General features: G+C 64.8%; 49 protein-coding genes, 2 tRNA genes, 2 rRNA genes, 2 pseudogenes and 1 riboswitch (2 of these 56 only partly in view). Of the genes and pseudogenes, 25 read left to right on the forward strand and 30 right to left on the reverse strand.

Features of this window, described 5'->3' with window-relative positions; translation table 11 throughout:
* The 4 genes from ACNJYB_RS32650 to ACNJYB_RS32665 form a co-directional block, all read right to left on the reverse strand.
* Positions 1-1,257 (reverse strand): 23S ribosomal RNA (locus ACNJYB_RS32650) (it extends 1,591 nt beyond the left edge of the window).
* 384 nt (positions 1,258-1,641) lie between these two features.
* Positions 1,642-1,717 (reverse strand) — tRNA-Ala (locus ACNJYB_RS32655).
* Between the two features lie 33 nt (positions 1,718-1,750).
* Positions 1,751-1,827: transfer RNA gene (locus ACNJYB_RS32660), tRNA-Ile, on the reverse strand.
* A gap of 189 nt (positions 1,828-2,016) precedes the next feature.
* Positions 2,017-3,505: ribosomal RNA gene (locus ACNJYB_RS32665) — 16S ribosomal RNA — on the reverse strand.
* The 16S and 23S rRNA genes sit together here with 2 tRNA genes alongside, the layout of an rRNA operon.
* A gap of 1,003 nt (positions 3,506-4,508) precedes the next feature.
* Between ACNJYB_RS32665 and ACNJYB_RS32670 the strand changes: the two genes are divergently transcribed.
* The 3 genes and pseudogenes from ACNJYB_RS32670 to ACNJYB_RS32680 all read left to right on the forward strand — a co-directional run bounded on the left by ACNJYB_RS32670 (position 4,509) and on the right by ACNJYB_RS32680 (position 8,021).
* Positions 4,509-6,572: a M23 family metallopeptidase gene (locus ACNJYB_RS32670; protein WP_439370621.1), complete on the forward strand. Its 2,064-nt coding sequence runs from the start codon at positions 4,509-4,511 to the stop codon at positions 6,570-6,572.
* A 93-nt stretch (positions 6,573-6,665) separates the two neighbouring features.
* A pseudogene (locus tag ACNJYB_RS32675) lies at positions 6,666-7,567 on the forward strand (Vgb family protein).
* Positions 7,568-7,754: 187 nt separating this feature from the next.
* A complete protein-coding gene (locus ACNJYB_RS32680) occupies positions 7,755-8,021 on the forward strand; it encodes a hypothetical protein (protein ID WP_439370622.1) in 267 nt (88 codons plus the stop codon).
* Positions 8,022-8,103: 82 nt separating this feature from the next.
* On the opposite strand, the gene clpB is transcribed toward ACNJYB_RS32680, so the two are convergent.
* A complete protein-coding gene (gene clpB, locus ACNJYB_RS32685; protein ID WP_439370624.1) occupies positions 8,104-10,743 on the reverse strand; it encodes an ATP-dependent chaperone ClpB in 2,640 nt (879 codons plus the stop codon).
* A gap of 242 nt (positions 10,744-10,985) precedes the next feature.
* Here clpB and ACNJYB_RS32690 point away from each other — a divergent pair, with 242 nt between their 5' ends.
* Positions 10,986-11,774 carry an MOSC domain-containing protein gene (locus ACNJYB_RS32690; RefSeq protein WP_439370626.1) on the forward strand — a complete coding sequence of 263 codons (789 nt, stop codon included), beginning with the start codon at positions 10,986-10,988 and terminating at the stop codon, positions 11,772-11,774.
* Between the two features lie 148 nt (positions 11,775-11,922).
* Here the strand turns inward: ACNJYB_RS32690 and ACNJYB_RS32695 are convergent, their stop codons facing one another.
* Positions 11,923-12,567, reverse strand: a complete 645-nt coding sequence (locus ACNJYB_RS32695; protein WP_439370628.1) for a TIGR02594 family protein — start codon at positions 12,565-12,567, stop codon at positions 11,923-11,925.
* A 215-nt stretch (positions 12,568-12,782) separates the two neighbouring features.
* Between ACNJYB_RS32695 and ACNJYB_RS32700 the strand changes: the two genes are divergently transcribed.
* A complete protein-coding gene (locus ACNJYB_RS32700; RefSeq protein ID WP_439370630.1) occupies positions 12,783-13,646 on the forward strand; it encodes an alpha/beta fold hydrolase in 864 nt (287 codons plus the stop codon).
* Positions 13,647-13,787: 141 nt separating this feature from the next.
* Here the strand turns inward: ACNJYB_RS32700 and metW are convergent, their stop codons facing one another.
* Together metW and metX are read right to left on the reverse strand one after the other, a co-directional pair.
* Complete coding sequence (gene metW / locus ACNJYB_RS32705) at positions 13,788-14,450, reverse strand: methionine biosynthesis protein MetW (protein ID WP_439370631.1); 663 nt, start codon at positions 14,448-14,450, stop codon at positions 13,788-13,790.
* Between the two features lies 1 nt (position 14,451).
* Entirely contained in the window at positions 14,452-15,654 is a 1,203-nt protein-coding gene (gene metX, locus ACNJYB_RS32710; RefSeq protein ID WP_439375702.1) for a homoserine O-acetyltransferase MetX, read from the reverse strand.
* Between the two features lie 85 nt (positions 15,655-15,739).
* Positions 15,740-15,819, reverse strand: a riboswitch (SAM riboswitch).
* 205 nt (positions 15,820-16,024) lie between these two features.
* Between metX and ACNJYB_RS32715 the strand changes: the two genes are divergently transcribed.
* The 3 genes from ACNJYB_RS32715 to ACNJYB_RS32725 are packed head-to-tail and all read left to right on the forward strand — an operon-like array spanning position 16,025 to position 18,940.
* The gene (locus tag ACNJYB_RS32715; RefSeq protein ID WP_260388311.1) at positions 16,025-16,873 is read left to right on the forward strand and encodes a chorismate mutase; all 849 of its coding nucleotides are present in this window, start codon (positions 16,025-16,027) and stop codon (positions 16,871-16,873) included.
* A gap of 34 nt (positions 16,874-16,907) precedes the next feature.
* The gene (gene hisC, locus ACNJYB_RS32720; protein WP_439370633.1) at positions 16,908-18,005 is read left to right on the forward strand and encodes a histidinol-phosphate transaminase; all 1,098 of its coding nucleotides are present in this window, start codon (positions 16,908-16,910) and stop codon (positions 18,003-18,005) included.
* Positions 18,002-18,940: a prephenate/arogenate dehydrogenase family protein gene (locus ACNJYB_RS32725; protein WP_439370634.1), complete on the forward strand. Its 939-nt coding sequence runs from the start codon at positions 18,002-18,004 to the stop codon at positions 18,938-18,940. The genes hisC and ACNJYB_RS32725 overlap by 4 nt, the downstream gene beginning before the upstream one ends.
* 104 nt (positions 18,941-19,044) lie before the next feature.
* Here ACNJYB_RS32725 and ACNJYB_RS32730 read toward each other — a convergent pair whose 3' ends face one another.
* The gene (locus tag ACNJYB_RS32730; RefSeq protein WP_439370635.1) at positions 19,045-20,229 is read right to left on the reverse strand and encodes a DUF2125 domain-containing protein; all 1,185 of its coding nucleotides are present in this window, start codon (positions 20,227-20,229) and stop codon (positions 19,045-19,047) included.
* Between the two features lie 211 nt (positions 20,230-20,440).
* Here ACNJYB_RS32730 and ACNJYB_RS32735 point away from each other — a divergent pair, with 211 nt between their 5' ends.
* Entirely contained in the window at positions 20,441-21,052 is a 612-nt protein-coding gene (locus ACNJYB_RS32735) for a gamma-glutamylcyclotransferase (RefSeq protein ID WP_439370637.1), read from the forward strand.
* Here ACNJYB_RS32735 and ACNJYB_RS32740 read toward each other — a convergent pair.
* The 4 genes from ACNJYB_RS32740 to ftsE all read right to left on the reverse strand — a co-directional run bounded on the left by ACNJYB_RS32740 (position 21,049) and on the right by ftsE (position 24,495).
* Positions 21,049-21,822 (reverse strand): lysophospholipid acyltransferase family protein, encoded by a 774-nt coding sequence (locus tag ACNJYB_RS32740; protein WP_439370639.1) that lies wholly within the window; start codon positions 21,820-21,822, stop codon positions 21,049-21,051. The genes ACNJYB_RS32735 and ACNJYB_RS32740 overlap by 4 nt on opposite strands.
* 22 nt (positions 21,823-21,844) lie before the next feature.
* On the reverse strand, positions 21,845-22,549 hold the full coding sequence (locus ACNJYB_RS32745; RefSeq protein WP_439370641.1) for a YdcF family protein: 705 nt from the start codon (positions 22,547-22,549) through the stop codon (positions 21,845-21,847).
* Positions 22,550-22,874: 325 nt separating this feature from the next.
* Positions 22,875-23,843: a cell division protein FtsX gene (locus ACNJYB_RS32750; RefSeq protein ID WP_439370643.1), complete on the reverse strand. Its 969-nt coding sequence runs from the start codon at positions 23,841-23,843 to the stop codon at positions 22,875-22,877.
* Positions 23,836-24,495: a cell division ATP-binding protein FtsE gene (ftsE, locus tag ACNJYB_RS32755; RefSeq protein WP_439370644.1), complete on the reverse strand. Its 660-nt coding sequence runs from the start codon at positions 24,493-24,495 to the stop codon at positions 23,836-23,838. The genes ACNJYB_RS32750 and ftsE overlap by 8 nt, the downstream gene beginning before the upstream one ends.
* 170 nt (positions 24,496-24,665) lie before the next feature.
* Here ftsE and ACNJYB_RS32760 point away from each other — a divergent pair, with 170 nt between their 5' ends.
* On the forward strand, positions 24,666-25,544 hold the full coding sequence (locus tag ACNJYB_RS32760) for an MJ0042-type zinc finger domain-containing protein (RefSeq protein ID WP_439370646.1): 879 nt from the start codon (positions 24,666-24,668) through the stop codon (positions 25,542-25,544).
* Between the two features lie 31 nt (positions 25,545-25,575).
* Positions 25,576-25,950 carry a response regulator gene (locus ACNJYB_RS32765; RefSeq protein ID WP_439370647.1) on the forward strand — a complete coding sequence of 125 codons (375 nt, stop codon included), beginning with the start codon at positions 25,576-25,578 and terminating at the stop codon, positions 25,948-25,950.
* A gap of 215 nt (positions 25,951-26,165) precedes the next feature.
* Here the strand turns inward: ACNJYB_RS32765 and ACNJYB_RS32770 are convergent, their stop codons facing one another.
* Together ACNJYB_RS32770 and ACNJYB_RS32775 are read right to left on the reverse strand one after the other, a co-directional pair.
* Positions 26,166-27,317, reverse strand: a complete 1,152-nt coding sequence (locus ACNJYB_RS32770) for a DUF4175 family protein (protein ID WP_439370649.1) — start codon at positions 27,315-27,317, stop codon at positions 26,166-26,168.
* A complete protein-coding gene (locus tag ACNJYB_RS32775) occupies positions 27,305-29,224 on the reverse strand; it encodes a TIGR02302 family protein (protein WP_439370650.1) in 1,920 nt (639 codons plus the stop codon). The genes ACNJYB_RS32770 and ACNJYB_RS32775 overlap by 13 nt, the downstream gene beginning before the upstream one ends.
* A 168-nt stretch (positions 29,225-29,392) precedes the next feature.
* Here ACNJYB_RS32775 and ACNJYB_RS32780 point away from each other — a divergent pair, with 168 nt between their 5' ends.
* The gene (locus ACNJYB_RS32780) at positions 29,393-29,776 is read left to right on the forward strand and encodes a carboxymuconolactone decarboxylase family protein (protein WP_008567285.1); all 384 of its coding nucleotides are present in this window, start codon (positions 29,393-29,395) and stop codon (positions 29,774-29,776) included.
* A gap of 104 nt (positions 29,777-29,880) precedes the next feature.
* A complete protein-coding gene (locus ACNJYB_RS32785) occupies positions 29,881-30,789 on the forward strand; it encodes an NAD(P)-dependent oxidoreductase (protein ID WP_439370651.1) in 909 nt (302 codons plus the stop codon).
* Between the two features lie 66 nt (positions 30,790-30,855).
* Here ACNJYB_RS32785 and lysA read toward each other — a convergent pair whose 3' ends face one another.
* From lysA to argH, 3 genes are all read right to left on the reverse strand, one after another.
* Positions 30,856-32,121, reverse strand: a complete 1,266-nt coding sequence (gene lysA, locus ACNJYB_RS32790; RefSeq protein ID WP_439370653.1) for a diaminopimelate decarboxylase — start codon at positions 32,119-32,121, stop codon at positions 30,856-30,858.
* 23 nt (positions 32,122-32,144) lie between these two features.
* A complete protein-coding gene (gene lptM, locus ACNJYB_RS32795; RefSeq protein ID WP_439370655.1) occupies positions 32,145-32,435 on the reverse strand; it encodes an LPS translocon maturation chaperone LptM in 291 nt (96 codons plus the stop codon).
* 93 nt (positions 32,436-32,528) lie between these two features.
* The gene (argH, locus tag ACNJYB_RS32800; RefSeq protein WP_439370656.1) at positions 32,529-33,926 is read right to left on the reverse strand and encodes an argininosuccinate lyase; all 1,398 of its coding nucleotides are present in this window, start codon (positions 33,924-33,926) and stop codon (positions 32,529-32,531) included.
* 105 nt (positions 33,927-34,031) lie between these two features.
* Between argH and tlpA the strand changes: the two genes are divergently transcribed.
* Positions 34,032-34,697: a thiol:disulfide interchange protein TlpA gene (tlpA, locus tag ACNJYB_RS32805; RefSeq protein WP_439370657.1), complete on the forward strand. Its 666-nt coding sequence runs from the start codon at positions 34,032-34,034 to the stop codon at positions 34,695-34,697.
* Here tlpA and ACNJYB_RS32810 read toward each other — a convergent pair.
* From ACNJYB_RS32810 to ACNJYB_RS32835, 6 genes are all read right to left on the reverse strand, one after another.
* Entirely contained in the window at positions 34,694-34,888 is a 195-nt protein-coding gene (locus ACNJYB_RS32810; RefSeq protein ID WP_439370658.1) for a hypothetical protein, read from the reverse strand. The two genes, tlpA and ACNJYB_RS32810, sit on opposite strands and share 4 nt — an antisense overlap.
* A gap of 184 nt (positions 34,889-35,072) precedes the next feature.
* On the reverse strand, positions 35,073-35,954 hold the full coding sequence (locus ACNJYB_RS32815) for a 3-hydroxybutyryl-CoA dehydrogenase (protein WP_439370660.1): 882 nt from the start codon (positions 35,952-35,954) through the stop codon (positions 35,073-35,075).
* 190 nt (positions 35,955-36,144) lie between these two features.
* Positions 36,145-37,089 (reverse strand): electron transfer flavoprotein subunit alpha/FixB family protein, encoded by a 945-nt coding sequence (locus ACNJYB_RS32820; protein ID WP_439370661.1) that lies wholly within the window; start codon positions 37,087-37,089, stop codon positions 36,145-36,147.
* Complete coding sequence (locus tag ACNJYB_RS32825) at positions 37,089-37,838, reverse strand: electron transfer flavoprotein subunit beta/FixA family protein (RefSeq protein WP_439370662.1); 750 nt, start codon at positions 37,836-37,838, stop codon at positions 37,089-37,091. The genes ACNJYB_RS32820 and ACNJYB_RS32825 overlap by 1 nt, the downstream gene beginning before the upstream one ends.
* Before the next feature lie 124 nt (positions 37,839-37,962).
* On the reverse strand, positions 37,963-38,535 hold the full coding sequence (locus ACNJYB_RS32830; RefSeq protein ID WP_439370664.1) for a cob(I)yrinic acid a,c-diamide adenosyltransferase: 573 nt from the start codon (positions 38,533-38,535) through the stop codon (positions 37,963-37,965).
* 2 nt (positions 38,536-38,537) lie between these two features.
* Positions 38,538-38,732 (reverse strand): twin transmembrane helix small protein, encoded by a 195-nt coding sequence (locus ACNJYB_RS32835; RefSeq protein ID WP_439370666.1) that lies wholly within the window; start codon positions 38,730-38,732, stop codon positions 38,538-38,540.
* A gap of 297 nt (positions 38,733-39,029) precedes the next feature.
* On the opposite strand from ACNJYB_RS32835, the gene ACNJYB_RS32840 reads away from it, so the two are divergent.
* On the forward strand, positions 39,030-39,923 hold the full coding sequence (locus ACNJYB_RS32840; protein ID WP_439370668.1) for a YihY/virulence factor BrkB family protein: 894 nt from the start codon (positions 39,030-39,032) through the stop codon (positions 39,921-39,923).
* Here the strand turns inward: ACNJYB_RS32840 and ACNJYB_RS32845 are convergent.
* Together ACNJYB_RS32845 and gluQRS are read right to left on the reverse strand one after the other, a co-directional pair.
* Complete coding sequence (locus ACNJYB_RS32845; RefSeq protein WP_439370669.1) at positions 39,850-41,121, reverse strand: ATP-binding protein; 1,272 nt, start codon at positions 41,119-41,121, stop codon at positions 39,850-39,852. The genes ACNJYB_RS32840 and ACNJYB_RS32845 overlap by 74 nt on opposite strands.
* Before the next feature lie 104 nt (positions 41,122-41,225).
* Positions 41,226-42,095 carry a tRNA glutamyl-Q(34) synthetase GluQRS gene (gene gluQRS, locus ACNJYB_RS32850; protein WP_439370671.1) on the reverse strand — a complete coding sequence of 290 codons (870 nt, stop codon included), beginning with the start codon at positions 42,093-42,095 and terminating at the stop codon, positions 41,226-41,228.
* Between the two features lie 127 nt (positions 42,096-42,222).
* Between gluQRS and ACNJYB_RS32855 the strand changes: the two genes are divergently transcribed.
* The gene (locus tag ACNJYB_RS32855; RefSeq protein WP_439370672.1) at positions 42,223-42,873 is read left to right on the forward strand and encodes a DNA-3-methyladenine glycosylase family protein; all 651 of its coding nucleotides are present in this window, start codon (positions 42,223-42,225) and stop codon (positions 42,871-42,873) included.
* Positions 42,874-42,930: 57 nt separating this feature from the next.
* On the opposite strand, the gene ACNJYB_RS32860 is transcribed toward ACNJYB_RS32855, so the two are convergent.
* On the reverse strand, positions 42,931-43,818 hold the full coding sequence (locus tag ACNJYB_RS32860; protein ID WP_439370674.1) for a LysR family transcriptional regulator: 888 nt from the start codon (positions 43,816-43,818) through the stop codon (positions 42,931-42,933).
* A gap of 177 nt (positions 43,819-43,995) precedes the next feature.
* Here ACNJYB_RS32860 and ACNJYB_RS32865 point away from each other — a divergent pair, with 177 nt between their 5' ends.
* Genes ACNJYB_RS32865 through ACNJYB_RS32875 form a run of 3 tightly spaced genes read left to right on the forward strand, consistent with a single transcriptional unit; the run spans position 43,996 to position 47,722 of the window.
* Positions 43,996-44,970, forward strand: coding sequence for an NAD(P)H-dependent flavin oxidoreductase (locus ACNJYB_RS32865; protein ID WP_439370675.1), 975 nt, complete (start codon positions 43,996-43,998; stop codon positions 44,968-44,970).
* Positions 44,971-45,004: 34 nt separating this feature from the next.
* Complete coding sequence (locus ACNJYB_RS32870) at positions 45,005-46,189, forward strand: ABC transporter substrate-binding protein (RefSeq protein WP_439370676.1); 1,185 nt, start codon at positions 45,005-45,007, stop codon at positions 46,187-46,189.
* A 24-nt stretch (positions 46,190-46,213) separates the two neighbouring features.
* Entirely contained in the window at positions 46,214-47,722 is a 1,509-nt protein-coding gene (locus tag ACNJYB_RS32875) for an acyl-CoA synthetase (RefSeq protein WP_439370678.1), read from the forward strand.
* On the opposite strand, the gene ACNJYB_RS32880 is transcribed toward ACNJYB_RS32875, so the two are convergent.
* Positions 47,707-48,015 (reverse strand): hypothetical protein, encoded by a 309-nt coding sequence (locus ACNJYB_RS32880; RefSeq protein WP_439370679.1) that lies wholly within the window; start codon positions 48,013-48,015, stop codon positions 47,707-47,709. The genes ACNJYB_RS32875 and ACNJYB_RS32880 overlap by 16 nt on opposite strands.
* A 190-nt stretch (positions 48,016-48,205) precedes the next feature.
* On the opposite strand from ACNJYB_RS32880, the gene ACNJYB_RS32885 reads away from it, so the two are divergent.
* From ACNJYB_RS32885 to ACNJYB_RS32905, 5 genes and pseudogenes are all read left to right on the forward strand, one after another.
* A complete protein-coding gene (locus tag ACNJYB_RS32885) occupies positions 48,206-48,526 on the forward strand; it encodes a hypothetical protein (protein WP_439370680.1) in 321 nt (106 codons plus the stop codon).
* A 14-nt stretch (positions 48,527-48,540) separates the two neighbouring features.
* Entirely contained in the window at positions 48,541-49,167 is a 627-nt protein-coding gene (locus ACNJYB_RS32890) for a hypothetical protein (RefSeq protein WP_439370682.1), read from the forward strand.
* 400 nt (positions 49,168-49,567) lie between these two features.
* Positions 49,568-51,343, forward strand: a complete 1,776-nt coding sequence (locus ACNJYB_RS32895) for a flavin-containing monooxygenase (protein ID WP_439370683.1) — start codon at positions 49,568-49,570, stop codon at positions 51,341-51,343.
* Positions 51,344-51,475: 132 nt separating this feature from the next.
* Positions 51,476-52,230 (forward strand): annotated as a pseudogene (locus tag ACNJYB_RS32900) (hypothetical protein).
* A 202-nt stretch (positions 52,231-52,432) separates the two neighbouring features.
* Positions 52,433-52,990, forward strand: a complete 558-nt coding sequence (locus ACNJYB_RS32905) for an HNH endonuclease (RefSeq protein ID WP_008543309.1) — start codon at positions 52,433-52,435, stop codon at positions 52,988-52,990.
* 9 nt (positions 52,991-52,999) lie between these two features.
* On the opposite strand, the gene ACNJYB_RS32910 is transcribed toward ACNJYB_RS32905, so the two are convergent.
* On the reverse strand, positions 53,000-54,454 hold the full coding sequence (locus tag ACNJYB_RS32910) for a GH1 family beta-glucosidase (RefSeq protein ID WP_439370684.1): 1,455 nt from the start codon (positions 54,452-54,454) through the stop codon (positions 53,000-53,002).
* Between the two features lie 2 nt (positions 54,455-54,456).
* Positions 54,457-55,458, reverse strand: coding sequence for a glycoside hydrolase family 16 protein (locus tag ACNJYB_RS32915; RefSeq protein WP_439375703.1), 1,002 nt, complete (start codon positions 55,456-55,458; stop codon positions 54,457-54,459).
* A 262-nt stretch (positions 55,459-55,720) separates the two neighbouring features.
* Between ACNJYB_RS32915 and ACNJYB_RS32920 the strand changes: the two genes are divergently transcribed.
* Positions 55,721-56,241, forward strand: partial view of a glycosyltransferase family 87 protein gene (locus ACNJYB_RS32920; protein ID WP_439370686.1) — the beginning only. Its footprint extends 745 nt past the window's final position; the window shows 521 of its 1,266 coding nt (coding positions 1-521); the start codon lies at positions 55,721-55,723; its stop codon lies off the right edge, out of view.

Below are 56,241 nucleotides of genomic sequence, written 5' to 3' on the forward strand. Positions count from 1 at the left end.
TACACCCTAAGCTTCGGCTCGTGGCTTGAGCCCCGTTACATCTTCGGCGCAGAAACCCTTATTTAGACCAGTGAGCTGTTACGCTTTCTTTAAAGGATGGCTGCTTCTAAGCCAACCTCCTGGTTGTTTTGGGATTTCCACATCCTTTCCCACTTAGCCACGAATTAGGGGCCTTAGCTGTAGGTCCGGGTTGTTTCCCTCTCCACGACGGACGTTAGCACCCGCCGTGTGACTCCCGCATATTGCTTTCGGGTATTCGGAGTTTGGTTGGGTTTGGTAAGACGGTAAGTCCCCCTAGCCCATCCAGTGCTCTACCCCCCGAAGCATTCGTGCGAGGCGATACCTAAATATCTTTCGCGGAGAACCAGCTATTTCCCAGTTTGATTGGCCTTTCACCCCTAACCACAAGTCATCGGAGCCTTTTTCAACAGGCACCCGTTCGGTCCTCCAGTGAGTGTTACCTCACCTTCAACCTGCTCATGGCTAGATCACTAGGTTTCGGGTCTAATACAACGAACTTGGCGCCCTATTCAGACTCGCTTTCGCTACGCCTTCGCCTATCGGCTTAAGCTTGCTCGTTAAATTAAGTCGCTGGCCCATAATACAAAAGGTACGATGTCACCCAGAACGAATCTTGGGCTCCATCTGTTTGTAGGTGTCCGGTTTCAGGTCTATTTCACTCCCCTCGTCGGGGTGCTTTTCACCTTTCCCTCACGGTACTGGTTCGCTATCGGTCGCTGAGGAGTACTTAGGCTTGGAGGGTGGTCCCCCCGTGTTCAGACAGGATTGCACGTGTCCCGCCTTACTCGTGGATACATCATCGCATTACTCGTACGGGGCTATCACCCTCTGAGGCCCAGCTTTCCTGACTGGTTCCGATTGGCTTTGATGTATCACTGGCCTGGTCCGCGTTCGCTCGCCACTACTAACGGAGTCTCTGTTGATGTCCTTTCCTCCAGGTACTTAGATGTTTCAGTTCCCTGGGTTTGCTTGAAACCTCCTATGTATTCAGAAGTCTCATACCTTCTCTTGATAACCGGAAATCCAAAACCTTTTGGGGTCATGGTCCCGATCATTTCTGGTCGAACACCAAGACACAAGGTCTTGGAGTTCCGGCTATCGAAGGTGGGTTTCCCCATTCGGAAATCCGCGGATCAAAGCTTCTTCGCAGCTCCCCACGGCTTATCGCAGCGTAGCACGTCCTTCATCGCCTCTCAGCGCCAAGGCATCCACCGAACACCCTTAAGGCACTTGATTGCTCTCATTATCAATGTCCACACACTCGGCAGAATGTTGTCTACAGAATTGCCTTGCGGCACGCGCCCTCGATGAACGCCATCTGCAGCCGGACATTGACTAGAAAGACCAGCTTGCTTCGTAAGATCGTTCCGATAGCGAGGCGGTCAAGCTTCGCTAAAAGGATCATTTTACAACTCGCGGCCAACCTTGCGGCCGGACGCGAGCGCCGAAAATGATCCGGAGATAATGATGGCCCGCGCAGCAATTTGCCGCACGACCCAACTCGGATCGATCTCCTCTTTACGATGTCAGAAAACACGCAACTTACTGTCTATCCAGACTAGCAAGATGCGAAGTGATGTTTCGCGGACGACGGTGCATGACCTCGGTGATCAAACCATCTGGTGGAGCCAGACGGGATCGAACCGACGACCTCATGCTTGCAAAGCACGCGCTCTCCCAGCTGAGCTATGGCCCCGTAACCAGAAGACGAATGCTCACTCGATGTAAGTGGTGGGCCTGGGAAGACTTGAACTTCCGACCTCACGCTTATCAAGCGCGCGCTCTAACCAACTGAGCTACAAGCCCCTAACGCATATCCCGTTAAGGACCCTGGATCCTGCCGTTGCAGGCCAGCGCGTGTTCGTCCGCGAAGAAAGAGAAACGAAGACGGCGAAATCCCGCCAATGCAGCTCAACGATCTGGCGATCTGTTGGCCACTGATGTTTCTAAAACGATCCGATAGTGAGCCGAAGCTCGCTGAAGGATCATCCTTAGAAAGGAGGTGATCCAGCCGCAGGTTCCCCTACGGCTACCTTGTTACGACTTCACCCCAGTCGCTGACCCTACCGTGGCCGGCTGCCTCCCTTGCGGGTTAGCGCACCGTCTTCAGGTAAAACCAACTCCCATGGTGTGACGGGCGGTGTGTACAAGGCCCGGGAACGTATTCACCGTGGCGTGCTGATCCACGATTACTAGCGATTCCAACTTCATGGGCTCGAGTTGCAGAGCCCAATCCGAACTGAGACGGCTTTTTGAGATTTGCTAGGACTTGCGCCTTCGCATCCCATTGTCACCGCCATTGTAGCACGTGTGTAGCCCAGCCCGTAAGGGCCATGAGGACTTGACGTCATCCCCACCTTCCTCGCGGCTTATCACCGGCAGTCTCCTTAGAGTGCTCAACTAAATGGTAGCAACTAAGGACGGGGGTTGCGCTCGTTGCGGGACTTAACCCAACATCTCACGACACGAGCTGACGACAGCCATGCAGCACCTGTGTTCCAGGCTCCGAAGAGAGGGTCACATCTCTGCGACCGGTCCTGGACATGTCAAGGGCTGGTAAGGTTCTGCGCGTTGCGTCGAATTAAACCACATGCTCCACCGCTTGTGCGGGCCCCCGTCAATTCCTTTGAGTTTTAATCTTGCGACCGTACTCCCCAGGCGGAATGCTTAAAGCGTTAGCTGCGCCACTAGTGAGTAAACCCACTAACGGCTGGCATTCATCGTTTACGGCGTGGACTACCAGGGTATCTAATCCTGTTTGCTCCCCACGCTTTCGTGCCTCAGCGTCAGTATCGGGCCAGTGAGCCGCCTTCGCCACTGGTGTTCTTGCGAATATCTACGAATTTCACCTCTACACTCGCAGTTCCACTCACCTCTCCCGAACTCAAGATCTTCAGTATCAAAGGCAGTTCTGGAGTTGAGCTCCAGGATTTCACCCCTGACTTAAAGACCCGCCTACGCACCCTTTACGCCCAGTGATTCCGAGCAACGCTAGCCCCCTTCGTATTACCGCGGCTGCTGGCACGAAGTTAGCCGGGGCTTATTCTTGCGGTACCGTCATTATCTTCCCGCACAAAAGAGCTTTACAACCCTAGGGCCTTCATCACTCACGCGGCATGGCTGGATCAGGGTTGCCCCCATTGTCCAATATTCCCCACTGCTGCCTCCCGTAGGAGTTTGGGCCGTGTCTCAGTCCCAATGTGGCTGATCATCCTCTCAGACCAGCTACTGATCGTCGCCTTGGTAGGCCATTACCCTACCAACTAGCTAATCAGACGCGGGCCGATCTTTCGGCGATAAATCTTTCCCCGTAAGGGCTTATCCGGTATTAGCACAAGTTTCCCTGTGTTGTTCCGAACCAAAAGGTACGTTCCCACGCGTTACTCACCCGTCTGCCGCTGACGTATTGCTACGCCCGCTCGACTTGCATGTGTTAAGCCTGCCGCCAGCGTTCGCTCTGAGCCAGGATCAAACTCTCAAGTTGGACTTGAACTTTGAACCGGCTGATCACAACGTTTGACGAGGTCCCACCATATTTTCATCAACCGAAGTCGACGAGCTGCCTGCGATTCACATCGCTGGCAACGATGGTGTTTCCTTTAAAACGTGTACCGCCGAAGTCTTTCGTCCGGTCTCGATCGGAAAAGCCGAAGCTTTCCAGAAGCGAGACCCGCAAGGACTCCGCCGTCCACGTTTCTCTTTCTTCATCTTCACTTGTCAAACAGCCCGGGACCGGAGAGGCCCCAACCTTCCTGAGAGGAAGGGTTCCGACACCCTTACCGACGATGAATGAACTCCAACCGACTGGTGTCGGCTGTTGTGTCACTCAACAAGGTGAGGAGCATCAGTGGCGCGTTCGCTCGCCTTGGTCAGTGACCCGGCGGCGCCGCGCTCAGTGGTTGGGGTTATAGGCCCCACCTTCCGGGCTGTCAACGCCAATCGTCAACAAATCGTCGCACGGTGGATTGGCGCAGAAAATTCAGTAATTCCAAGTAATTAAACGGCCATGGAGCGAGTGGCGCCGGGCGACGCCGCAAAAAATCTGAAAAAAAGTTTGGCCATCGGACGGCTCGGGAGGGGCCTTTGAGAGGGGCTGGAAGCGGCCCGGGCGCCGCTCGACCTAAAGCCCCTACACCCGGCCGGTGAGGAAACTTTTTCCATATTAGGCGCCGTACTTGAGCCACATTCCCGCGGCGTTCTGATAAGAGACTAGCTTGAATCGCGGGATGCCAGTGGGGGCTGCCGGCGATTTTTGTGGGGTCGGAGGAAGGCGGTCAGACGATGGAGCGGCCTTCTTCGGACATTCGAGAGACATCGAGAGATCTTTTTCCGCTTAGCTGTTCGTAATTCGGCCGGCCCTCGTAGGGCCTTCTGACCGCGAGCGCCTGTGCGGCTTGCCCATTCCTGCGATGCCCCTCGAAGAGGGCGGTCAGGAAGGGGCTCGAAACCGGGATGGGCCTCTTGGGTCGTTGATTGGGGGACTTGGGTTGAACCACAGGACGTCACGCGGCGCTTATGGACGTGAGACCGGGATCATCGATCTCGGCCACGAGCCGCCGCTGTCCGTCGATGGTTCGGAAGCTGCCGTCATCGACCGCCGTCGCGTCTCGGTACAATGGTTCAGCGGGACAATTCTGACCGGACTGTGCGGCGCGGCCCTGATCGGCGGCGCCGTTTTCGCGTCGCTCGACGGCGAGATGACCTTCGCGAAGGTTCCGGAACGGGTCGAGGGCGCGCTGCGCGGGGCGTTCGGCGCAGCTGATCGCGCCGCCACGCTGCACAAGAGCGATCGCCTGCCGCCCCCCAGTGAATCTACCGCCTCGCGCAACATCATGCGCGTCTCGACGGTTGCCCGCGTCGGCAACCGCGACGTGATGCGGGTGCGCCCGTTCGTCCGGATCGCCGGCAATCTGTCGATGACGACGAGCGATCTGTCCGCGAAGATTCCGCCGTTCAACGCCCAGCGTCTGCTCACCGACGTCGGCTCCGATTCGAAGTCGGCATCGGACGATCCGAACAATCCGGAAGCCGTCGAGCCGGACGCCGAGGTCTCCTTCGTGACCAAGGACCTGTCGCCGGTGCTGCCGAAAGCCAAGATTTCCGCGGTCGTGGCGCTCGACGACATCCTGATGCGGGTGCGCGATGCCGCCAACTGGCGCGGCAATGGCGGGGTGCGCTACGCCTCGCTCGCCAAAGCCGCCGCCGACGTGTCCGGCGCGACCGGCCCGTCCGACATGAAGATGGCCTACGCCACCGAGGTATCGCCGTCCGACCCCTATGCCGGCTTCGAGACGCGCGTGGTGCCGGAAAACGTCACACTGCTGCCGAAGACCAAGGAACAGATCACCGGCGGCAATCCCAACGGCGAACGCGTCCATCTGGTCAAGAAGGGCGACAGCGTCGGCTCCGTGCTGCGCGATCTCGGCGCCACGGCCGACGAGATCAAGGCGATCACCGCGACACTCGGCCCGCGCGGCCGCGACGGTGGCCTGAAGGAAGGCGAAAAGCTCCGCATCCTGATGGCGCCCGCAAGCCCGGGCGCCCGCCTGCAGCCCTATCGCGTCGTGGTTGCAAACGACACCATGGTGGAAGCGATCGCGGCGCTGTCCGACCTCGGCAAATACGTTGCGGTCGACGTCTCCAGCATGAACACCGTCACCGAGGCGGCGGCCAACGCCAACAGCGACGACGATGACGACGATGACGGCACCGGTGTCCGGCTCTACCAGAGCATCTACGAGACCGCGATGCGCAACAAAGTGCCGATGCCGGTCATCGAGGACATGATCAAGATCTACTCCTACGACGTCGATTTCCAGCGCAAGGTGCAGCCGGGCGATTCCTTCGACGTGTTCTACGCCGGCGAGGACGAGGGCGTGACGTCGACCGAAAAGAACGACGTGCTGTTCGCCTCGCTCACGGTCGGCGGCGAGACCAAGAAATACTATCGCTACCAGAGCCCGGACGACGGCGTCGTCGACTACTATGACGAGACCGGCAAGAGCGCGAAGAAGTTCCTGGTCAGGAAGCCCGTCAACAACGCCATCATGCGCTCCGGCTTCGGCGGCCGCCGCCATCCGATCCTCGGCTATTTGAAGATGCACACCGGCGTCGACTGGGCCACCGCCTACGGCACGCCGATCTTCGCCTCCGGCAACGGCGTGATCGAGAAGGCCGGCCCCGAAGGCGGCTACGGCAAATATATCCGCATCAAGCATTCCAACGGCTACGAGACCGCCTACGGCCACATGTCGGCCTTCGCCAAGGGCATGGAGATCGGCAAAAAGGTGCGGCAGGGCCAGGTCATCGGCTTCGTCGGTTCGACCGGCCAGTCGACGGGCCCCCACGTCCACTACGAAATCCTCGTCAACGGCCGCTTCGTCGATCCGCTCCGCGTAAAACTGCCGCGCGGCCGTTCGCTGGAAGGGACGGTGCTCGCCGGCTTCGAGAAGGAGCGCGACCGGCTCGACGCCATGATGAGCGGCCGGGGTGCCGCCATCGCCCGCATGTCGGACGCAACCGGCGGGCCCTTGCAGGTCACCAACCGCTAAGTCGGCCGCAGCGCACCGACCGGACGACTTCAACGATCGAACGGAACGCTGCGAGACGCAGCTACTCCACGACTCCACGATTTCAAGTTTCGTTTGCCAAAGCCGCATGCATCCGCAGAAGATTGGGAGGTGACCAGGCTCGTTCCGGGCTCGGCGTTCCATGGCGTGCACGGGCTGGGAATCGACAAGGCCGGCCATCTGTTTGCCGGCAGTGTCGCGGGCGCCGCGCTCTACGAGGTCGATATCGCCGGTGGTACCGCCAAGGTGGCAATCCCCGCCCCGGTCGGACGACATCGCATTCGCGCCCGACGGCACCATGGCCTGGACCGGCTTCCTGACCGGCGCTCTGTGCGCGCAAGGGGGATGGCCCGATCAGGAAGCTCGCCTCGGGGCTTGCTGGCATCAATTCGCTCGCCTTCCGCAAGGACGGCAGGCTCTACGCCACCACCGTCGACGGCAAGACCGGCGCAACGCGCGACATGCTGCATGGCTTCAAGGCGCCGCATGACGCCGTCGTGCTCGCGGACGGCAGCATCCTGGTGGCCGAGCTCGGCACCAAGTCGCTGGTCCGCGTCAGCGGCGAGCACGGCAAGGATCGCACCACGCTGATTGGCGACCTCGAGGGCCCGGTGGGACTCGTCGGCGGATCGCGTGGCGAGGTCTACGTTACCGAAGCCTTTGCGGGCACAGTCGCCAGGGTCGACGGCAACGGCGAAAAGACCGTGCTCGCCAGGGAGTTGAAAATGCCCGAAGGCCTCGCACGCGACGGCGACGGTAAGCTGATCGTGGCGGAAGTCGGCGCCAAGCGCCTGATCGAGATCGTGCCGGAAACCAGCAAGGTGACCGAGATCGCGGCCAATCTCCCGATCGGACTGGCGGGCGCGCCGGGCGGCCTGCCGACCCACATTCCGACGGGCGTCGCGGTCGGCGCGACGGGCGTCATCTACTTCTCCTCCGACATCGAGAATGCGATCTACAAGGCGGTGAAGAAGTAGGGTCTGCCGGCGGACTCCGGCCGCAAGGGAACCGGCGTGCCGGTTCCCCGGTTAGAGGCTGGAGCATGGTCCGGAAAAGTGCGAAGCGGTTTTGCGAAAGATCATGCTCAAACAACAACCTAAAGCGCGATGACGATAGATCCCATTCCCAGCGCTTTAACGGACCGACCAGCAGGAGGATCGCCCCATGACGCGCCTCTCACGCGACGATGTCATCAAGACCGTGGACCGGGCCGACGACGTCACCATTGCCCAGATCATCGGGACCGGCGCGACCGTCGAGGAACTCGCCGAGGCCCAGGCCTGGCTCGCCAATGATGAGCCGATGATCAACGATTTGCGACCGCTGGCGCAGGGACGGGTGCGCGAGCTCGTCGACATCCTGTCCGAGCTAGAAGAGGCCGACGACGAGGTTGGACCGACCGAGCCCGGCTCCGCATCCACAGTCGGCTAGGATGTCAATGCCGCCCAAACAATTCGCCCCGGAGAAGTGAACCTCTCCGGGGCGATCTGTCGTTTTCAGGCGGCGATGGCGCTCAGTTCAGCTTCCGCTTCGGCACCGGCGCCTCGAACTGGGCGATCTCCGCGGTCTGCGGCGCCTTGCCGTTGAAGGTCAGCACGTTGCCTTCGGACGAGATCGCGACGCTGTCGCCGTCCCTGACGTCGCCGCTGAGGATCATCTCGGCGAGCGGGTCCTGCAGGTAGCGCTGGATCACTCGCTTCAGCGGCCTTGCACCGTAGGCAGGATCCCAGCCCTTGGCCGCTAACCAGTCGCGGCCGGCGGCGTCGAGCGTCAGCACGATCTTGCGATCGGTCAAGAGCTTCTGCAGCCGGGCGAACTGGATCTCGACGATCCGGCCCATTTCGCTCTTCTGCAGGCGGTGGAACAGGATGATCTCGTCGACGCGGTTGAGGAATTCGGGGCGGAAATGCGCCCGCACCGTTCCCATCACCTGATCGCGCACGGCCGAGGTGTCCTCGCCTTCCGGCTGGTTCACCAGGAATTCCGAACCGAGGTTCGAGGTCATGATGATCAGCGTGTTGCGGAAGTCGACGGTACGGCCCTGGCCGTCGGTCAGCCGGCCGTCGTCGAGCACCTGCAGCAGCACGTTGAAGACGTCGGGATGCGCCTTCTCGATCTCGTCGAACAGCACCACTTGATAAGGCCGCCGCCGCACCGCCTCGGTGAGCGCGCCGCCCTCGTCATAGCCGACATAGCCCGGGGGCGCGCCGATCAGCCGCGAGACCGAATGCTTCTCCATGTATTCGGACATGTCGAGGCGGACCATCGCGGTCTCGTCGTTGAACAGGTACTCGGCGAGCGCTTTCGTCAGCTCGGTCTTGCCGACGCCGGTGGGCCCCAAGAACATGAACGAGCCGGTGGGGCGGTTCGGGTCCTGCAGGCCCGCGCGGGAGCGGCGCACGGCGGTCGCGACCGCACGCACGGCCTCGGCCTGGCCAACGACGCGGGTGCCGAGCTGCTCCTCCATCTTCAGGAGCTTCTCCTTCTCGCCCTCCAGCATCTTGTCGACGGGCACACCGGTCCAGCGCGAGACCACCTGCGCGATGTGGTTGGCGGTGACCGCCTCCTCCATCATCTCGCCGGAGTTCTCCTTGGCCTCGATGTCCGCGAGCTTCTTCTCCAGCTCCGGAATGCGGCCATAGGCCAGCTCGCCGGCCTTCTGGAATTCGCCGCGCCGCTGGGCATTGGCGAGCTCCACGCGAAGTGCGTCGAGGTCGGCCTTCAGCTTCTGGGCGTTGGAGAGCTTGTCCTTCTCCGCGCTCCAGCGCGACGTCAGCACCGCCGATTTCTCCTCGAGCTCAGCCAGCTCCTTCTCGAGCGATTCGAGACGGGTCTTGGAGCCGAGATCGCTTTCCTTCTTCAGCGCCTCCTGCTCGATCTTCAGCCGGATGATCTCGCGATCCAGCGAATCCAGCTCTTCCGGCTTGGAATCGACCTGCATCTTCAGCCGCGCCGCCGCCTCGTCCATGAGGTCGATCGCCTTGTCGGGCAGGAAGCGGTCCGTGATGTAGCGGTTGGACAGCGTCGCGGACGCAACAAGCGCGGAATCGGCAATCCGCACGCCATGATGCTGCTCGTACTTGTCCTTCAGTCCGCGCAGGATCGAGATGGTGTCCTCGACCGAGGGTTCGCTGACGAAGATCGGCTGGAACCGCCGCGCCAGCGCCGCATCCTTCTCCACGTGCTTCTGGTACTCGTCGAGTGTGGTCGCGCCGATGCAGTGCAGCTCGCCGCGGGCGAGCGCCGGCTTCAGCAGGTTCGACGCGTCCATCGCGCCGTCGCCCTTGCCCGCGCCGATCAGCGTGTGCATCTCGTCGATGAACAGGATGAAATTGCCGTCGCTCCCGGTGACTTCCTGGAGCACGGCCTTTAGCCGCTCCTCGAACTCGCCGCGGTATTTCGCGCCGGCAATCAGCGCACCGAGGTCGAGCGACAGCAGCTTCTTGTCCTTCAGGCTCTCCGGCACGTCGCCGTTGACGATGCGCAGCGCGAGGCCTTCCGCGATCGCGGTCTTGCCGACGCCGGGTTCGCCGATCAGGACGGGATTGTTCTTGGTCCGGCGCGAGAGCACCTGGATGGTCCGGCGGATCTCCTCGTCGCGGCCGATGACCGGGTCGAGCTTGCCGTCGCGCGCAGCCTGGGTGAGGTCGCGGGCATACTTTTTCAGCGCGTCATAGGCGTTCTCGGCGGTCGCGGAATCCGCGGTCCGGCCCTTGCGCAGCGCCTCGATGGCAGCGTTGAGATTTTGCGGGGTGACGCCGCCCTTGGCGAGGATCGTGCCGGCCTCGCTGGTCTTCTCCAGCGTGAGACCGAGCAGCAGCCGCTCGACGGTGACGAAGCTGTCGCCGGCCTTCTCGCCGGCCTTCTCGGCGGCGTCGAAAGTGCGGGCGAGCTCGGGCGCGAGGTAGATCTGGCCGGCGCCGCCGCCGGAAACTTTCGGCACCTTGTTGAGGGCCTCCTCGGTCGCCTTCAGAATCGCACGGGAATTGCCGCCGGCGCGGTCGATCAGACCGGCCGCGAGACCCTCATTGTCGTCCAGGAGAACCTTCAGCAGGTGCAGTGTGGAAAACTGCTGATGCCGCTCGCGCACCGCGAGCGACTGGGCGGACTGGATGAAGCCCCTGGAGCGTTCGGTATATTTGTCGATGTTCATGTCGTTGTCTTTCCCTCGGCCTGCCCCCGGGGCCCTCAAAGGCACCCCAAATGGCATCTTCATTGGGTTTCCGATTACCGCATTGACGTTTCTCAACCGGTAACGGTCGTCGTGGACCGGCGTGGCCGCCAGCCCGAGGCAAATGTGGGAAGCGGGTTGTGGATGCGAAAGAGGCCACTTCACAATTTCGTGCGCCGATTGGCTGGCTTGGCGCCAGCAGGTCGAATCCCCTAAGTAGCGGCATGACAGCCAGCCAGACCGCCGAAATCGCCTGCCTCTACCGCTATCCGATCAAGGGCCTGACAGCGGAGCAACTACCCCGAGTCCGCTTGCGGCGCGGGGAGACGCTGCCCGCCGACCGCCGCTATGCCATCGAGAACGGCCCGAGCGGGTTCGATCCCGAGGCACCCGAATGGAAGCCGAAAATCCTGTTCCTGATGCTGGCCCGCAATGAGCGCCTGGCCTCGCTCGACAGCCGCTTCGAGGACGCGACCAACCGCCTGACCATCCGCAGGGACGGCCAGATCGTCGCCAGCGGCGATCTCGAGACCGCCGCCGGGCGCGCCGCCATCGAGGCCTACTTCACCGAGAACTTCCAGCCGGAGCTGAAGGGCCCGCCGAAGGTGCTCTCGGGCCGTGATCACAGCTTTTCCGACCTGGCCCGCAAGGTCCTGTCCATCATCAACCTCGACAGCGTCCGCGCCATCGAGGCCATGCTCGGCGGCACTGCCGTGCATCCGCTGCGCTTCCGCGGCAATCTGTACGTCAAGGGCTGGCCGGCCTGGTCCGAGCTCGACCTCGTCGGCCAGACGCTCGCGATCGGCGAGGCCAGGCTCAAGGTGGTCAAGCGCATCGTACGCTGTCCGGCCACCAATGTGGACCCGGTGACGGCCAAGCGCGATCTCGAGATCCCGCCGACGCTCTCGCGCCATCTCGGCCACATGGATTGCGGCATCTATGCCGAGGTCGTCGCCGACGGCGAGATCGGGGTGGGCGATGCGGTTGCGGTGGAGCAGCCAAGGTTGGTGTGAACCGATGTCGGCTCAACATCCTCCGTCAGTGCGAGCGCGGCGAAGCAATCCAGAGATCTATCCGCCGAGGCAGTCTGGGTTGCTTCGTCGCCCGCGCGAAATTGCTTCGCAATTTTGCGCGGGCTCCTCGCAATGACGGGGTGAGGCCTCAGTTCGGCATCACATAGGCATAGATCCGGCCGCGCGAGACCGGCGCCTCGCGGACGCGGTTGCCGCTGTTGCCTGAGATCATGACCGGATTGCCCTGCGCATCGATGCCGGTGATGATGCCGACATGGCCGCCGCGGCGGCCGCGCGACATCACCGCGATGGCGCCGACCTGCGGGCCGGAGACGCGCGTGCCGTAATGCGCGAACGAGTTCGCCATGTCCGAGCCGGTGCCACGATGGCCGGTGTGCTCCAGCACCATGTTCATGAAGCGCGCGCACCACAGGCTGCCGCGCCCGGTCGGATTGCCGCCGAGATAGCGGCGCGCCTCGGACACGACGCCCGAACCGCCGCCGAAGCCGGCGCTCATGCCAGCACCGCCGGCGTTGGCATTCGGATCGTAGCTGGCATGCGTGTCGGCGAAGGAGCCCGCCTGCAACTGTGCCACGCTGCGCTCGAAGCGCGAGCTGCTTGCATGATCGCGATAGTGATGATGTCTGGCGTGGTGCGCGTGAGTGTGCCGCTCTGCGCTGTGACGATGATGCGGCCGCGCCGAGGCCGGAGAAACCAATGCGGCAACCGCCGCGAAGAAGACCGCCAGCGCGACAACACAACGCGACAGGCGGAACGCAAACAACTCAAACATTCTTCATCCTTCGTTGACACCCCTCTTTCCCGTCGGCCCGTGTGGTGGCCGACATCCGCCGGGGCGTAAAGCTTCCGGATGTGGCGAGAAAAAGACGCAACGTCGGCGAATAGCTGCGATGATTTTGCGCCGGTGCTGGTGCGAAGCTGCCGCATTGCGGACATCAACATTAACTGCGATCCTGCAAAGGCGTCTTGAAGAGAGGGAAACAGTTAATGCCCCACGCCACGACTTGGGATGACGTCCGCATCTATTTCGAAGAGGCGGGTCAGGGAACGCCGATTATTTTTCTGCACGAGTTCGCGGCCGACTATACCAATTGGGAGCCGCAGATGCGCTACTTCTCGCGCGGCCACCGTTGCATCACCTATTCGGCGCGAGGCTACACCCCGTCGGACGTGCCTGACGGCGAGGTCTACACCTACACGCATTTCTACACCGACGCGCTGGCCGTGCTCGACCATCTCAAGATCGAGCGCGCGCATCTCGTCGGGCTCTCGATGGGCGCCTACTCCTCGCTCCAGATCGGCCTGAACGCGCCGCATCGCGCGCTGTCGATGACGCTGGCCGGCGTCGGCTCCGGCTCCGAGCTCGAGAATCTCGAGGCCTGGCGCAAGCAGTGCCGCGCCAATGCCGAGCAGTTCGAGACGCTGGGCTCTGCCGAGGTCGCCAAGGTCACGCGCGAGGCGCCGAGCCGGATCCCCTTCCTGGTCAAGGACCCGCGCGGCCATGCCGATTTCTACGCCGCGCTGGCGCGGCACGATGCGAAGGGTTCGGCCAACACGATGCGCGGCTTCCAGGGCGGCCGGCCCTCGATCTACACGATGGCGGATGCGATCGCCAAGGTGGCGACGCCCGCGCTGATCATCTGCGGCGACGAGGACGATCCCTGCGTGGGAGCGAGCCTGTTCCTGAAGAAGCACCTGCCGGCCGCAGGACTCGCGATGTTTCCGAAGTCGGGCCACGTGCTCAATCTCGAGGAGCCCGCGCTGTTCAACGAGAGCGTGGAGCGATTCGTGACGCTGGTTGAGGCGGGACGATGGCCGGTGCGTGATCCGCGGTCGCTGGCGGCGCATTAGGCGCCGCCAGGTATTCCGTCATTGCGAGCGCAGCGAAGCAATCCAGAGTCTTTCCGCGGACGCATTCCGGATTGCGTCGCTGCGCTCGCAATGACGGTGGACAGACCTCAGCTCCTCATATTGAGGAGCGCGAACGGAAGGCTATTTGCCCCCGCCGCGGCTGAGTAGAAACACGCCCTGCTCGCCGAACATGTTCCACACCCACCAGGGCAGGTTCAGCGGCACCGGGCGGCCGTAGAGATCGAGCGCCACGGCGCGCTCCATCTTGACGTTGATCGCGTCGCAGAGCTCGACGAAATCCTTGATGGTGCAGAAGTGGATATTGGCGGTGTCGTACCAGGTCGCGGGCAGGTTCTCGGTGCGCGGCATATGGCCGCCGATCAGGAGCTGCAGCCGCATCTTCCAGAAGCCGAAATTCGGGAACGAGACGATGGCGCGGCGGCCGATGCGCAGCAGATTCTCCAGCACCACCTTCGGCTGCCGCGTCGCCTGCAGCGTTTGCGACAGGATCACGTAGTCGAAAGCGTCGTCGGGGTAATTGACGAGGTCGGTGTCGGCGTCGCCCTGCACCACCGCAAGGCCCTTGGCGACGCAACGGTTGACGCCCTCGCGCGACAGCTCGATGCCGCGGCCATCGATGCCGCGGGCCTCGAGCAGTTGAAGCAGGTCGCCGTCGCCGCAGCCGACGTCGAGCACTTTCGAACCCGGCTTGACCATCTCGGCCACCAGCAGATGGTCGGCGCGAACCTGGCCGGACTGCCCGGCCGCAACGCCGCCGAGCGGCAGCACTTCCTGCACTGACATCCTAGCCACCACAGCCATTCAATCCGCGCGCCTTGCCGGCCGATTGCAGGAAGGCGCGGGAGATGTCGAAAAACTCGTGCACGTCGAGCAGGAAGGCATCGTGGCCGCGATCGGTCTCGATCTCGGCAAACGACACCCGCGCGCTCGAGGCGTTGAGCGCATGCACCAGCGCACGCGATTCCGAGGTCGGAAACAGCCAGTCGCTGGTGAAGGAGACGACGCAGAAGCGGGTCTTGATGCCTGCGAACGCCTTTGCCAGCACGCCGTCATGGTCGGCGGCGATGTCGAAATAGTCCATCGCGCGCGTCAGGTAGAGATAGGAGTTGGCATCGAAGCGCTCGACGAAGGACGAGCCCTGGTAGCGCAGATAGGACTCGACCTGGAAGTCGGCGTCGAACGAGAAGGTCGGCAGGTCGCGATCCTGCATGCGCCGGCCGAACTTGCGATGCAGCGCGGCGTCGGAGAGATAGGTGATGTGCGCCGCCATCCGCGCCACAGCGAGGCCGCGATGCGGATGGATGCCGCGATCGGCATAGCCGCCATTGTGCCAGTCGGGATCGGCCATCACGGCCTGGCGGCCGAGCTCGTGAAACGCGATGTTCTGCGCCGAGTGTCGCGTCGAGCAGGCGATCGCGAGCGCGGAGAACACCCGGCTCGGATAGGCCGCGGTCCATTGCAGCACCTGCATGCCGCCCATCGAGCCGCCGACCACAGCGAACAACGTGTCGATGCCGAGCCGGTCGATCAGCATCGCCTGCGCGCGGACCATGTCCGGAATGGTGATGACGGGGAATTCCAGACCCCACACCTTGCCGGTGGCGGGATTGATCGAGGCGGGCCCGGTCGAGCCCATGCAGCCGCCGATCACGTTGGAGCAGATGATGAAGTACCTGTCGGGATCGAGCGGGCGGCCCGGGCCGACCAGGGTCTCCCACCAGCCGGGCTTGCCGGTGACGGGATGCACATTGGCCACGTGCTGGTCGCCGGTCAGCGCATGGCAGATCAGGATCGCGTTGGAGCGGTCGGCGTTGAGCTCGCCATAGGTCTGGTAGGCGATCTGGAACGGGGAGAGATCGACGCCGCAATCGAGCGGCAATGGCTGCTCGGCGCCGAAATGCGCGATGAGCGAGCTCGGGTGATCCGCCTCATGCGACCGATCGTCGGTACTGATCGCCGGGCTCGGAATCGACTTGACGACAACCATCATCGACCTCGTTTGCGACTGCCGCTCGACTGTCGCTGACATCAGGCCATGAAAAACCCGGCCTGAACGATAGGTTCGGCCGGGATCGGAAGCGTCCCCGGCCTGTTTAGCGAGTTTTTTAACGTGGCTGCAAGCCGGCCGGCTCAAATGACCACGGAACAGGCAAAAACCTACCGGCTTGGGCGGTTTTCGTCAAGTCGCGGTCCGGATCAGCCAAATTCGTCCCTGCCTCGCCGGCCGAACAGGCCGTCATTTCTCTTTGCTTTCGTCGCCCTGACTGCCTAATCAGGACGTCGATCGCAGCGGATCGGACCCTACCAGTCTCTTTGGCCGGCCCGCATTGGAACGCCTCTCAACAGTCCTGTCAGATATGTCCCAACGTCCGCCCGCGCCACCATCACTGCAGGAATTGCGCAAGGAGATCGATGCGATCGACGAGAGCATGCATCGCCTGCTGATGCAGCGCGGCGACATCATCGACCGCCTGATCCAGGTGAAGCAGACCCAGGAGGTCGGCTCGGCCTTCCGCCCGGCGCGCGAGGCCTCCATGATGCGCGAGATCGTGCAGCGTCATCGCGGCATCCTGCCGCTCGACACCGTCGAGAGCATCTGGCGCGTCATCATCTCGACCTTCACCTATGTGCAGGCGCCGTTCTCCGTGCACGCCGACATCTCGGTGAGCGAGCCCGCGATGCGCGACTCGGTCCGCTTCCATTTCGGTTTCACGGTGCCCTATGTCGCGCATTTCAGCGCGCAGGCTGCGGTCGAGGCGGTGGCGAAATCCAAGGGCGACCTGGCGCTGGTCTCGGCGACCTCCAGCCGCACACCGTGGTGGCTCGAGCTGGAGGCAGAAGGCGCACCGAAGATCATCGCGCGGATGCCCTTCGTCGAGCGCGCCGACCATCCGGCCGCGCTGCCGGTGTTCGCGATCTCGCGCGTCGCCGACAGCGCCCTGGTGACCGAGGTCGAGACATTCAGCGTGCGCGTATCAGGGTGGAATGCCGAGGTTGCGCGCACCCTGTCGCCGCTGGCCGACATCGTGGCGGTGCCCGACACCGCCTTCGACGGCGCGGCGCTGCTGGTCTCGGTCACGGCTGCGAGCAGCATCGACAAGATCAAGGCTGCCCTGATCGAGGCGGGGGCCTCGGTGCGCTCCACGGCCCTCGTCGGCAGCCACGCAACGCGCTATACGGTGGCCCCGACCGGGTCGAAATCGTAAATCGCGTACCGCCTAAGCCACTCCGGAGTTGAAGATGTCCCGCCCCGTGCCGAACCCCGGCATTCTCGATATTGCGCCCTACACGCCCGGCAAGACCCCGGTGCCGGAGCCGGGCCGCAAGGTGTTCAAGCTCTCGGCCAACGAGACGCCGTTCGGGCCCTCGCCGAAGGCGATCGAGGCCTTCAAGCGCGTGGCGGATCATCTGGAAGACTACCCCGAAGGCACCTCGCGCGTGCTGCGCGAAGCGATCGGCCGCTCGTTCGGACTCGATCCGAACCGCATCATTTGCGGCGCCGGCTCGGACGAGATCCTCAACCTGCTCGCCCACACCTATCTCGGCCAGGGCGACGAGGCGATCTCCACCACCCACGGCTTCCTGGTCTATCCGATCGCGACCATGGCGGTCGGCGCCAGGAACGTGATCGCCGAGGAGACCAACCTCACCTGCAACGTCGACGCCATCCTCAAGGTGGTCACGCCGAAGACGAAGCTGGTCTGGCTCGCCAATCCCAACAACCCGACCGGCACCTACATTCCGTTCGACGAGGTCAAGCGCCTGCGCGCCGGCCTGCCCTCGCACGTGCTGCTGGTGCTGGACGCCGCCTATTGCGACTACGTCTCGCGCAACGATTACGAAATGGGGATCGAGCTGGTCGCGACCACCGAGAACACCGTGGTGACGCACACCTTCTCCAAGATCCACGGCCTCGCCGCGCTGCGCGTCGGCTGGATGTTCGGGCCCGAGCACATCATCGACGCGGTCAACCGCATTCGCGGTCCCTTCAACGTGTCGACGCCGGCGATGTATGCCGCGGTCGCCGCGATCGAGGACACCGCCCATCAGGCGATGTCGAAGCAGTTCACCGAGACCTGGCGCAACTGGCTGACCGAGGAGATCACCAAGCTCGGCCTGAGGGTGACGCCGAGCGTTGCCAATTTCGTGCTGATCCACTTCCCGACCGACAACGGCAGGACCTCGGACGACGCCGACGCCTTCCTCACCAAGCGCGGCCTCGTTCTGCGCGCGCTGAAGAACTACGGCCTGCCGCATTCCCTGCGCATGACCATCGGCACCGAAGAGGCCAACCGCCTCGTCGTCGATGCCTTGCGCGAATTCATGGCCGGCAAATGAGCGCGAAACCGCATTTCCAGCGCGTCGCGCTGATCGGCTTCGGCCTGATCGGCGGCTCGATCGCGCGCGCTGCGAAGCTCCAGGGCCTGGCTGGCGAGATCGTCACCACCGCGCGCTCGGAGAGGACGCGCGCGCGGGTGATCGAGCTCGGCATCGTCGACCAGGTGGTGGCGACCAATGCGGAGGCCGTCAAGGACGCCGACCTCGTTATCCTCTGCATTCCTGTCGGGGCCTGCGGGCCGGTGGCGCAGGAGATCGCGCCGCATCTGAAGCCGGGCGCTGTCGTCTCCGACGTCGGCTCGGTCAAGGGCGCGGTGGTCAGGGACATGGCGCCGCATCTGCCGCAGGGCGTCCATTTCGTGCCGGCACATCCGGTCGCGGGCACCGAGCATTCGGGGCCGGATTCCGGCTTCGCCGAGCTCTTCATCAACCGCTGGTGCATTCTCACGCCGCCGGAGGGTACCGACACTGAGGCCGTCGCTCACTTGCGCGCCTTCTGGGCGGCGATGGGCGCCAAGGTCGAGGTGATGACGCCGGATCATCATGACCTCGTGCTCGCGATCACCAGCCATCTGCCGCATCTGATCGCCTACACCATCGTCGGCACCGCCGACGAGCTGGCGCAGGTGACGGAGTCCGAGGTGATCAAATTCTCAGCCGGCGGCTTCCGCGACTTCACCCGTATTGCCGCATCAGATCCGACGATGTGGCGCGACGTGTTTCTCGCCAACAAGGAAGCGGTGCTGGAGATGCTCGGCACCTTCACCGAGGATCTTGCCAAGCTGACCCGCGCGATCCGGCGCGGCGACGGCGAAGCACTGTTCGATCACTTCACCCGCACCCGCGCCATCCGCCGCGGCATCGTCGAGATCGGCCAGGATTCGGCGGCAGCAGATTTCGGCCGCCAGCACGGGCAGCTCGAGAAGAAGCCGTAGCCCCCTCTCTCCTCCGTCATTGCGAGGAGCGCAGCGACGAATCAATCCAGACTGTTTCCGACGAGAAAGCCTGGATTGCTTCGCTTCGCTCGCAATGACGAGAACTAATACAGCGGCGGGATCTGACCGACCTTGACCGGGCCGAGCAGCACGGCACCGTCGTCGAATTTCAGCGGGAAGCTGCGCGCCTTCTTGCCCTCGAGCGTGCTCTCGGTGCCGATCGAGTTGATGCCGGCCGCCAGGCCGGCATTGGCGTTCTGCTTGATGACCTTGCCGAGGCCGGGAACGGCGCGATCAAGCGCACCAAAGAGATTATTGAGGTCCTGCGACTTCACGCCGGGCGCGACGCGATCCAGCGTCGCCTGCGGTACGCCCTCTTCCAGCATCTTCTCGATCCCGAGTGCCGGGATCACGCGCTCGAGCCCGGTCACCGTCATCTGCAGCTCGCCGTCGAGTCGGCCATTGGGCGACAGGCCGAGCGTGCCGGCCGCGACTGCGATCATCTCGCCCTGCTGGATCCGCGACTGCAGGATCTCGATATGGCCGCCGGCGGCCTGGATCTCGCGGAAGCGCTGCGGCCAGGGCTTTGGCGTGAGGTCGGACAGGCCGGTGATCTTCGCCCGCGTGTCGGCCTCGAACGGCTCGGCGAGCAAGGGATGAACGCCCTGGATGCTGGCTTGCGCGACGTGGAGCACGGTCTCGATCACGGGATGATCGGCCGGCGAGCCGTCCGCAAGGCGCCCATGCAGCTCGATCTGCTTGGCGCGCGCGAGCGGCACCTGCATGCTGCCGTCGAGCCGGTTGATGTTGGGGTCGTCGAACACGAGAGAGGCGCGCTGCGGCACGGCCGGCAGGCCGACCACGCTGCTGCGCCCCTTGCTCCAGTTCACCACGAAGGTGTTTTGCGTGACGCCGTCGGTCAGCGTCGCCGGCGCCGAAAACTCGGCGATCACGAGCTTGGGATCGTAGACCTGGGCGACGACCAGGATGTTGTCGAGCCTGGCGGTGAACGGCGTCTTGCTGGCATTCTGCGAGACCAGGGCGACGCTGGCGCCGGAGCACTGGACCTCGAAGCGGAACGGGAAGCCCGCGATCGAGCGCTTGGCGCAATCATAGATGCGGCCGGACCTGGCCTCCTGCGCGCGCCAGGCGTCTGCGGCGACCTCGGCCTGCGACGCGGCATAGAACCAGAAGCAGGTCCACGCGACGGCGAGGATCAGCAGGAGAACGGGTGCGATGAAAAGGCCCCAACGGGAGCGGCGGCCTGTGGCAACGGTCATATCGGACATGCGGCGACCCTTTGGCCCCAGATTCAGGCAAATGTAAGCGGGACCGGCCCCCGACGAAAGGCCGAGAATCCGCTTCGCTTGGCGGCCCGGTTCTGCTAAAGCGCGACACGATTTGGAAACATCGTCGTCGCGCTTTAGCTCCTTGTTTGAGCATGGTCTTTGCGGAAAACCGCTTCACACTTTTCCGGATCATGCTCTAGCCGTGCCCGAAATGTCGGAAATCACCCTCCCCTCCGTCACCACAGCCAAGGGCGACCTCTGGGTGTTCGGCTACGGCTCGCTGATGTGGCGGCCGGGCTTCGAATTCGAGGAGCGCGTCCCGGCGCGCCTGGTCGGCGAGCATCGCGCGCTCTGCGTCTATTCCTTCGTGCATCGCGGCACGCCGGAGAAGCCGGGCCTGGTGCTCGGGCTCGACCGCGGCGGCGCCTGCCGCGGCATCGCCTTCCGCGTCGCCGAGAAGAACCGTGCCGACGTCGTCGCCTATTTGCGCGAACGCGAGCAGGTCACGTCGGTCTATCGCGAGGTGATGCGCTCGGTGTGGCTGGAGAATGATGCGCGCCAGCGCGTCTCGGCGCTCGCCTATGTCGTCGACCGCGGCCATGTGCAATATGCCGGCCGCTTGTCGCTCGCCGACCAGCATCGCCATGTCGTCCAGGGCCACGGCCAGTCCGGCGCCAACCGTGACTACGTGACGGCGACGGTGAAGGCCATCGAGGCCGAAGGCTTTCGCGACACGCAATTGCATCAGCTCGCGACGATGCTGCATGGTGAAGCGCATGCGCTGCACGCGCCGGCTCAGGCGGAAGATCGAGAGAACCGCTAACTCTCAGATGGCGCGTAGCTCGGAGCGATGCCGATCAACTGCTCCTGCTCTTTCCGCCCCGCTTCGACGAGGCGGGCGGTCGCCTCTTCGATCACCGTCTGCACGCGGGTGAGAAACTCGTCCTTCGGCAGGCCCGGCGGCAACGGATCGAGGAACTCGACCACCAGCGTGCCCGGATAGCGCATGAAGGTGCGGCGCGGCCAGAACAGGCCCGAGTTGAGCGCGATCGGCAGGCATTGCACGCCGCAGGACGAATAGATCTGGGCAAAGCCGGTCTTGTAGTCGGGCGGAGCGCCCGGAGCGCGGCGCGTGCCTTCCGGAAAGATCACGAGCTGCTTTCCACTGCGCACCGCCTCGCGCGCGCGCCGGGTCATGTCCAGCAGCGCCCTCACGCCGGCATTGCGGTCAATCGCGATCATCCCGGTCTTGACCAGGAACTGGCCGAACACCGGAATCTGCATGAGCTGGCGCTTGAGGATGAAGATCGGGCGGTTGAAGAAACCCGGCAGCACGAACGTTTCCCAGAACGACTGGTGCTTCGCTGCGATCACCAGCGGTCCCTGCGGGATCTTCTCGATACCCCGGAATTCCACCTTGATGTTGCAGACCACGCGCATCAAGAAAAGCGTCGCCTTCGCCCACCATTCGGCAACCGTGAGCATGGCACGCGGCGGCAAGGCGAAGGTCGGCAGCGCCACGAGCGCGAGGCAGACCAATACGGCATAGAACAGCACGTTGAACAAGAGCGAGCGCAGGAAAATCAGAAACATCGACGATCCGATTAATTGCCGGTCAGTTGGCCTGGGCAGTGGCGGGCCGCCTGGGCTGCTGACCTGCAGGCTGCTCCGATATCTCGGGTGAAAGGTCAATCCCGAAATCCTCCAGCCGCACCCTGAGTTCGGCCGCGATGTACTTGACATATTCGGACAAGAGCAGCCGCAGGGTGGACGCCGAGGTCCACCACGGCTCCTCGCGCCATTTGTCGCCGACCACCGCGAACGGGATCAGCGTGGTCTGCGGCATCGCATGCGAGAATTCCACCAGCGCGCGCGGCATATGGTAATTCGAGGTGACCACGATCAGCGACTTGAATCGTCGCCCCTCGGCCCAGCGCCGCGCCTCCGCGGCGTTGCCGCGGGTCGTGAGCGCGGTGCGGTCGAGGTCGACGCAGCAGGTCATGAAGGCCTGGTTCTCCGGCAGGGTCCGCGAGATGTCACTCGCCGTCGAGGTCGGATGCACACCGGAGATCAGCAACCGCTTGCCATAGCCCGCGGCCAGCAGCTCCATCGCATCCGACACCCGCGAGGAACCGCCAGTCAGGACCACGATGCCGTCGGCCTTGCGGTCCGGCGCGATCTCGGCGCCGCGCATCTGCGACAGGAACGCGACGAAGCCGGCCGCCGCGGCGACGAAAGCGAGCGCAATCGTCGACACGATTGTCGCGCGCAGCCAGCCGCGCGGCAGTTTCGGCGATCGATCGTCGGTCGGCGAGGTCATGCGATGCCGGTGATCCCTTCCTTGGAATGATTTTAGGACGTTTTGAGGCGAAGTGGAGTCCGGTTTGTTGAACGCTGCGTACGCAAGGGACGACGACTACTCTCTCCACATCGACGGTGTGCTCCCTCGCCCCGCTCCGGTCCGCCGAAGCCTTGGCGAAGGCGGATGCGGGGCCGCGACGAGTTTCGCTCGCGCTGAGAGGGTTGGGGTGAGGGGGACTCTCCGCGGGGACGAAGACAGTTGGACTCGCGGAGAGTCCCCCTCACCCGGAATCCGCGCTTGCAGCGCGCATTCCGGCCTGCAAGCGGGGAGAGGCGAAGAAACCTCAATCGATATCATTCAGCGTCGCGAACAGCGTCTGGCGCGAGGCGACGGCCGTAATGGCGCCGATCAGGACCGCCTGCACCGCAAGTACGACATAGCCGGACGGCCGCAGCGAGAAGGTGCCCAGCAAGGCCGCGAACTGGTCGCCGACCGGCGTTCCCGAGAACCAGCCGGCGACCGACTCGGAGAAGCCGAACACCAGCATGGCGGCGCCGCCGCCGATTACGCCGCCTTCGAGGCCGAGCCTGAGGAAATGCCGCAGGAAGCGGTTGGCGATGTAGCGGTCGCCGGCGCCGACGAAATGCAGCACCTCGACGATCGGACGGTTCGCCGCCATCGCGCCGCGGGTCGCGAACGACACCGAGATGATGGTCGCGATGATGACGAGCGCGAGGATGCCGAGGCCCGCGAGCACGGTGGCATTGGTCATCGAGCGCATGCGCTCGATCCAGGCGCGGTGATCGTCGACGCTGGCGCTCGGCGCCACTTGCGTCACGCGGGCGCGCAGGACGCCGAGATCGAGCGGCGTGCCCGGCTGCACCCGCCCGATGATCATGCGCGGCACCGGCAGATCGTCCATCGACAGGCCGGTGCCGAGCCACGGCTCGAGCAGCTTGCCGCTCTCGTCCTTGCTGAACGGTTTGACCTCGACGATGCCGGGCTGCGCGCGCATCGCCTCGGTCACGGCCACGGTGTCGCGGTCGAGATCGCGCCCCGCTTGCGGACGGACCTGGATGGTGATCTCGCTTGCGACTTCCGACTGCCATTCCGCGGCGGAGGCGCTGACCAGCAGCACCGTGCCGGTGGTCATCGAGGCCAGGAAGGTCATGATGGCGACGACGGCGACCAGCGCGCGGCCATGGATCGAGGCGCGCGGCACGATCGGCGACATGTTGCGCGCCTTGGCCGGAAGCTGCGGACGCTCCTGTCCGAGATCGACCAGCACGCCACGCTCGTCGGTCCTACTCATAGACGTGCAACCGTCCCTGATGCAGCACCAGCCGCCGCGCCTCGTACTGGTCCATCAGGCCGATGTCGTGGGTCGCGATGATGACGGCGGTGCCGGATTTGTTGAGCTCGATGAAAAGCCGCAGCAGGCGGCGGCCGAGCGTCGGATCGACGCTGCCGGTCGGCTCGTCCGCGAGCAAAAGCTGCGGCCGCGAGATCACCGCCCGCGCGATCGCGGCGCGCTGCTTCTCGCCGCCCGACAGGATCGGCGGCAGCGCGTCCATGCGGTCGCCGAGGCCGACCCAACGCAGGAGGTCGATGACCTCCTTGCGATAGCTCGACTCGGTGCGGCCCATGACGCGGAACGGCAGCGCGACATTCTCGTAGGTCGTCATATGGTCGAGCAGTCGGAAATCCTGGAGCACGATGCCGATGCGCTTGCGCAAGTCCGCGATCTCGTCCTTGCCGAGTTGCGAGATATCGTGGCCGAAAAGATTGACGAGGCCGCGCGTCGGCCGATGCGACAGGAACAGCAGGCGCAGCAGTGAGGTCTTGCCGGCTCCGGACGGGCCGGTGAGGAACTGGAAGGAATGCGCGGGGATCTGGAAGCTGAGGTCGCGCAGAATCTCCGGCCCCAGGCCGTAACGCAATCCGACATTTTCGAACCGAACCAAGCTCAGCTCCGTTCGAGAGGGGGCGATAGACGCGGCGCGGCGCGCTGTCCTACGCGATCAACGGTTTTTGCGACCGTTATGGTTTCCGGTTCGTTAACGGTCGCCTTGTAGCATCCAGGGCAACCGGCTCTCCGGGTCATCACGACCAGTCCATGCATCAAGGCTCGTCCATGCATATCGTCTGCCCCCATTGTACGACATCCTACGCCATCAAGCCCGCGAGCCTGGGGGCGAATGGACGGACGGTCCGCTGCTCCCGCTGCAAGGAGACCTGGGTCGCCTATGCCGAGGATGCCATCGAGGAGGCGTCCATCCCGGCCATGGCCGCGGCCCGAGAGGCCGACGACCAGTCCGACCTCGCCGCGCAGTGGAACTCCTATGCCGAGTACGATACCGCCGCCGACACCCCCGTGATTGACAGCCCCTCGATCGCCAGCGACTGGCCGGCCGACGACGCCCGGGAACTCGAGGACGAGTGGTCGGCGGCGGCACGGTCCGCCGAGGAAGAAGCCGTCGGCGCACAGCACCGATCCTGGTTCCGCAGCCTGTTCAGCCGCCCCGGGGCGCGGGTGAAGCGCCCGACTCCCACTGTTGCTCCGCGAAAATCCTATTTCGGCCTGCCGACCGCCTGCGCCGCCATGGCCGCGCTGGTGCTGGCCCTGATCATGTGGCGCGGCGATGTGGTGCGGCTGCTGCCGCAGACCGCCGCGTTCTACAAGATGGTCGGGCTCGAGGTGAATCTGCGCGGGCTGGCGTTCAAGGACGTCAAGCTGTCCAGCGAGACCGTCGACGGTAAGCAGGTGCTGGTGATCGAGGGCGTGATCGTCGGCCAGGGCAAGAAGCCGCTCGACATCCCGCGGCTGCGATTTGCCGTCCGCGACGCGCAGGGCGCGGAGATCTACGCCTGGAATGCCGTGCTGGAACAGACCGTGCTGCAACCCGGCGAGCGCGCCTCCTTCCGCTCGCGCCTCGCTTCGCCCCCGCCGGAGGGCCGCAACATCGACGTTCGCTTCTTGAACCGGCGCGACATCTCCGGCGGCAGCGTGTAATCGTCGCGCGGTTGCTCCCAAGGTTGGTCTCATGCCCAAAATCCTGATCGCCGATGACGAGGATTCGATGCGCACGCTGGTGGCACGCGCCATCGCCATGGACGGCCACGAGACCGTGACCGCGCAGGATGGCGCCGAGGCGCTGGAGATCCTGACCCGCGAGGATGGCGCGTTCGATCTGCTGCTCACCGACATCCAGATGCCCGTCATGGACGGCATCGCTCTGGCGCTGTCCGCCGCGCGCGACTTCCCCGACCTGACCATCCTGCTGATGACCGGCTTTGCCGACCAGCGCGAGCGCGCGTCGAACCTCAATGCGCTGGTGCATGACGTCGTGACAAAGCCGTTCTCGGTCGCGGATATCCGCACGGCCGTGGCCGATGCGCTCGCCGCGAAGAAGCGGTAGCCGGCAGCGGTATCGCCACATCATCATTGCGAGATCATTGCGAGCGCAGCGAAAGCGATCCCGACTGCTGCCGCGGAAAGATTCTGGATTGCTTCGCTACGCTCGCAGCGACCGAGGGTTGTGGCGCGGTCGTCGCCCGGATGAGCGCAGCGACATGCGGGACCATTGGCCCCGGATGTCGGTTCGCTCATCCCGGCTAGAAGAAGGCTATCGCCTCAAAAATCCTTCAGCAGCCGCTCGATGTAATCGAGCTCGATCTGCGGGCGCGAGGGATCGCCCAAGCGGCGGCGGAGCTCTTCGAGAATGCGGCGGACGCGCTGGGCGTCGATCTCGCCGGGGATCTTGACTGTGTAGTCGTCGCTGAACTCACGGCCGTGAAGCGGCCGGCCGAGCGGGTCGGTCTGATTGGCGCCGCTCTGCTGGCGGCCGGCCCGGTTGCCGGGACCATCGCCCTGCCCGTCGCCGTCGCCCTGCTGCATCGCCTCGGCCATCTTCTGCGCACCCTTGCGCAGGGCGTCGAGCGCCTTGCCCTGCGAGTCCACGGCACCATCCGCGTTGCCCTCGCCGAGCTTCGAGCCGGCATCGCCCATCGCGCCGTCGGCGGCGTCGAGGCTGCCGTCATCATCGCCCTGGTCGCCGTCCTGATCGCCATCCTGGCCGGACTGTCCCGGATCGCCCTGCTGGCCCTTCTGCCCCGGCTGACCCTTCTGGCTCTTTTGTCCCTTCTGGGTGAGGCCGCGCTTGGCGAGCTCGTCCTGCAGCTTCTTCAGGCGATCGCGCAGCGCCTGCTGGTCCTGCTGCAGGTCCGACATCGACTGGTCGCCCTGCTTGCCGCGGGAGCGGTCGCGCCGGGAATCCTGGCCCTGCTTGAACGTCTTGTCGCGCAATTGCTGCTGCTTGCGGATCATGTCGCTGAGCTCGTTCAGCGCCTGCTCCATGTCGCTGTCGCCGGATTGCCCGGGCTGCGCCATCTGGAGATTTTCCATGATCTGCGCGAGCTGCTCGAGCATGCGCTGGGCCGCCTCGCGATTGCCCTCGCGCGCCGCCTTCTCGATCTGCTTCAGCAGCTCGTCGAGATCGCGCTGCGTGATGACGTTGCGATCGCGGCTGGAGGACTGGCTCCGCTCCGTCGCGCGCTTGTATTCCTCGAGCTTCTGGATGGCGTCGGATTGATTGCCCAGGCTCTTGCCGGATTCCTTCTGCCTCAGGCTGTCGCCGGAATCCTGCATCGCCTTTTCAGCGCTGTCGAGCAGCGCATCGGGATCCTGGTCCAGCTGGGCAGCGGCCGGCGAGACGCCACCCAGCAGCAGGGCGAAGCAGGCGATCGAGATCGCCTTGAAGACTGGCAGGCGCGCTAGCTTCCGCATTTCCGGTCCCGCGTAAACTGGTTGGCCCCGTCGTTGCCCCCCTTCGCCCGGTTGCTCGCCGACTTCCGATAGGCCTGAAGCTGCTGGCGCAGCGCGTCCTGCTGCTGCGCCAGCTCCGCGAGCTGCTCCGCCGTCGCCTTCTGGGTCTTCTGTCGCAGCTCGATCGCCTTGTCGAGGATGAGCTGAACCTCCGCCGGGAACGGCTGCCGGGGGCCGAGCGGATTCTGCTCGGCGCGCCGGGCGAGATCGCGCACCTTGCCGGCCATCGCCTCGCGGAGCTTCTGCGTCAGCACCTTGATCTCGTCCTCGCTGGCGCCGCGTTCGAGCGCATGCTTGAGCGCGTCCTGCGCCGAGCGCAGCGCGGCGTTGACGCTGCCGGCGACACCGTCGTCCTCGATGGTGACCGCGAACGCCCACATGCTCGCCACCACCTCGCGGAGCGCATCGTCGGTGCGGGCCGCCTCGAGCTGGGCAGCGAGGCTGCGCAGGCCGAGATAGCAGCCGGCATCCGGCGTGAACAATTCCGGCGCGATCATCAGCGCGTCGAGCGCGGCGTAGACGTCGGAATTCTTGTTGGCGTCGAGCGCGAGGATGCGGCGCTGCTCGATCAGCGCGCGCGCGAGCGAGTTGGTGAACAGGCGCTCGGGCAGGCGCAAGTTGAACGGCTCGCTTTTTGCCTCGTTGCCGGCCTCGTCCTTGGCGCTGAGCGTCAGCGTGACATCGGCGCCGGCATAGGGATCTTCGCTGAGGTCCTTCACCGTCTGGCCGACGCCGTTGCGGGTGCGCGCGTTCGGCAGCACCAGCGGGAATTGCGGCGGCTGGAACAGCGGCCGCGCCGCGGCCTTGCTGTCGTCCTTGCCGTCGGCGGAGCGCAGGCCGATTTGCGCCTCGGCGCCGGTGACGCCGTAATCGTCCTCGATCTTGTAGGAGAGCTGGAGCCCGCCGCGCGCCTGCCGCTCCGGATCCTTGACAAGCGAGATCGTCGGCGGACGGTCCGGCGTCGCCGCAAACGCCCATTGCGGCTGGCCGGACGGCGCACGGACATGCGCGGTGCCGTCGGCGGTGATGGCGAAATGCTTCTCGTTGGTGCCCTTGGGCGTGGCCTCGGTGGGAGCGACCTCCTTGAGACCGCCGGAGACAACGACATCGAGGTTGCCGCCGGAAGAGCGCACGATCAGGGTCGAGCCGGCGGGAACGGCGAGCGGACCGCTCGCCGGTAGCGCTGCAGCTTCCTTGTTGGCGGCCGACAGGATCACCGGCGGCCTGCCCGTGTAGAGCGGCGGCGTAACCCAGGCATCGACGCGTATGTTCGTGGGTGCCAGCACGCCGTTCCAGTCGAAGGCGGCTCCGACGCGCATCGCGCGCTCGTCGCCGGCCGCGAAGAAGGTCGCAACCAGCATCACCATGACCAGCGCGCGCAGCGCCCAGGGATCGTGGAGCGCGAGCCGCGGGCGCGGCAGACCGGCACGGATGCGCTTCAGCGAGCCCAGGGTGCGCTCGCGCTGCGCCTGCCACAGCGCCTTCGCGATCGGATCCTGCGAGGTCAGCGTATCCGCGAGCGTGGTGGCCGGGCGGTGACGAATGCCGGAGCCGCGGTCGAGCCGGCTCAGCGCCTCCTCGCGGCTCGGCCAGCGGAACTTGAGCAGGGGGAACAGCACGGCGGTCGCAACGCCGGCAAAAATGGCGAGACCGATCGCACGCGCCAGGAACGGCAGCGCAAGCCAAAGACCCGCCCAGGACACCACCAGGAACAAGCCGATGACGGTCAGCAGCCGCGCGAGATTTGGCCAGGCACGTTCCCACGCGATGGCATAAACGGCCCTGTCGAGGGCCTGCGCCAGCTTCAGCCGCGACAGAGCGTCGCCATCGCGGATCGGGTCTGACGGGTCGGGGGTGACGCCGTTCAATCAGCTCTCCAGGTTGCCCGGTAGAGAGAAGCGTATCACAACGGCAGCACTGAGGCATCCGTTCCTGTACGGGAGCGACCCCTTTTCCTGCATAACACGAGGACGTGACTGGTCCGCCTCAACCCCGTAATTTCCGCGGCGCCACCTCAGGGAAGCGAAGGAAACGCCATGGACAAGAAGATGCACGACAAGGGCCTCGAGGTCCGCAAAGCGGTACTGGGAGAAGCCTATGTCAACAACGCCCTGAAGAACGTCGACGATTTCAACCGTCCGTTCCAGGAGATGCTCAACGAATATTGCTGGGGCACGGTGTGGGGCCGCGAGGAGCTGCCGCGCAAGACCCGCAGCATGCTCAACATCGCGATGATCGCGATCCTCAACCGCCAGCACGAGTTTCGCGCGCATCTGAAGGGCGCGCTGACCAACGGCGTCACCCGCGACGAGATCCGCGAGATCCTGATGCAGGTCGCCATCTACGGCGGCATGCCGGCCGCCGTAGACAGTTTTCGCATCGCGCGCGAGGTGTTCGCGGAGATTGACGGGAAGGCGTGAGGCCCGTCTCTCTCCGGCGTGGTCCCGGCCTTCGCCGGGACGGCAGCGAGTATGGGGCATGCGGCTTCGTACTCAACAAAAAATAACAAGCACAAGGAAACACCATGGACATCGGATTCATCGGGCTCGGAAACATGGGTTTCCCGATGGCGCGGCGGCTGATCGAGGCGGGACACAGGCTGGTCGTGTTCGACACGCGCAAGGAGATTGTCGAAAAGCTGGTGGCACGTGGCGCCACTGCCGCGTCGTCGCCGAAGGACGTCGCCGATCAGGTCGAGACCGTGATGGCGAGCCTGCCCTCGCTACGGGCTTCGCTCGACGTTGCAACGGGCGCGAACGGCGTGATCGAGGGCAAGCGCGCAAAGCGCTTCATCGATCTCTCCACCATCGGCTCGGCAATGGCGGCGAAGATTCACGGGCTCCTGGCCAAGCGCGGCATCGTGCAGATCGACTGTCCCGTCTCCGGCGGCGTCGGCGGCGCCGAGAAGGGCACGCTGGCGGTGATGGTGTCGGGGCCGAAGGCGGAGTTCGAGCTGCTCAAGCCCGCACTCGACGTGATCGGAAAGGTGTTCTTCATCGGCGAGAAGCCGGGCGCGGCGCAGACCATGAAGCTCGCCAATAATTTCCTGTCGGCTACCGCGATCGTGGCGACGTCGGAAGCCGTCGTGATGGGCGTGAAAGCCGGGCTCGATCCCGCCGTGATGATCGACGTCATCAATGCGGGCTCCGGCATGAACACCGCAAGCCGCGACAAGTTTCCGCGCTCGGTGCTGCCGCGCACCTTCGATTTCGGCTTCGCCACGGGGCTGATGGTCAAGGACGTACGGCTGGCGCTGGAGGAGATGAAGCAGCTCGGCCTGTCGATGGAGGTCGCCGAGGCCGTCGGGCGGCTGTGGGAAACCGTGATCAGCGCGGAAGGCGCGGAGTCGGATTTCACCGCGGCCATCAAGCCGATCGAGAAGAAGGCGGGAGTCGTGGTGGGTGGAGCAAAGGGCGGATTGGCAGGGAAGTAGAGTCAGCCTTCCGCCGTCGTCCCGGCGAAGGCCGGACGACGGCGTGGTTGTTGAGCCAGCGCGGCCTCACAGCCACGGCGCCGGCTTGTCCATCGCGATCAGCTGCTCGACGTCGATGCGGGGGCGCACCACGGCGTACTGGTCGCCCTTCACCAGGACCTCGGGCACCAGCGGGCGCGTGTTGTAGGTGCCGGCCTGCACGGCGCCATAGGCGCCGGCGGTCATGATGGCGAGGAGATCGCCCGCCTTCGGCATCGGCAGCGTGCGGTCGAGCGCGAGATAGTCGCCGGTCTCGCAGACCGGGCCGACCACGTCGGCCGTGATCGTGGCCGCATCCTTCCCCGGCTGCGTCACCGGCAGGATGTCGTGATGAGCCTCGTACAGCGTCGGGCGGATCAGATCGTTCATCGCGGCGTCGATGATGACGAAGTTCTTGCCGTCGCCGTGCTTCACATAGATCACCTTGGCGACCAGGATGCCGGCATTGCCGACGATCATGCGGCCCGGCTCGAACATCAGCGTGCAGCCGAGATTGTGGCTGACGCGCTTGACCATGGCGGCATAGGCGGCGGGCGCCGGCGGCGCCTCGCGGTCCATGTAATAGGGAATGCCGAGACCGCCGCCGAAATCGACGTGGCTGATGTCGTGGCCGTCGCTACGCAGCGTCTGCACGAATTCGGAGAGGATGCGGAACGCGGTCTCCATGCCGGAGAGATCGGTGATCTGGCTGCCGATATGCACGTCGGTACCGGTCACCTGGATTCCGGGCAGCTTCGCCGCGCGCGCATAGACCTCGCGGGCGTGCACGATCGGGATGCCGAACTTGTTCTCGGACCTGCCGGTGGAGATCTTGACATGCGTGCCTGCATCGACGTCGGGATTGACGCGCAACGAGATCCGCGCAGTCTTGCCCATCTCGATCGCAAGGCGCGACAGCAGCTCGAGCTCCGGCTCGGATTCGACGTTGAGACAGAGGATGTCGGCGGCCAGCGCGGCGCGCAGCTCGTCTTCCGTCTTGCCGACGCCGGAGAACACGATCTTGCCGGCGGGAATACCGGCGGCAAGCGCGCGCTTCAACTCACCGCCCGAGACCACGTCGGCGCCGGCCCCCAGTTTGGCCAGCGTGCGCAGTACCGACTGGTTGGAGTTCGCCTTTAGGGCGTAGCAGACCAGCACCTTCTCGCCGGCGAAAGCCTCGGTGAAGACGCGGTAATGCCGCTCCAGCGTCGCGGTCGAATAGCAATAGAACGGCGTACCGACCGTTGCGGCCAGCTCGGACAGGTTCACCGCCTCGGCGTGCAGCACGCCGTTGCGATAGTCGAAATGGTTCATGGCGTTGGCTCGGTTGCCCCAGCCTACCGGCTGGGCTTGTCGTCCAGGAGCGGGTCGAGAATAAACGATTTCTTGGTGCCCCTGGGCGCCGCCGGCGCAGCGTCCGCACCATAGGTGGGATTGAACACGCTCGGCGTCCTCTGGGTCTCAATCTCGGTGTCGGTCGGCGCGGCGACATTGGCCGTGGACGCGCTGGACGCGGTCGGCGGCAGGTCGAGCGGACCCTTGCGGCCGCAGCCGGCAAGCGCGAGCGCCGTCAGGCTCAAGACAATGATGGCCCACCCCGAGCCGGCCGGGCGAAACTTTGACGTCACGACGAAATCCCCACTACGCGGGCCGCACCATACAGAGATTGGCGTGCTCTGGCGAGAGCCGGATGACCATGAAACATCAGCGAAATTTTACCCTCAGCCCAATTTTCGCTCTTTTTCCAGCCGCTTCGCCCAGGCCTTGGCCTGCGACGCTACGTTCTTCGGCGCGGTGCCGCCGAAGCTGGTGCGGCTCTTCACCGACGATTCGACCGAGAGCACACCGAGCACGTCCCTGGTGATCTTCGGCTCGATCGCCTGCATCTGCTTCAGCGGCAGCTCGTGCAGCGCCACGCCGTCCTCCGCCGCCTTGGCCACGATGCGGCCGGTGACGTGGTGGGCGTCGCGGAACGGCATCTTCAGGGTCCGCACCAGCCAGTCGGCCAGATCGGTCGCGGTGGCATAGCCCTCGCCGGCGGCGGCCTTCATCTTCGCCTCGTCAGGGACCAGATCGCGGACCATTCCGGTCATGGCGCGGATCGCCAGCGACAGCGCGGCAAAACCCTCCATGGCGCCCTGCTTGTCCTCCTGCATGTCCTTTTGATAGGCGAGCGGCAGGCCCTTCATCACGATCAGCAGCCCGTTCAGCGCGCCGATGACGCGGCCGGTCTTGGCGCGCACGAGCTCGGCGGCGTCCGGATTGCGCTTCTGCGGCATGATAGAAGAGCCGGTCGTGAACTTGTCACTGAGGCGGATCAGACCGACCAGGGGCGAGGTCCAGATCACGATCTCCTCGGCAAAGCGCGACATGTGCACGGCGCAGATCGAGGCGGCCGAGAGCGTCTCCAGCACGAAGTCGCGATCGGAGACGGCGTCGAGCGAATTCGCCATCGGGCGGTCGAAGCCGAGCGCCTTCGCGGTGGCGTGGCGGTCGATCGGGAACGAGGTGCCGGCGAGCGCGGCGGCGCCGAGCGGCGATTCATTGAGCCGCTTGCGCGCGTCCTGGAAGCGGCCGCGGTCGCGCCCGGCCATCTCGACATAGGCGAGCAGATGGTGGCCGAACGTCACGGGCTGCGCGGTCTGCAGATGGGTGAAGCCGGGCATCACGGTGCCGGCATGTTCCAGCGCGCGTTCCACCAGAGCCTGCTGGAACGCGGCGAGCGCGGCATCGGTCTCGTCGAGCACGTCGCGGACATAGAGACGGAAGTCGGTCGCGACCTGGTCGTTGCGCGAGCGCGCCGTATGCAGGCGGCCGGCCGCGGGGCCGATCAGCTCCGACAGGCGGCTCTCGACATTCATATGGATGTCCTCGAGCGCGCGCTTGAATTCGAAGCCGCCCTTGCCGATCTCTGACAAAATCGTGTCTAGACCCCTGCCGATATTTTTCGCATCAGAGGCCGTGATGATGCCCTGGCTGGCGAGCATCGCGGCGTGGGCCTTGGACGCGGTAATGTCCTGGGCAAAGAGGTGACGATCCACGTCGATGGAGACGTTGATCTCTTCCATGATCTCATCGGGACGTTCCGAGAACCGGCCGCCCCACATCTTGTTGCTCATGATCCCCTGCTCACGCCTTGCCTGTCGCTAGCCACGTTTGCTGGCCGCGGCCAGCCGTATTAAGAGGCCCCTGATAGCCATATCTGCAACCGGATGACAAACGATATGCTCGACAAGAAGCCCTCCGCCACGCGCCGGATCCCCGTCGTGATCGCCACCGTGGCGATCGGCGGGCTGGCCGGCTTCGCCGCGCTGTATGGGCTGGGCCTGAGCCGGGCTCCTGGCGGTGATCCGACCTGCAAGCCGGCGGTCGCAACCGCGCAAAAAATCGCGCCGCTGGCGCATGGCGAGGTGGCGGCGCTGACCATCGCAACCGCGCCGCTGAAGCTGCCCGACCTCACCTTCGAGGATGCCGACGGCAAGCCGAAGAAACTGTCCGATTTTCGCGGCAAGACGCTGCTGGTGAACCTCTGGGCCACCTGGTGCGTGCCCTGCCGAAAGGAGATGCCGGCGCTGGACGAGCTCCAGGGCAAGCTTTCGGGGCCGAATTTCGAGGTCGTGGCGATCAACATCGACACTCGCGACCCGGAGAAGCCGAAGACCTTCCTGAAAGAGGCCAACCTGACCCGGCTGGGCTACTTTAACGACCAGAAAGCCAAGGTTTTCCAGGATCTTAAGGCGATAGGGCGGGCGCTGGGGATGCCGACCTCGATGCTGGTCGACCCGCAGGGCTGCGAGATCGCGACGATCGCGGGGCCGGCGGAATGGGCGAGCGAGGATGCGCTGAAGCTGATCCGCGCCGCGACCGGCCAGGCCGCCGCTTCGCTTTAAGCCGTCACGTTGAGATTGCCGCCGACGCCGGGGGCGACATTGGCGAGGGAAGGCTGACCGGCGCCGAGCAGGGTCAGGACAGTGGACTTCTCCATGTCCATGTTCTGCTTGGTCAGCGTCGCCGCAATATTCGACTGCAGCGCGCCTTGCTGAGCGGCCAGCATGGTGCTGACCATCGCCATCATGTCCATTACGCGAACCCTCGTAGCGGGCGTAACCTAGGCGCGAGGGGTTAACGGGACATGAATTGTCACGAGCCGGATGCAGCTCGTAGGGGGATTAGCCGAATGCGTAACCCACCCCTGTTCGTATCCGGAGAGGCAGAAGAGGTCGGGCGGTTTGCGCTTCGCGCAACCCGCGGGGCTAACCCACCCGTCAGCGTGTCGGAATCGGCTTGGCGCCGCGGTAGTCGTAGAAGCCGCGCTGGGTCTTGCGGCCGAGCCAGCCGGCCTCGACATATTTCACCAGCAGCGGGCACGGGCGGTACTTGGAATCGGCGAGGCCCTCGTGCAGCACCTGCATGATCGACAGGCAGGTATCGAGGCCGATGAAATCGGCGAGCTCGAGCGGGCCCATCGGATGGTGGGCACCGAGCTTCATCGCAGCGTCGATCGCCTCGACATTGCCGACGCCTTCATACAGCGTGTAAATCGCCTCGTTGATCATCGGCAGCAGGATGCGGTTGACGATGAAGGCCGGGAAGTCCTCGGAGACCGCGACCTGCTTGCCGAGCTTGGCGACGAATTCCTTGGCTGCCTCGAAGGTCGCATCATCCGTGGCGATGCCGCGGATCAGCTCGACCAGCTCCATCAGCGGCACCGGATTCATGAAATGAATGCCGATGAAGCGCTCGGGCCGGTCGGTGGCGGCAGCAAGGCGGGTGATCGAGATCGAGGACGTGTCGGAGGCGACGATCGCCTCGGGCTTCAAGATGGCGCAGAGCTCGTGGAAGATCTTGCGCTTGACCTCTTCCTTCTCGACCGCGGTCTCGATCACGAGATCGCAATCGGCGAGTTCGTCGAGCTTCTCGGCGGCCACGATGCGCGACAGCGCCTTGGTCTTGGCCTCCTCGGTAACGACCTTCTTGGAGACCTGGCGGGCCAGATTGCCGTTGATGGTGGCCATGCCCGACTTGAGGCGGTCGGCCGAAACGTCGTTGAGCACCACGTCGAAGCCGGCGAGCGCGGCAACATGCGCGATGCCATTGCCCATCTGACCCGCGCCGATCACGCCGACCTTCTTGATCACTGCCGCCATAATGTCATCCACCGGAACGGCGCGCACATCGCGCCCTGCGTCTGATTTGACCAGAAACCTGATTTAATCAGAACCTTGGCTCGAAACCTAGATTGGATCGCTTCGAAGGCGTGCCCCACGCCAAAGAAAACGGCTCAAAAATGAAACACCGGCCGGAGTTTATACCTCCGGCCGGTGTTTTGAACGCGTTTTACTTGCCGAGCTTGCCGAGTTCGGCCGTCAGCTCCGGAACCGCCTGGTAGAGGTCGGCGACCAGCCCGTAATCGGCGACCTGGAAGATCGGCGCGTCCTCGTCCTTGTTGATCGCGACGATCACCTTGGAGTCCTTCATGCCCGCCAGATGCTGGATCGCGCCGGAAATGCCCACGGCGACATAGAGCTCGGGGGCCACGACCTTGCCGGTCTGGCCGACCTGCCAGTCATTCGGGGCATAGCCGGCGTCCACCGCCGCACGCGAGGCACCGACACCGGCGCCGAGCTTGTCCGCGAGCGGCTCGATGTACTTTGCGAAGTTTTCCCGGCTCTGCATGGCGCGGCCACCGGAGACGATGATCTTCGCCGAGGTCAGCTCGGGACGGTCGCTCTTGGCGACCTCCTCGCCCACGAAGGACGACAGGCCGGGATCGGCCGCCGCCGCCACGGTCTCGACCGGCGCGCTGCCGCCTTCGCCCGCCGCGGCGAAGGTGGAGGTGCGGACCGTGATGACCTTCTTGGCATCCTTCGACTTCACCGTCTGGATGGCGTTGCCGGCATAGATCGGTCGCTCGAAGGTGTCGGGGGCGACCACCTTGATGATCTCCGAGACCTGCATGACGTCGAGCAGGGCGGCGACACGCGGCATCACGTTCTTGAAGCGCGAGGTCGCGGGCGCGACGATCGCGTCATAGGACGGGGCCAGCGAGACGATCAGCGCGGCCAGCGGCTCGGCGAGATCGTGCGCATAGAGCTCGCCGTCGGCGAGCAGCACCTTCTTCACGCCGGCGAGCTTGGCGGCGGCATCCGCCGCGGCCTTGGCGTTCTGGCCGGCCACCAGCACCTCGACGTCCGCGCCGAGCGCGGCAGCCGCGGTGAGGGTCTTGTTGGTCGCATCCTTCAGCGACGCATTGTCGTGTTCGGCAATCAGAAGCGTCGTCATCAGAGCACCCCGGCTTCGTTCTTGAGTTTCGACACCAGCTCGGCGACGTCCTTGACCTTGACGCCCGCCTTGCGGCCCGCCGGTTCAGTGGTCTTGAGAACCTCGAGGCGCGCGGCGACATCGACGCCGTAATCGGCGACGGTCTTCTCCGCGATCGGCTTCTTCTTCGCCTTCATGATGTTCGGCAGCGAGGCGTAACGCGGCTCGTTGAGACGAAGGTCGGTGGTGACGATCGCCGGTCCCTTCAGCTTGACGGTCTGCAAGCCGCCGTCGACTTCGCGCGTGACCTTGAAGTCAGAACCTTCGACCTCGAGCTTGGAAGCGAAGGTCGCCTGCGACCAGCCAAGCAGCGCGGCCAGCATCTGGCCGGTCTGGTTAGAGTCGTCGTCGATCGCCTGCTTGCCGAGGATGATGAGGCCAGGCTGCTCTTCTTCCGCAACCTTCTTCAGGATCTTGGCGACGGCGAGCGGCTCGACGGTGGCTTCGGCCTTCACCAGGATGCCGCGATCGGCGCCCATGGCAAGACCGGTGCGGATCGTCTCCGACGCTTGCGCCGGTCCAATGGAGACCACCACGACTTCGGTCGCCTTGCCGGCTTCCTTCAGGCGCAGCGCTTCCTCGACGGCGATTTCATCGAACGGGTTCATCGACATCTTGACGTTGGCGAGTTCAACGCCCGATCCATCGCCCTTGACGCGGACCTTGACGTTGTAATCGACCACCCGCTTTACCGGAACTAAGACCTTCATCGATCCTCTTTCACTCAATTTGGGAGGGGTTATCAACTGGCGCGGAACCTAAAGGCCTGATCCGGCCCGGTCAACGCGCGAACGTGCCAATTTTTAAACCTTAGAAATGCGCGGTCCAAATGGGTCAGCGGTTCTGGCCCGGAACCCAGAGCACGTCCCCGGCACCATTACGGTTAGCGGCACGGCTCGCCACGAACAGGAAGTCCGAGAGGCGGTTCATATACTGGATTCCAGCCGCGCTGACCGGCTCGCTTGGCCGGGCCGCCAGTTCCACGATGACGCGTTCCGCCCTGCGGCATATCGTGCGCGCAACATGCAGGTAGGCCGCGGCCGGCGTGCCGCCGGGGAGCACGAAGGAGGTCAGCGGCGCGAGCTTGTCGTTGAGCGCGTCGATGTCGCGCTCGAGCCGCTCCACCTGGCTCGCGACCACCCGCAACCGCTCGGCGTTGCCTTCACGTTCGGGCACCGCAAGATCGGCGCCGAGGTCGAACAGATCGTTCTGGATCCGGCCGAGCATCGCGTCGAACTCGGGCATGTCATGGGTATGGAGCCGCACCACGCCGATCGCGGCATTGGTCTCGTCGACGGTGCCATAGGCCTCGATGCGCAGATCGTATTTCGGCCGGCGCTCGCCCGAGCCGAGCGCCGTCGTGCCGTCGTCACCGGTCTTGGTATAGATGCGGTTCAATACCACCATGTTCAGCGTCCCATCGCCCAGACCGCGGCCATGGCGATGACGATCGCCACGAACTGAAGCAGCACCCGCCAGCGCATCAGCTTCTGCGAAGTGTTTGGCGAGCCGCCGCGCATCATGTTGACGAGACCGAGCAGCAGCACCAACGCCACGGCGCCGACCGCGATCGGCAGGATGAAAGTACTCAGGACAGATGCCATCTGAGGGTAGATAACACCGTGCGCGGCGGTCCGCCATGGCGTTCCCGATCTGGCTTTTAAGTCAATAATATCAGAAGCTAGCTGGATGAGTTCAGATTTGCTCGAGCGGCCTGTCTTCTTCGCCTCTCCCCGCTTGCGGGGAGAGGCCGGAATGAGCGCGCAGCGCGGACTCCGGGTGAGGGGGAGTCTCCCCGAATCGCTCTCCCACCGTCCTCGCGGAGGCTCCCCCTCACCCGCCGCGCGTGCCGCGCGTGGGCCTTTCCCCGCGCGCGGGGAGAGGCGAAGCCGGAGCAAGCCGTGAAAGCCATCCGCTACATCTACTGCGTGCTGGAGGATGCGTTTTACACGTTCCTGGCCGACGACGGCTGGGCGATCGCGAGCCATATCGCGCTGTCGACCCTGATGGCGCTGTTCCCGTTCCTGATCGTGCTGACCTCGCTCGCCGGCTTCTTCGGCTCCAAGGAACTCGCCGACCAGGCCGCCAGCCTGATGCTTCAGGTCTGGCCCAAGCAGGTCGCCGATTCGATCTCGGGCGAGGTGCACGACGTGCTGACCACCACCCGCACCGGCATTCTGACCATCGGCGCGGCGCTGTCGGTCTATTTCGCCTCGAACGGCGTCGAGGCGCTGCGCGTCGCGCTCAACCGTGCCTATGCCGTGGTGGAGATGCGGCGCTGGTACTGGCTGCGGTTGGAATCGATCGCCTACACGCTCATTGCGGCGTTCACGGCCCTCGCGATGGCGTTCCTGATCGTGCTTGGTCCGCTGATCATCGAGGCGGCGCGGCGCCACATTCCCCTGTTCGTCGAATCGAACGAAAGCATTCTCACCTGGCTGCGCTACGGCATCACCATCAGCGCGCTGGTGGTGGCGCTGTTCATCCTGCACGCCTGGCTGCCGGCGGGACGGCGCAGCTTCCTTCAGATCATGCCAGGCATCGTCTTCACCGTCGTGGCGTCGCTGATCTCCGGCGTCGTCTTCGGACAATATCTGGCGCGCTTCGCCAACAACTACGTGACGATGTATGCGGGGCTCGCCTCGGTGATCATCGCGCTGGTGTTCCTGTATTTCATCGCCGCGATCTTCGTTTATGGCGGCGAGCTCAATGCCGCGATCATCAAGTCGCAGCTTCCTCACGGCGTGTCGCTTCAAGCAGCGCAGTCGCTAGAGCCCGCGGAGACACAGGCTTGATCAGGAAGGCGTCGGCGCCGGCTTCACGCGAGGCCGCCTCGTCCTCGCCTCGCCCGGAGACCCCGATGATGGGGATCCGGGCCAGCGGCGCCGGCATGGTGCGGATCCGCCTGATCGCCTCGAGGCCGTCGATCCCAGGCAGCACCATGTCCATCAGCACGGCATCGAAGGCGCCCTGCTCCAGCCGGTTCACGGCATCCTCGCCGCGCCCGATGAACTCGGCATGATGGCCAAGCTCGGTGAGGATCGTGTTGAGCACGACGCGGCCGAAGGGGTTGTCCTCGACGCTGAGCACGCGGAGCGCAGCGACCGCATCCACCTCGGCTTGGCCTTGCGATTTGCCCGACCTGGCCGGACCCGCCGCATCCAGCGACACCGTCAATGTGAAGGTGGCGCCGCCGCCAGCGCGCGGTGCGACCGAGATGTCGCCGCCCATCGCGCGCGCCAATTGCTTCACCGAGGACAGACCGAGGCCGGCGCCGCCGAAACGCGAGGCGATGGTGACATTGGCCTGGGTGAACGGGCGGAACAGCCGCTTGATCTCGGCCATGGTGAGGCCGATGCCGCTGTCGGACACCGCGAAGGCGATGCCGACCCTGCCCTTGCCCTTTGCTGTGCCCTTGTTGGCGGGATGGCAAGGCGCCACCGCCAGCGCCACACCGCCCTGCTCGGTGAATTTCACGGCATTGTCGATCAGGTTCTCGAGCGCGGCGCGCAGGCGGACGGGATCGCCGACCACCAGCCCCGGCAGCTTGTCGGAAATATCGATCTGGGCCTGCAGTCCCTTGGCCGCGGCGCGCCCGGCGAGCGAATCGCCGGTGCTGCGCGCGAGCGCCCGCAGGTCGAACAGATCCTGCCGCAGCGTGCTGCCGGCCATCCCCGCGCCCTTGCCCGTTTTGGCAGCGTCCACGAACAGCGTGGCAAGGCTCGCCAGATGCTCGGCGCCAGCCTTGATGGTGTCAGCCCAGCGCCGCTCCCGCTCTCCGAGATCGGAGGTCGCGAGCAGATCGCTGATCGCGAGAATGCCGGTCAGGGGGGTGCGGACCTCGTGGGCAAAGGCGGCGAGCGCCGCCTGGACCACATCTGGCGCGGCCGCCTTGGTGGCACGCTTGCGCGACCGGCCCGCCGCCTCGGACCGTTTCCGAGGCGGGCGCCGGGACGTCCGCGTAGTGCGCACTGCGCGCGTTTTCGCCGCCATAATTCCCCTTCGAAGTCGTCCCCTTCGAACCCGGACTATCGGGCAAGAATGGCATGACGGAACCCTCGGAGTCACGGCAGCGTTTCGCTAACTCCCAGAGAAACTTAATCTAATCCGACCAGCCGACGGACACTGGCAGGTGTGGCACCCGCGATGCGCAACTGCCGCAACCCCGTCGCGCGGCTGGATTTCGACAGCTTCCGCCCCTCGCCATCGCGAATCAGCGCGTGATGGCGGTAAACGGGTTCCGGCAGGCCAAGCAGAACCTGCAGCAGGCGGTGGACCGAGGTTGCGTGAAACAGGTCCTGCCCCCGCACGATCTCGCTGACGCCCTGGAGCGCGTCGTCGACGACCACCGACAGATGGTAGCTGGTCGGGGTTTCCTTGCGGGCCAGGATCACGTCGCCCCAGGCCTCAGGCCGCGCCGGGACGGTGCCGCGCGCGCCCCCCGGTCCCTCGCCGAGCTCGGTCCAGCTCAGGCCGGCGACGCGGCGGCAGGCGGACGCCATGTCCAGCCGGAGCGCATAAGGCGCGCCCGCGGCGATCAGCCGTATCCGCTCGTCGGCAGGGAGCGACTTCGCATTGCCTGGATACAGGGGCGCGCCGTCAGGATCGCGCGGCCACGGCCCGTCGGCCTCCCGCGCCGCCACCAGCTTTGCGATCTCGGCCCGACTTTCGAAGGCGGGGTAGACGAGGTCCAGCGCGGAGAGTCTTTCGAGCGCGGCGCGATAGTCGGACAGATGCTCCGACTGCCGCCGCACCGGCGTCTCCCAGGCAATGCCGAGCCAGGCGAGGTCCTCGTAGATCGCCGTCTCATATTCGGGCCGGCACCGTGTCGCGTCGATGTCCTCGATGCGCAGCAGCAGCCGCCCGCCGGTCTGAAGCGCCCGATCGAAGTTGAGCAGGGCGGAATAGGCGTGGCCGAGATGCAGGAGGCCGTTGGGGCTGGGGGCAAATCGGAAAACGGGTGGCATGAATTCTCGCAAGACTCGTCATTGCCAGGCTTGACCCGGCAATCCATCTTCCATGACTCTGTTACGATAGGAGATGGATGGCCGGGTCAAGCCCGGCCACGACGCCGGAGAGAGCTTACCGAGCCCCATGACCATCCATCTCGAAACCCAGTCCGACCTCGAAGAAGCCGTCCACGCATTGATCAAGCGCGATCCGCGCCTCAAGCCGGTGCTCGAGATCGCGGGCATGCCGGCGTTGCGGCGGCGCGAGCCGGGCTTTGCGGGGCTCGCGCACATCGTCTGCGGGCAGCAGCTTTCGACCGCGAGCGCATCGGCGATCTGGGCGCGACTGTCCGCCGCCTTCGATCCGTTCGACCATGATGCCGTGCGCCGCGCCCGCACCGACCGGCTGGGGCGGCTCGGCCTGTCCGCCGCCAAAATCAAGACGCTGAAGCATCTGGCGCGCGAGATCAATGCGCAGCGACTGAACCTCGATGTGCTCGCGGAGGAAGATGCCGACGCCGCGCATCACACGCTGATCTCGCTGCCCGGCATCGGGCCGTGGACGGCGGACGTCTATCTGCTGTTCTGCCTCGGCCACGGCGATGCCTGGCCGGCCGGCGACCTGGCCGTGCAGGAGGGCATCAAGATCGGGCTCGGCCTCAAGGCGCGGCCGACGGAGAAGCAGATGGCGCCGCTCGCCGAGCCCTGGCGTCCGCTGCGCGGCGCTGCTGCGCATCTGTGGTGGAGCTATTATCGCGCGGTGAAGAAGCGCGAGGGCGTGCTCGCCGGAAACTAAAGCTTTTTTTCGCATGATCTTTCGGGGAAACCGCTTCGCAGTTTTCCGGATCATGCTCTAGCCCCGCAGCCGCTCGCGATCGGCGCGGGCGCATTCGGCCACGAAGTCGACCACGGCGCGCACCGCGGACAGCTCGACCAGATCAGGATGGGCGAGCAACCAGAGGTCGGCAACGCTGGCGAGCTTCTGCGGCGCGACGCGCACGAGGTCCGGATAACTCTCCGCGACGAAACAGGACAGCGCGGAGATTCCGATCCCCGCGCGTACCGCCGCCAGCATGTCGCCCTGCGACGAGCAACGCATCACCAAGGTGCCCTGGCGCGTGATCGCATCGCTCCAGCGCGCCAGCTGCGCGTTGGAATCCTGATCGGCAAAGCCGATCACGCTGTGCCCCTTCCACTCGCCGCTGCGCTCCGGCAGGGAGCGGCCGGCGGCATAGTCGCGCGAGGCGTAGAAGCCGGTGCCGAGCCGGCCGATCTTGCGGCCGACCAAATTTTCCTCGCCGCTGTCGACCGGGCGCAGCACCACGTCGGCCTCCCGGCGTCGCACGCTGGCCGGGAACGGATGGGTGATGATCTCGAGCCGGATGTGATCATGCGCGGCGAGAAAGGATCGCAGCCGCGGCATCAGCCAGTGCGAGGCCAGGGTCGCGCCGACCGACAGCTTGACCGTGCCCCGCGCCTTGCGCCCGCCGGCGCCGACCGCAGCCTCGGCCCGGAGCGCGGCGGCCGCCATCGCTTCGGCATGCTCGCGCAGCGTGCGCCCGTCGGCGGTGAGCGCGAATCCGTCCGCGGCACGCGCCAGCAATTTTGTGCCGAGTTGTTCCTCCAGAGCGGCGATCTTGCGGCTGACGGTCGGATGGCTCGCATGCAGACGCTTCGCCGCGGCGGTGAAGCTGCCGGTGTCGGCGACCGCGACGAAGGTCTTGCAGAGGTCCCAATCCACGGGCGGCTCCGTTCAAACATGAATACCTGCTTGTTCAATATTGAACGATCCGCCCCCGCTGTCCAACCCTATAGTGCGGTCAAACCGCCAGGCAGGACACTCCGCCGGCGACAAATCGACATGGAAGCGCTCACAATCGGCCCGCAGGCCGTTGACGCGCGTCGCCAGGAGGATCGGATGGCACTCCCCGCCTTGCTCAAGAACAATCTGGAGCTGCCCGTCGTCGGCTCGCCGCTCTTCATCGTCTCCGGACCGGAGCTGGTGATCGCCCAGTGCAAGGCGGGCATCGTCGGCTCGTTTCCCGCGCTCAATGCCCGTCCGGTCGAGAAGCTCGAGGAGTGGCTGAGCCGGATCGAGCACGAGCTCGGCGAATACAAGTCGCGCAATCCCGGCAAGAAGGTGGCGCCCTACGCCGTCAACCAGATCTGCCATTCCTCCAACGACCGGTTGATGAAGGACATGGAAACCTGCGTGAAGCACAAGGCGCCCATCATCATCACCTCGCTGCGGCCGCCGGCGGAGATCGTCGAGGCCGCGCATTCCTATGGCGGGCTGGTGTTCCACGACGTCATCAACGTCAAGCATGCGCGCAAGGCCGCCGAGCAGGGCGTCGACGGCCTGATCCTGGTCTGCGCCGGCGCGGGCGGACATGCCGGCACGCTGTCGCCCTTCGCGCTGGTGCGCGAGGTCAAGCAATGGTTCGATGGCGCGATCCTGCTGTCGGGCGCGATCAGCGACGGTTTTGGCGTTGCGTCCGCGCTGACGCTGGGCGCCGACCTCGCCTATATGGGCACGCGCTTCATCGCGACGCAGGAAGCCAATGCCGACGAAGCCTACAAGTCGGCGCTGACGCAGCACGCCGCGCACGACATCGTCTACACCAACCTGTTCACCGGCGTGCACGGCAATTATCTGGGTCCCTCGATCGCCGCCGCCGGCCTCGATCCGGACAATCTTCCCCCCGCCGACAAATCGAAGATGAATTTCGGCTCCGGCGGCAACATGAAATCCAAGGCGTGGCGCGACATCTGGGGATCGGGCCAGGGCATCGGCCAGATCACAGACGCGCCGCCGGTCGCCGAGCTGGTCGACCGGCTGAAGGGCGAATTCGACCGGGCCCGGCAGGATTTCCTGATGCGCGCCAGTGCCTGACGTTTCTGACTGACAAGAACAACGGGAGGACATCATGAAGCTGGCAGCCGCCCTCATCGGCCTGTCATTGCTGACGCTCGCGACCGGAACCGCCCGCGCCGAAGGCAGCAACGAGATCCGCATCGGACAGACGCTGCCCTATAGCGGCCCGGCTTCCGGCTTCGGCGCTATCGGGCGAACGCAGGAGGCGTTCTTCGAGAAGGTCAATGCCGAGGGCGGCATCAACGGCCGCAAGGTCAAGTTCATCACGCTCGACGACGCCTACTCGCCGCCCAAGACCGTCGAGCAGACCCGCAAGCTGGTCGAGCAGGACGAGGTGCTGATGATGTTCGGCTCGCTCGGCACCGCCACCAACAGCGCCGTGCAGCGCTACCTCAACGGCAAGAAGGTGCCGCAGCTGTTCGTGCTCTCGGGCGCGACCAAATGGGCCGATCCGCAGAAATATCCGTGGACCATGCCCGGCATGGCCGCCTACGAATCCGAGGGCGTGGTCTATGCCAAGCACGTGCTGCGCACCAGGCCCAGCGCGAAGATCGCCATCCTGTCCCAGAACGACGATTTCGGCCGCGATTATGTCGCCGGTTTCAAGCGCGCGCTCGGCGAGAAAGGCGCCAGCATGATCGTGGCGGAGCAGACCTACGAGACCAGCGCACCGACGATCAGCTCGCAGCTCTCGACCCTGAAGGCGTCGGGTGCCGACGTGCTGTTCGGCGTCGTGCTCGGCAAGTTCACCTCGCAGATGATCAAGGGCGTCGCCGAGATCGGCTGGAAGCCCGAGCTGTTCTTCGTGCCGACCTCGGCCTCCTCGATCTCATTCCTCGAGCCGGCCGGGCTCGACAACGCGGTCGGCCTGATCTCGTCGAGCAACCAGAAGGACACGATGGACCCGCAATGGGCCAGCGATCCCGGCGTGAAGGAATACTTCGCCTTCATGAAGCAATACATGCCGACTGCGGACCTCTCCAACTCCAACTACGCGGCCGGCTACCACTATGCGACGCTGCTGATGAGGGTGCTGACGGCATGCAAGGATGATTTCAGCCGCGACAACATCATGCGCCAGGCCGCTTCGCTCAAGGAGGTGAAGCTGCCGCTGCTGCTGCCGGGCATGTCCGTCACCACCGGCCCCGATGACTATCTGCCGTTCCAGCAGCTGCAGCTCCGCCGCTTCAACGGCAAGAGCTGGGTCGGGTTCGGCGATGTGCTCGATGATCGCTAAACCGGAACAGGGTGAGGACACGCCATGATCATCAGCGGTGAACGCCGGATCGGCTACGACGAGATCCACGCCCGCATCCGGCGCGCGGCGAGCGGGCTCCGCTCCCTTGGCCTGGCCGAAGGCGCTCCGATCGCCATGATGCTGCGCAACGACTTTGCGCTCTTCGAGGTGGTCGCGGCCTCCGCCGCGCTCGGCAGCCCGGTGGTGCCGATCAACTGGCATCTCAAGGCCGAGGAGGTCCGCTACATCCTGACCGACAGCGGCGCGACGATCCTGGTCTGTCATGCCGATCTGCTGCCGCAGATCCGGGCCGGCCTGCCCGAGGATGTCCGCCTGCTCGTCGTCGCGACACCGCCCGAACTCGCCGCGACCTTCGCCGTTCTGCCCGAGCTGACCCAAGCCCCGGCGGGACTGACCGATTGGGACCGCTGGCGCGACGGCCATCCGGAACATCGGGCCCCGCCTCGCCGTGCCACGGCGATGATCTACACGTCGGGGACCACGGGCATGCCGAAGGGCGTGCGGCGGATGCCGATGGAGCCCGAACAGGCGGCCGCCTCCGAGCGCGTCGGCGCGATCGCCTATGGCATCAAGCCGCGCGACAACCAGGTCGTGCTGATCAACGGGCCGATGTACCACTCGGCGCCGCACTCCTACGGCATGCTGGCGTTCCGCAGCGGCTGCAGCATCGTCCTCCAGGCGCGGTTCGACGCCGAGGAGCTGCTGGCCCTGATCGAGCGCCACCGCGTCACGCATATCCACATGGTGCCGACCATGTTCGTCCGGCTGCTGCGGCTGCCCGAGGCCGTGAGACGACGCTACGATCTCGCCTCGCTGCGGTTCGTGGTGCACGGCGCCGCGCCCTGCCCGCCCGAGGTGAAGCGGGCCATGATCGATTGGTGGGGACAGGTCATCAACGAATATTTCGGCTCGACCGAGACCGGCATCCCGGTGTGGCACTCGGCCGAAGAGGCACTGAGGAAACCGGGGACGGTCGGCCGCGCCATCGAAGGCGGCATCGTCAAGATCTTCCGCGATGACGGCAGCCGCTGCGGCGTCAACGAGGTCGGCGAGATCTACATGCGCCAGACGGCCGTGCCCGATTTCGACTATCACGGCAAGGCGCACGCCCGCGCCGAGGCCGGCCGCGATGGTCTCGTCAGCGTCGGCGACGTCGGCTATCTCGACGAGGACGGCTATCTGTTCCTGTGCGACCGCAAGCGCGACATGGTGATCTCGGGCGGCGTCAACATCTATCCCGCCGAGATCGAGAATGTGCTGATCGCAATGCCCGGCGTGCGCGACTGCGCCGTGTTCGGCATCCCCGACGCCGAATTTGGCGAGCGGCCGTGCGCCTTCGTCGAGCCGGAGCCCGGCGCCGACCTCTCGGCCGCCGCAGTTCAGTCGTTCCTGCGCGAGCGGCTCGCCAACTTCAAGGTGCCGAAGGAGGTCGAATTCCGCGATGCGCTGCCGCGCGAGGCAACGGGAAAGATCTTCAAGCGCAAGCTGCGGGATCCTTATTGGGCGGCTTGACTGGGAACTCGCACCTGGTCGGCGATTGACGCGATGTGTGCGGCCCGCTTCGCTACGGTTGCGGTCTCGTTCTTCGCCTCACGAGAGCTCGCTTCACGCGGGTGGACTGGCGCCGCGGACGTGTCGAATACAATCCGCTCGGGTAATACACGCGCCGAATGAATCCGAATGATGCTTCTGTCCACATCGATGCCGGCGCTACGTTCCGGCGGCGCGGGAAAAAGAAAATCGGCCAGGAACAGCAGCGCGACAAGCAAGCTGCCGACGAACAAGAAATAGCGAATGATAGGCATCTGAATTGGCAGCGCGTCCCGGTATTGGAGACGCTTCAACGGGAAATACCGGCAATTGTTCCTGCGCGCGGTCCTGGCGCGTGATCATCATGCACGTCACGCTGGGTGCGCGCTTTGATCGCGACCGCGGAGCAACCAATCGGAAGCTCATCTGTTGTCGCCCGGCATAATCAACTGTCGGAGGACAATAATGTCACGCCTACCCATGCTCGCCGCAGCACTCCTGCTGCTCGGATCAGTGCCCATCAGCGCACAATCGCAACCCGCGCAAAGCGGGCCGGGCAACAACGCGATCAACAGTGCCGATCAGAACAACTCGAACGCCCCCGTCGCGGGCCGCAACAGCTTCACCGAAGGCCAGGCGAAGTCGAAGATCGAAGCAGCCGGCTATTCCAATGTCTCCGGCCTGCAGAAGGACAATGATGGCGTCTGGCGCGGCAAGGCCGACAAGGCGGGAACCAAGACCGACGTCAGCGTGGACTTCCAGGGCAACGTGAACCCGACCAGATAAGCGGAGGACGCAACATGACCACCACCATTTCCAGACTCTATGACAACTATTCGGATGCGGAACGTGCAGTCACCCGGCTCGAGGCCGCCGGCGTGCCGCACTCCGACATCAGCATCGTCGCCAACAACTCCGACAATTGGTACGGCAACTCGACCCGCAAGGTCGATCGCGACCGCGACGGCGTCGACGATCGCGCCGAAGGTGCGGGCACTGGCGCCGGCGTTGGCGCCGGCCTCGGAGGCGCGGCGGGCCTGCTTGCGGGGCTCGGGCTGCTGGCTATTCCCGGACTCGGACCGGTCGTCGCTGCCGGCTGGCTGGCATCGACCGCGGCGGGTGCCGCGGCCGGCGCTGCAACGGGCGGCATCGTCGGCGCGCTGACCCAAGCCGGCGTGTCCAAGGACGATGCGTCCCGCTACGCCGAGGGCGTCCGCAGGGGCGGAACGCTGGTGTCGGCGAAGGTCCCCGATCAGGACCGCGCGCGTCTCGATGCCCTTCTGCACGAGAGGTCGGTGAACCTGCAGGATCGGAGCGCTGCCTGGCAAAAGACCGGCTGGACCGGCTTCGATGCCGCCAGCCCGCCGCTGTCGCCCGACGATGTCGGCCGTGAGCGCGAGCTGTATGGCGCGGGCACCCGAAGATAGTTGGCTTGCCACCTTCAGGCCGAACGGCAACTCAACTCGCAAGAAAGGCTCCACAAGGTGGAGCCTTTCCATTGTGCGAATACCCCGCCGCAGAGCAGCGCCTTCGCGGCTTGGGTCGGCTTCGCGCCGATCTTGGGGCGAGCTTGACCGCAAGAAGAGCCGCGGGCGGTACGGCAGGTCTATCTCGACACGCTGCTGCGGCCGCATTCCGCCGGAGCAGGGCCATATGCTCTCGCTGCTCGGGTAAGGCGCTTTCGACGACCCGAGAACCGGTATAGCCTTTGACCTCTATAAGCGGAGCATGATCTCTTCGGAACCGCCGCAAACTTTGCGCTGCGCGGCCCTCCCGGTCCGGATCATGCTCAGAGGAAACGCCGCGAAGACGGCCATGAGGTCGCGCATGCTGGACAGGACGAAGGATATTTCCGTCGCCGCACAGGCCTGGCTGGACGAGTTCGAGCATTCGCTGGGCAAGCCTGATCGCGAAGCGCTCGACCGCCTGCTCGTCGCCGAATGTTTCTGGCGCGATGTGCTGGCGCTGAGCTGGAACCTGCAGACGGTCGCGGGTCGCGATTCCGTCGCGCAGGAGCTGGCGGCGCGCGCGCCCAAGGCGGCGCCGACGAATTTCAAGATCGCCCCGAACCGCGCGCCGCCACGCTGGGTGACGCGCGCCGGCACGAACACCATCGAGGCCATCTTCAACTTCGAGACCGCGATCGGCCGCGGCAGCGGCATCATGCGACTCGTCCCTGATGCCGCCGACGGCGACCGCCTGAAAGCATGGACGCTGCTCACCGCCCTCGACGAATTGAAGGGTTTTGAGGAGCAGCTCGGCACCTCGCGCCCGCGCGGCCAGGCCTATTCACGCGATTTCCGCGGGCCGAACTGGCTCGACCAGCGCAACGCATCGCGCGACTATTCCGATCGCGATCCGGCCGTGTTGGTGGTTGGCGGCGGCCAGGCGGGGCTCGCGATTGCGGCGCGGCTGAAGCAGCTGAAGGTCGATACCCTGATCGTCGACCGCGGGATGCGGATCGGAGACAATTGGCGCAAGCGCTATCACGCGCTCACCCTGCACAACCAGGTGCAGGTGAATCACCTGCCCTATATGCCGTTTCCGCCGAACTGGCCGGTCTATATCCCCAAGGACAAGCTCGCCAACTGGTTCGAAGCCTATGTCGATGCCATGGAGCTGAATTTCTGGACCGGCACCGAGTTCGAGGGTGGAGCCTATGACGAAGCCAGGGGCCGCTGGACCGTCACGCTGCGCCGCGCCGACGGCAGCAGCCGCACCATGCGTCCGCGCCATGTGATCATGGCGACCGGGGTCAGCGGCATCGCCAACATTCCAGACATTCCGACCCTCGAGAATTTCAGGGGCACGCTGGTGCATTCCAGCCGCTACGAGGACGGCGAGAACTGGACAGGCAAGCGCGCCATCGTCATTGGCACCGGCAACAGCGGCCACGATATCGCGCAAGATCTTCATTCCAGCGGCGCAGAGGTGACGCTGGTGCAGCGCTCGCCGACGCTGGTCACCAATATCGAGCCGTCGGCGCAGCTCGCTTACGCCACCTACAATGAGGGCACGCTCGAGGACAACGATCTGATCGCGGCCTCGATGCCGACGCCGCTCGCCAGGAAGACGCATGTGATGCTGACCGAGCAGTCGAAGCAGCTCGACAGGGAGCTGCTCGACGGCCTTGCCGGCGTCGGCTTCAAACTCGACTTCGGCGAGGCCGGCACCGGCTGGCAGTTCAAATACCTCACCCGTGGCGGCGGCTATTATTTCAACGTCGGCTGCTCCAACCTGATCGTCGAGGGCAAGATCAGCCTTAGGCAGTTCTCCGACATCGAGAGCTTCTCGGCCGAAGGCGCACGAATGAAGGACGGCACGAACATCGCGGCCGATCTCATCGTGCTCTCCACCGGCTACAAGCCGCAGGAATACCTGGTGCGGAAATTGTTCGGCGACGCCGTGGCCGACCGCGTCGGCCCGATCTGGGGTTTTGGCGACGGCTTCGAGCTGCGCAACATGTATGCGCGGACCGGGCAACCCGGCCTCTGGTTCATCGCCGGCAGCCTCGCGCAGTGCCGCATCAACTCGAAATATCTCGGGCTGCAGATCAAGGCGATCGAGGAAGGGATGTTGGGGCGCGAGGTGAGTGCAACTTGAGCCGCGTCATTGCGGGCGCGGCGAAGCAATCAGGCTGTCCGCGCGGAGGGAGTCTGGATTGCTTCGCTGCGCCCGCAATGACGACGCGGATGCAGTCGAGCACGACAGAGACAGCGAGAGGAAGGACCACCCATGCCAGCCATTCTCGGCAGCGGCGAGCACCGCTACCGCGTCGTCGAAAATTTCGCGAAGCTGCCCGACGGCTGGCAGCTGACCGACGTCGCCTCCGTCGCCGTCGACAGCAAGGACCGGATCTACGTCTTCAACCGCGGCGTCCATCCGATGGTGGGGCATTGTCACCGAAGGGCGAGATCTACGTGTCCGACGGCTATGGCAATGCGCGCGTGCACAAGTTCACGCCCGACGGCAGGCTGATCAAGAGCTGGGGCGAGCCGGGCACCGATCCCGGTCAGTTCAACATCGTACACAACATCGCCACCGATGCCGACGGTTGGGTCTACGTCGCCGACCGCGAGAACCATCGCGTGCAGGTGTTCGACGGCGAAGGCAAGTACGAGACGCAGTGGAACAACCTTCACCGCCCCTGCGCACTGTGCTGCTGCGGTGGGGCCAAGCGCCCGACCTTCGTCATCGGCGAGCTCGGCCCCGGCCTCGACATCAACCGCAATGTGCTCAATCTCGGTCCGCGGCTGTCGATCGTCGATGCGCAGGGCAAACGCATCGCTCGTCTCGGCGGCGAGGAAGGTCCGGGCGTTGCCAGCGGCAAGTTCCTGGCGCCGCACGGCATCACGCTGGATTCGAGGGGCGACATCTATGTCGGCGAGGTCGGCGTCACCAACTGGAAGACGAGCTTTCCGGACGAGGAAACGCCGGCCGTGGTACGTGCGACGCGGTGCCTGCAGAAACTGGAGCGGGTGCTGGAATGAGGCACGGCGACCGCCCTGCGGTTCCGGGCCCGCCTCGCCCGCCCCTCACCGAATCACGGCGTTTTTGGGCGCTTCGCCACCGAGGCGCCGCATTGGCCACGGCTGAATAAGTCTCTCGACGGGCTTCACAATCCCGTCACGCTGCATGTAGTATGTCAACACATGCTGCTTCGCAGCGTACATTGGAGGCCGGGAGCGTTACTTGAACGCACATGTCTCGCAAGGCAGTTGGCCGGTGTTGGTGCTGAATGCGGACTTCCGGCCGCTGAGTTACTACCCACTGTCTCTGTGGTCGTGGCAGGACGCGATCAAGGCGGTGTTCCTCGACCGCGTCAACATCGTCGCCCATTACGATCAGGCGGTTCGAAGTCCCACCCTGGAAATGCAGTTACCGAGCGTCGTCTCGCTCAAATCCTTCGTCAAGCCGACCACCCATCCTGCCTTCACCCGGTTCAACGTCTTCCTGCGCGATCGTTTCGCCTGCCAATATTGCGGCTCGCCCGAAGACCTCACATTCGATCACATCATCCCGCGCAGCAAAGGCGGCCAGACCACCTGGGAGAACGTGGTCGCGGCATGCTCGCCGTGTAACCTGCGCAAGGGCAATCTCACCCCGGCGCAGGCAAAAATGTTTCCGCGCCAGAGCGCGTTCGCGCCGACCGTGCACCAGCTCCACCGTAACGGCCGCCTGTTCCCGCCGAACTATCTGCACGACAGCTGGCTGGACTATCTGTACTGGGATACGGAGCTGGATCCGTAGCGTCTGGTTTCACACCCCGATCGCATTCCGCGCCACCACGTCGCGATAGAACGCCGCGCTCAGCTTCGGCAGCCTCGCCTGGGTCTCGAAGTCGACCCGATAAAGGCCGAACCGTTTCCCGTAGCCGAAGATCCATTCAAAGTTGTCCATCAGGCTCCAGAGGAAATAGCCGCGGATCGGCACGCCTTCCGTGATCGCGCGCTGCATCTGGGTCAAATAGTTGCGCAGGAACATGATGCGGTCGAGGTCGTAGACCTGGCCGTCGGCGGCGATCCTGTCCTCGGACGAGGTGCCGTTCTCGCTGACGTAGATCGCCTCGATGTTCCAGATTTTTGCGGCAAGGCGGGGGGCCCAGTAGATCACCTCGGGGCCGATCCGCAGCCATTCCGAATTCATGTGCGGGAACGAGGTCGGGAAGGGCAGCACATGGAAGCCCGGCGCGCGGTCGGAGGCGGTGACGTAGAACTGCGGCGCGTAGATGTTGAGGCCGACGAAATCGTTCGGTGTGCCGATGATCTTCAATTCCTCCGCGGTGAATTTCGGCGCGTTCGCGCCGGCGTAGGCGAGGAAGCCGTCGGTGTACTTTCCCTCCAGCACCACGCCGAGGAATCCCGCATTGAGCTCGCGCGTCGCGATCTCGGCGGCGCGGATGTTGTCCGGCGTCGCGATCGCCGGCACGCAGGCGGCGATGTTCTCGGCTGCGCCAATTCTCGTGCCGGCCCGCGCCGAGGCGCGGATCGCCTGTACGGCGAGCCCATGCGCCAGCGCGACGTGATGGCGGGCCTGGTTGAGCTGCGCGGCCGGCAGCTTCAGGCCCGGCGCGTCGATGCCCCAGCCATAGCCGAAATTCACGAAGCGCCCGACCTCGTTGACGGTGAAGACGGTCCTGACGCGATCGGTCAGGCGCTCGGCAACATAGGTCGCGTAATCGGCGAAGGCCTTCGCGGTATCGCTCGACTGCCAGCCGCCGACGCGGTCCTGCAGCGCCTGCGGCAGGTCCCAGTGATAGAGCGTGGCGCAGGGCTCGATGCCGCTCGCGAGCAGCTCGTCGACGAGGCGGTTGTAGAAGTCGAGGCCCTTCGGATTGGGCTGGCCCGATCCATCCGGGAACACGCGCGGCCAGGCGATGGAGAAGCGATAGGCCTTGACGCCAAGCGCCTTGATCAGCGCGACGTCCTCCTTGTAGCGATGATAGTGCTCGTTGGCGCGGTCACCGGTCGAGCCGTCCTCGATCTTGCCGGGCGTGTGGCTGAAGATGTCCCAGATCGATTTGCCGCGTCCGTCCTCGTTGACGGCGCCTTCGATCTGGTAGGACGAGGTCGCCGTGCCCCACAGGAAATCCTTCGGGAAAGGCGCGGGCGCGTGGAGGTCAGTGGTCTCCGCGGCCCTGGCGCCGATTGCGGCGCCAAGCGCGGCGAGACCCGCAAGCCCTGCAAATTCGCGCCGCGAGACTTTTCCGGACATCGCTATCTCCGCGCCTGCTCCATATCGATCTGATAGACGGAAATCCTGTCGATCTCGAAGGCCACGCTCGGCGGCGATTCTGCGTCGACCGGCCCTACGCCAACAAAGAATTTCGATCCGATCGCCAGGTTCACAATCATGTACATGGGATCGTCGAAACCGATCGGCACGTTGATGTCGGACACCGGCCGACGGTCGATGAAATAGACCAGACGATCCTCCGCCCACAGCACACCGTAATTGTGGAAGCTGCTCGACGCATCGCCGACCGCGAAGTCGAAGCCGCAGGACTGGATCTTCTGGGTCGACGGAATCCGCCAATGCGTGGTCATGACGAGATCGCCCGGCCGCTCGCCGCGGCCTTCCAGCACGTCGACCTCGGGCGGCCAGCCGCCGTCGTCCGCCAGCATCCAGAAGGCCGGCCACACCGCATGGCCGACCGGGATTTTAGCGCGAATTTCGAAATAGCCGTGCTTCTGCGCGAACGTGCCCTGGGTGGTCAGGATCCCGGAAATGTACTCGTTGTTGAACAGAACCGACTTCAAGTCCGGCGGCGTGCGGCTGGCGACAATGGAGAGCACGCCGTCCTTGACCCTGAACGGATCGAGCCCGAGCGGCGCCGCTCCGCGGCCGGCATAACGCGGATCGACATAGATCTGCTGCTCGCCATTGGCGCTGGTCTTGCGCTTGAAGTCGGAGCCGTCGCCGCCCCAGTAGCGTGCCTCCGGCCACGCCGCGCCGCCGGCATAATGCGGCACCCAGCGCCCCGTCGCGAGCGGGTGCTCGTTGAAATCGTCGTTGAAGGTCCGGCGCAGCATCAGGAACGCGAGCGAGGTGGGATTGACGCTCTCCAGCCTGCGGCACTCGATCGTGGAGGGATCGGTGGTGACTTGCAGCGACATCGTGCCGGGCGCATCATCTGGATCGTCCTGCGCGACGGCAGGCACCGGCACGGCCGACAGGCCGATCGCGACCAGAGCGCCCTTCGTCCAACGGTCGATCATCATTTGACTTCGAAGATGTCAGGCGAGAAAGGTTAACGCCTCTGTATTTCGGCGCGCAAGTAAGGGCACGCCGCTCCGGCGGGCGATTAAGAAAACGGGGTACCGCTTGCAAAGCCGGGGCCCCCGACGAACTGCAAACAACGCATTGCCAGCGAATCCTGCGATAGTCGTTACGGTGTATTAAACCTCTGGTGGCAATCTGGCCGCGATCCGCAGACCTGCCTGCCAGGCCGCGGATCGCTCAGATCCGGGGTCGTCGCTGATGTTTGCCGAGACGCTTGAAGCGGTCCAATCCTCGCCGTCGAAGCGGACAATCTACGTCCGCTTCGTGCTCGCGGCGCTGGCGGTGATGGTTCTGTTCAAGACGTTCAGGTTCGGTCACTGGATCGTCTGGCAGGTCCACGAACTGTCCGATTTCGACGCCTTCTACATCGTCGCGCGAGAGATCTGGCACGGTCAAGTCGATCTGGCTTACCGGTTCGAGACCCTGATCAAGCTTCAGCAGGCATTTACCGGTTCGACCAGCTTCATGCCCTGGACTTATCCGCCGCATTTCGACCTGCTGTTGGCGCCATTTGCACTTCTGCCGGAGGGTATCGCCTATCTGCTGTTCGTCACGGTGACACTGACGAGCTATCTGCTCACGCTTCGTACGATTGCTGACAAGAATTTTGCGCATGTCCTGGTCGTCATGTTTCCCGCGCTCGCGATCACGGTCGGCTGCGGACAGAATGGCTTTCTCACGGGCACCTTGATCGGTATCGTCTGCCTCAATGTCGAGCG

Source organism: Bradyrhizobium sp. SMVTL-02, from assembly GCF_051853005.1.
Taxonomy (GTDB): Bacteria; Pseudomonadota; Alphaproteobacteria; order Rhizobiales; family Xanthobacteraceae; genus Bradyrhizobium.

Excerpts from the sequence above, each read along its gene's own strand:
- ACNJYB_RS32910 (WP_439370684.1), bottom strand. The coding sequence starts at position 54,454 with ATGTCCGGAAAAGTCTCGCGGCGCGAATTTGCAGGGCTTGCGGGTCTC.
- metX (WP_439375702.1), bottom strand. The coding sequence starts at position 15,654 with ATGGTTGTCGTCAAGTCGATTCCGAGCCCGGCGATCAGTACCGACGAT.
- ACNJYB_RS32885 (WP_439370680.1), top strand. The coding sequence starts at position 48,206 with ATGTCACGCCTACCCATGCTCGCCGCAGCACTCCTGCTGCTCGGATCA.
- ACNJYB_RS32915 (WP_439375703.1), bottom strand. The coding sequence starts at position 55,458 with ATGATCGACCGTTGGACGAAGGGCGCTCTGGTCGCGATCGGCCTGTCG.
- ACNJYB_RS32825 (WP_439370662.1), bottom strand. The coding sequence starts at position 37,838 with ATGAAGGTCTTAGTTCCGGTAAAGCGGGTGGTCGATTACAACGTCAAG.
- ACNJYB_RS32770 (WP_439370649.1), bottom strand. The coding sequence starts at position 27,317 with ATGCGGAAGCTAGCGCGCCTGCCAGTCTTCAAGGCGATCTCGATCGCC.
- ACNJYB_RS32745 (WP_439370641.1), bottom strand. The coding sequence starts at position 22,549 with ATGACCTCGCCGACCGACGATCGATCGCCGAAACTGCCGCGCGGCTGG.
- argH (WP_439370656.1), bottom strand. The coding sequence starts at position 33,926 with ATGAGCAACAAGATGTGGGGCGGCCGGTTCTCGGAACGTCCCGATGAG.
- tlpA (WP_439370657.1), top strand. The coding sequence starts at position 34,032 with ATGCTCGACAAGAAGCCCTCCGCCACGCGCCGGATCCCCGTCGTGATC.
- ACNJYB_RS32765 (WP_439370647.1), top strand. The coding sequence starts at position 25,576 with ATGCCCAAAATCCTGATCGCCGATGACGAGGATTCGATGCGCACGCTG.
- ACNJYB_RS32700 (WP_439370630.1), top strand. The coding sequence starts at position 12,783 with ATGCCCCACGCCACGACTTGGGATGACGTCCGCATCTATTTCGAAGAG.
- ACNJYB_RS32690 (WP_439370626.1), top strand. The coding sequence starts at position 10,986 with ATGACAGCCAGCCAGACCGCCGAAATCGCCTGCCTCTACCGCTATCCG.
- ACNJYB_RS32810 (WP_439370658.1), bottom strand. The coding sequence starts at position 34,888 with ATGGACATGATGGCGATGGTCAGCACCATGCTGGCCGCTCAGCAAGGC.
- ACNJYB_RS32730 (WP_439370635.1), bottom strand. The coding sequence starts at position 20,229 with ATGTCCGATATGACCGTTGCCACAGGCCGCCGCTCCCGTTGGGGCCTT.
- ACNJYB_RS32815 (WP_439370660.1), bottom strand. The coding sequence starts at position 35,954 with ATGGCGGCAGTGATCAAGAAGGTCGGCGTGATCGGCGCGGGTCAGATG.
- ACNJYB_RS32725 (WP_439370634.1), top strand. The coding sequence starts at position 18,002 with ATGAGCGCGAAACCGCATTTCCAGCGCGTCGCGCTGATCGGCTTCGGC.
- clpB (WP_439370624.1), bottom strand. The coding sequence starts at position 10,743 with ATGAACATCGACAAATATACCGAACGCTCCAGGGGCTTCATCCAGTCC.
- ACNJYB_RS32740 (WP_439370639.1), bottom strand. The coding sequence starts at position 21,822 with ATGTTTCTGATTTTCCTGCGCTCGCTCTTGTTCAACGTGCTGTTCTAT.
- ACNJYB_RS32820 (WP_439370661.1), bottom strand. The coding sequence starts at position 37,089 with ATGACGACGCTTCTGATTGCCGAACACGACAATGCGTCGCTGAAGGAT.
- ACNJYB_RS32895 (WP_439370683.1), top strand. The coding sequence starts at position 49,568 with ATGCTGGACAGGACGAAGGATATTTCCGTCGCCGCACAGGCCTGGCTG.
- ACNJYB_RS32735 (WP_439370637.1), top strand. The coding sequence starts at position 20,441 with ATGTCGGAAATCACCCTCCCCTCCGTCACCACAGCCAAGGGCGACCTC.
- ACNJYB_RS32785 (WP_439370651.1), top strand. The coding sequence starts at position 29,881 with ATGGACATCGGATTCATCGGGCTCGGAAACATGGGTTTCCCGATGGCG.
- ACNJYB_RS32715 (WP_260388311.1), top strand. The coding sequence starts at position 16,025 with ATGTCCCAACGTCCGCCCGCGCCACCATCACTGCAGGAATTGCGCAAG.
- ACNJYB_RS32870 (WP_439370676.1), top strand. The coding sequence starts at position 45,005 with ATGAAGCTGGCAGCCGCCCTCATCGGCCTGTCATTGCTGACGCTCGCG.
- ACNJYB_RS32695 (WP_439370628.1), bottom strand. The coding sequence starts at position 12,567 with ATGTTTGAGTTGTTTGCGTTCCGCCTGTCGCGTTGTGTTGTCGCGCTG.
- metW (WP_439370631.1), bottom strand. The coding sequence starts at position 14,450 with ATGTCAGTGCAGGAAGTGCTGCCGCTCGGCGGCGTTGCGGCCGGGCAG.
- gluQRS (WP_439370671.1), bottom strand. The coding sequence starts at position 42,095 with ATGCCACCCGTTTTCCGATTTGCCCCCAGCCCCAACGGCCTCCTGCAT.
- ACNJYB_RS32760 (WP_439370646.1), top strand. The coding sequence starts at position 24,666 with ATGCATATCGTCTGCCCCCATTGTACGACATCCTACGCCATCAAGCCC.
- lysA (WP_439370653.1), bottom strand. The coding sequence starts at position 32,121 with ATGAACCATTTCGACTATCGCAACGGCGTGCTGCACGCCGAGGCGGTG.
- ACNJYB_RS32865 (WP_439370675.1), top strand. The coding sequence starts at position 43,996 with ATGGCACTCCCCGCCTTGCTCAAGAACAATCTGGAGCTGCCCGTCGTC.
- ACNJYB_RS32680 (WP_439370622.1), top strand. The coding sequence starts at position 7,755 with ATGACGCGCCTCTCACGCGACGATGTCATCAAGACCGTGGACCGGGCC.
- ACNJYB_RS32750 (WP_439370643.1), bottom strand. The coding sequence starts at position 23,843 with ATGAGTAGGACCGACGAGCGTGGCGTGCTGGTCGATCTCGGACAGGAG.
- ACNJYB_RS32875 (WP_439370678.1), top strand. The coding sequence starts at position 46,214 with ATGATCATCAGCGGTGAACGCCGGATCGGCTACGACGAGATCCACGCC.
- ACNJYB_RS32780 (WP_008567285.1), top strand. The coding sequence starts at position 29,393 with ATGGACAAGAAGATGCACGACAAGGGCCTCGAGGTCCGCAAAGCGGTA.
- ACNJYB_RS32835 (WP_439370666.1), bottom strand. The coding sequence starts at position 38,732 with ATGGCATCTGTCCTGAGTACTTTCATCCTGCCGATCGCGGTCGGCGCC.
- ACNJYB_RS32880 (WP_439370679.1), bottom strand. The coding sequence starts at position 48,015 with ATGCCTATCATTCGCTATTTCTTGTTCGTCGGCAGCTTGCTTGTCGCG.
- ACNJYB_RS32830 (WP_439370664.1), bottom strand. The coding sequence starts at position 38,535 with ATGGTGGTATTGAACCGCATCTATACCAAGACCGGTGACGACGGCACG.
- ACNJYB_RS32845 (WP_439370669.1), bottom strand. The coding sequence starts at position 41,121 with ATGGCGGCGAAAACGCGCGCAGTGCGCACTACGCGGACGTCCCGGCGC.
- ACNJYB_RS32890 (WP_439370682.1), top strand. The coding sequence starts at position 48,541 with ATGACCACCACCATTTCCAGACTCTATGACAACTATTCGGATGCGGAA.
- hisC (WP_439370633.1), top strand. The coding sequence starts at position 16,908 with ATGTCCCGCCCCGTGCCGAACCCCGGCATTCTCGATATTGCGCCCTAC.
- ACNJYB_RS32855 (WP_439370672.1), top strand. The coding sequence starts at position 42,223 with ATGACCATCCATCTCGAAACCCAGTCCGACCTCGAAGAAGCCGTCCAC.